The sequence below is a fragment of the Kitasatospora sp. NPDC088779 genome (assembly GCF_040685395.1).
Lineage (GTDB): Bacteria > Actinomycetota > Actinomycetes > Streptomycetales > Streptomycetaceae > Kitasatospora.
The window spans coordinates 55405-109865 of the sequence record NZ_JBFBHW010000029.1; the positions used below are offsets into that span (position 1 = coordinate 55405).

At 72.6% G+C, this 54461-nt stretch carries 43 protein-coding genes and 1 pseudogene (1 of these 44 running past the window's edge); 23 read left to right on the top strand and 21 right to left on the bottom strand.

The window, feature by feature from the left end; translation table 11 throughout:
* From AB0P03_RS25205 to AB0P03_RS25230, 6 genes and pseudogenes are all read right to left on the bottom strand, one after another.
* Positions 1 to 694, bottom strand: partial view of a PIG-L family deacetylase gene (locus AB0P03_RS25205; RefSeq protein WP_363581306.1) — the 5' portion only. 8 nt of this gene lie to the left of the window's left edge; only the first 694 of its 702 coding nucleotides appear in the window; its start codon is at positions 692 to 694; its stop codon lies beyond the left edge, outside the window.
* A 24-nt stretch (positions 695 to 718) separates the two neighbouring features.
* Positions 719 to 832, bottom strand: a pseudogene (locus tag AB0P03_RS25210) (IS5/IS1182 family transposase); the annotation flags it as partial.
* A 69-nt stretch (positions 833 to 901) separates the two neighbouring features.
* Entirely contained in the window at positions 902 to 1084 is a 183-nt protein-coding gene (locus AB0P03_RS25215) for a hypothetical protein (protein WP_363581077.1), read from the bottom strand.
* 157 nt (positions 1085 to 1241) lie between these two features.
* On the bottom strand, positions 1242 to 2540 hold the full coding sequence (locus tag AB0P03_RS25220; protein WP_363581079.1) for a glycosyltransferase 87 family protein: 1299 nt from the start codon (positions 2538 to 2540) through the stop codon (positions 1242 to 1244).
* 400 nt (positions 2541 to 2940) lie between these two features.
* A complete protein-coding gene (locus tag AB0P03_RS25225) occupies positions 2941 to 3330 on the bottom strand; it encodes a hypothetical protein (protein WP_363630863.1) in 390 nt (129 codons plus the stop codon).
* Positions 3331 to 3786: 456 nt separating this feature from the next.
* Complete coding sequence (locus tag AB0P03_RS25230) at positions 3787 to 5100, bottom strand: UDP-glucose/GDP-mannose dehydrogenase family protein (protein WP_363630865.1); 1314 nt, start codon at positions 5098 to 5100, stop codon at positions 3787 to 3789.
* Positions 5101 to 5434: 334 nt separating this feature from the next.
* Between AB0P03_RS25230 and AB0P03_RS25235 the strand changes: the two genes are divergently transcribed.
* Positions 5435 to 6826 carry a sporulation protein gene (locus AB0P03_RS25235; protein WP_363630866.1) on the top strand — a complete coding sequence of 464 codons (1392 nt, stop codon included), beginning with the start codon at positions 5435 to 5437 and terminating at the stop codon, positions 6824 to 6826.
* A gap of 22 nt (positions 6827 to 6848) precedes the next feature.
* On the opposite strand, the gene AB0P03_RS25240 is transcribed toward AB0P03_RS25235, so the two are convergent.
* Positions 6849 to 7442, bottom strand: a complete 594-nt coding sequence (locus AB0P03_RS25240) for a helix-turn-helix domain-containing protein (RefSeq protein WP_363581087.1) — start codon at positions 7440 to 7442, stop codon at positions 6849 to 6851.
* 125 nt (positions 7443 to 7567) lie between these two features.
* Between AB0P03_RS25240 and AB0P03_RS25245 the strand changes: the two genes are divergently transcribed.
* Together AB0P03_RS25245 and AB0P03_RS25250 are read left to right on the top strand one after the other, a co-directional pair.
* Positions 7568 to 8695 (top strand): NAD(P)/FAD-dependent oxidoreductase, encoded by a 1128-nt coding sequence (locus AB0P03_RS25245; protein ID WP_363581089.1) that lies wholly within the window; start codon positions 7568 to 7570, stop codon positions 8693 to 8695.
* Positions 8696 to 9327: 632 nt separating this feature from the next.
* On the top strand, positions 9328 to 10374 hold the full coding sequence (locus tag AB0P03_RS25250) for a DUF4190 domain-containing protein (RefSeq protein ID WP_363630868.1): 1047 nt from the start codon (positions 9328 to 9330) through the stop codon (positions 10372 to 10374).
* Between the two features lie 225 nt (positions 10375 to 10599).
* Here AB0P03_RS25250 and AB0P03_RS25255 read toward each other — a convergent pair whose 3' ends face one another.
* Entirely contained in the window at positions 10600 to 11289 is a 690-nt protein-coding gene (locus tag AB0P03_RS25255) for a hypothetical protein (protein ID WP_363630870.1), read from the bottom strand.
* 35 nt (positions 11290 to 11324) lie between these two features.
* Entirely contained in the window at positions 11325 to 11999 is a 675-nt protein-coding gene (locus AB0P03_RS25260) for a hypothetical protein (RefSeq protein WP_363630872.1), read from the bottom strand.
* 418 nt (positions 12000 to 12417) lie between these two features.
* On the opposite strand from AB0P03_RS25260, the gene AB0P03_RS25265 reads away from it, so the two are divergent.
* The 7 genes from AB0P03_RS25265 to AB0P03_RS25295 are packed head-to-tail and all read left to right on the top strand — an operon-like array spanning position 12418 to position 20689.
* On the top strand, positions 12418 to 13242 hold the full coding sequence (locus tag AB0P03_RS25265) for an alpha/beta fold hydrolase (protein ID WP_363581097.1): 825 nt from the start codon (positions 12418 to 12420) through the stop codon (positions 13240 to 13242).
* A gap of 53 nt (positions 13243 to 13295) precedes the next feature.
* A complete protein-coding gene (locus AB0P03_RS25270) occupies positions 13296 to 14261 on the top strand; it encodes a 3-oxoacyl-[acyl-carrier-protein] synthase III C-terminal domain-containing protein (RefSeq protein ID WP_363581099.1) in 966 nt (321 codons plus the stop codon).
* Positions 14258 to 15946 carry an AMP-binding protein gene (locus AB0P03_RS25275; RefSeq protein WP_363630874.1) on the top strand — a complete coding sequence of 563 codons (1689 nt, stop codon included), beginning with the start codon at positions 14258 to 14260 and terminating at the stop codon, positions 15944 to 15946. Before AB0P03_RS25270 ends, AB0P03_RS25275 begins: the two co-directional genes overlap by 4 nt.
* Entirely contained in the window at positions 15943 to 16938 is a 996-nt protein-coding gene (locus AB0P03_RS25280; RefSeq protein WP_363581103.1) for an NAD-dependent epimerase/dehydratase family protein, read from the top strand. The genes AB0P03_RS25275 and AB0P03_RS25280 overlap by 4 nt, the downstream gene beginning before the upstream one ends.
* Before the next feature lie 34 nt (positions 16939 to 16972).
* Entirely contained in the window at positions 16973 to 17245 is a 273-nt protein-coding gene (locus AB0P03_RS25285; RefSeq protein WP_350876141.1) for a phosphopantetheine-binding protein, read from the top strand.
* Positions 17242 to 18465: a beta-ketoacyl-[acyl-carrier-protein] synthase family protein gene (locus tag AB0P03_RS25290; protein WP_363630876.1), complete on the top strand. Its 1224-nt coding sequence runs from the start codon at positions 17242 to 17244 to the stop codon at positions 18463 to 18465. The genes AB0P03_RS25285 and AB0P03_RS25290 overlap by 4 nt, the downstream gene beginning before the upstream one ends.
* Positions 18437 to 20689 (top strand): MMPL family transporter, encoded by a 2253-nt coding sequence (locus tag AB0P03_RS25295; RefSeq protein ID WP_363630878.1) that lies wholly within the window; start codon positions 18437 to 18439, stop codon positions 20687 to 20689. Before AB0P03_RS25290 ends, AB0P03_RS25295 begins: the two co-directional genes overlap by 29 nt.
* Before the next feature lie 124 nt (positions 20690 to 20813).
* On the opposite strand, the gene AB0P03_RS25300 is transcribed toward AB0P03_RS25295, so the two are convergent.
* Together AB0P03_RS25300 and AB0P03_RS25305 are read right to left on the bottom strand one after the other, a co-directional pair.
* On the bottom strand, positions 20814 to 21728 hold the full coding sequence (locus AB0P03_RS25300) for a hypothetical protein (protein WP_363630880.1): 915 nt from the start codon (positions 21726 to 21728) through the stop codon (positions 20814 to 20816).
* A gap of 394 nt (positions 21729 to 22122) precedes the next feature.
* The gene (locus AB0P03_RS25305) at positions 22123 to 22683 is read right to left on the bottom strand and encodes a hypothetical protein (RefSeq protein WP_363630882.1); all 561 of its coding nucleotides are present in this window, start codon (positions 22681 to 22683) and stop codon (positions 22123 to 22125) included.
* A 294-nt stretch (positions 22684 to 22977) separates the two neighbouring features.
* Here AB0P03_RS25305 and AB0P03_RS25310 point away from each other — a divergent pair, with 294 nt between their 5' ends.
* Complete coding sequence (locus tag AB0P03_RS25310; protein WP_363630883.1) at positions 22978 to 23895, top strand: hypothetical protein; 918 nt, start codon at positions 22978 to 22980, stop codon at positions 23893 to 23895.
* 171 nt (positions 23896 to 24066) lie between these two features.
* Here the strand turns inward: AB0P03_RS25310 and AB0P03_RS25315 are convergent, their stop codons facing one another.
* Positions 24067 to 24816 (bottom strand): hypothetical protein, encoded by a 750-nt coding sequence (locus tag AB0P03_RS25315; protein WP_363630884.1) that lies wholly within the window; start codon positions 24814 to 24816, stop codon positions 24067 to 24069.
* Between the two features lie 51 nt (positions 24817 to 24867).
* On the bottom strand, positions 24868 to 26178 hold the full coding sequence (locus tag AB0P03_RS25320) for an MFS transporter (protein ID WP_363630886.1): 1311 nt from the start codon (positions 26176 to 26178) through the stop codon (positions 24868 to 24870).
* Between the two features lie 632 nt (positions 26179 to 26810).
* Between AB0P03_RS25320 and AB0P03_RS25325 the strand changes: the two genes are divergently transcribed.
* Positions 26811 to 27866 carry a hypothetical protein gene (locus tag AB0P03_RS25325; RefSeq protein WP_363630888.1) on the top strand — a complete coding sequence of 352 codons (1056 nt, stop codon included), beginning with the start codon at positions 26811 to 26813 and terminating at the stop codon, positions 27864 to 27866.
* A 38-nt stretch (positions 27867 to 27904) separates the two neighbouring features.
* On the opposite strand, the gene AB0P03_RS25330 is transcribed toward AB0P03_RS25325, so the two are convergent.
* Entirely contained in the window at positions 27905 to 29257 is a 1353-nt protein-coding gene (locus AB0P03_RS25330) for a hypothetical protein (protein WP_363581123.1), read from the bottom strand.
* Positions 29258 to 29593: 336 nt separating this feature from the next.
* On the opposite strand from AB0P03_RS25330, the gene AB0P03_RS25335 reads away from it, so the two are divergent.
* The 10 genes from AB0P03_RS25335 (at position 29594) to AB0P03_RS25380 (ending at position 40449) form a co-directional block, all read left to right on the top strand.
* A complete protein-coding gene (locus AB0P03_RS25335; protein ID WP_363630890.1) occupies positions 29594 to 30673 on the top strand; it encodes an acyltransferase domain-containing protein in 1080 nt (359 codons plus the stop codon).
* Positions 30670 to 32607, top strand: coding sequence for a hypothetical protein (locus AB0P03_RS25340; RefSeq protein ID WP_363630892.1), 1938 nt, complete (start codon positions 30670 to 30672; stop codon positions 32605 to 32607). The genes AB0P03_RS25335 and AB0P03_RS25340 overlap by 4 nt, the downstream gene beginning before the upstream one ends.
* Positions 32608 to 32624: 17 nt before the next feature.
* A complete protein-coding gene (locus AB0P03_RS25345; protein ID WP_363581129.1) occupies positions 32625 to 33707 on the top strand; it encodes a ketoacyl-ACP synthase III in 1083 nt (360 codons plus the stop codon).
* Positions 33708 to 33736: 29 nt separating this feature from the next.
* A complete protein-coding gene (locus AB0P03_RS25350) occupies positions 33737 to 34576 on the top strand; it encodes an SDR family NAD(P)-dependent oxidoreductase (RefSeq protein WP_363630894.1) in 840 nt (279 codons plus the stop codon).
* Positions 34573 to 35709 carry a beta-ketoacyl-ACP synthase 3 gene (locus tag AB0P03_RS25355; protein WP_363581133.1) on the top strand — a complete coding sequence of 379 codons (1137 nt, stop codon included), beginning with the start codon at positions 34573 to 34575 and terminating at the stop codon, positions 35707 to 35709. Before AB0P03_RS25350 ends, AB0P03_RS25355 begins: the two co-directional genes overlap by 4 nt.
* Positions 35706 to 36026 (top strand): phosphopantetheine-binding protein, encoded by a 321-nt coding sequence (locus tag AB0P03_RS25360; RefSeq protein ID WP_363630896.1) that lies wholly within the window; start codon positions 35706 to 35708, stop codon positions 36024 to 36026. Before AB0P03_RS25355 ends, AB0P03_RS25360 begins: the two co-directional genes overlap by 4 nt.
* Positions 36023 to 37267 (top strand): beta-ketoacyl-[acyl-carrier-protein] synthase family protein, encoded by a 1245-nt coding sequence (locus tag AB0P03_RS25365; protein ID WP_363630898.1) that lies wholly within the window; start codon positions 36023 to 36025, stop codon positions 37265 to 37267. The genes AB0P03_RS25360 and AB0P03_RS25365 overlap by 4 nt, the downstream gene beginning before the upstream one ends.
* An 80-nt stretch (positions 37268 to 37347) precedes the next feature.
* The gene (locus AB0P03_RS25370) at positions 37348 to 37701 is read left to right on the top strand and encodes an antibiotic biosynthesis monooxygenase (RefSeq protein WP_363630900.1); all 354 of its coding nucleotides are present in this window, start codon (positions 37348 to 37350) and stop codon (positions 37699 to 37701) included.
* A 127-nt stretch (positions 37702 to 37828) separates the two neighbouring features.
* Entirely contained in the window at positions 37829 to 38647 is an 819-nt protein-coding gene (locus AB0P03_RS25375) for a maleylpyruvate isomerase family mycothiol-dependent enzyme (protein WP_363630901.1), read from the top strand.
* 338 nt (positions 38648 to 38985) lie between these two features.
* Positions 38986 to 40449, top strand: a complete 1464-nt coding sequence (locus AB0P03_RS25380) for a DUF4157 domain-containing protein (RefSeq protein WP_363630903.1) — start codon at positions 38986 to 38988, stop codon at positions 40447 to 40449.
* A 117-nt stretch (positions 40450 to 40566) separates the two neighbouring features.
* On the opposite strand, the gene AB0P03_RS25385 is transcribed toward AB0P03_RS25380, so the two are convergent.
* The 5 genes from AB0P03_RS25385 to AB0P03_RS25405 all read right to left on the bottom strand — a co-directional run bounded on the left by AB0P03_RS25385 (position 40567) and on the right by AB0P03_RS25405 (position 49294).
* The gene (locus AB0P03_RS25385; RefSeq protein ID WP_363630904.1) at positions 40567 to 44871 is read right to left on the bottom strand and encodes a serine protease; all 4305 of its coding nucleotides are present in this window, start codon (positions 44869 to 44871) and stop codon (positions 40567 to 40569) included.
* Positions 44871 to 45242 carry a CU044_2847 family protein gene (locus AB0P03_RS25390; RefSeq protein WP_363581147.1) on the bottom strand — a complete coding sequence of 124 codons (372 nt, stop codon included), beginning with the start codon at positions 45240 to 45242 and terminating at the stop codon, positions 44871 to 44873. The genes AB0P03_RS25385 and AB0P03_RS25390 overlap by 1 nt, the downstream gene beginning before the upstream one ends.
* Positions 45243 to 45654: 412 nt before the next feature.
* Positions 45655 to 46824, bottom strand: a complete 1170-nt coding sequence (locus AB0P03_RS25395) for a pyridoxal-phosphate dependent enzyme (RefSeq protein WP_363630906.1) — start codon at positions 46822 to 46824, stop codon at positions 45655 to 45657.
* A 1235-nt stretch (positions 46825 to 48059) separates the two neighbouring features.
* Positions 48060 to 48632, bottom strand: coding sequence for an SMI1/KNR4 family protein (locus tag AB0P03_RS25400; protein ID WP_363581151.1), 573 nt, complete (start codon positions 48630 to 48632; stop codon positions 48060 to 48062).
* Positions 48626 to 49294 (bottom strand): DUF1963 domain-containing protein, encoded by a 669-nt coding sequence (locus AB0P03_RS25405; RefSeq protein ID WP_363581153.1) that lies wholly within the window; start codon positions 49292 to 49294, stop codon positions 48626 to 48628. Before AB0P03_RS25405 ends, AB0P03_RS25400 begins: the two co-directional genes overlap by 7 nt.
* Positions 49295 to 49888: 594 nt before the next feature.
* Here AB0P03_RS25405 and AB0P03_RS25410 point away from each other — a divergent pair.
* A complete protein-coding gene (locus AB0P03_RS25410; protein ID WP_363630908.1) occupies positions 49889 to 51040 on the top strand; it encodes a DNA gyrase subunit B in 1152 nt (383 codons plus the stop codon).
* Between the two features lie 758 nt (positions 51041 to 51798).
* Here AB0P03_RS25410 and AB0P03_RS25415 read toward each other — a convergent pair.
* Positions 51799 to 54051: an MMPL family transporter gene (locus tag AB0P03_RS25415; protein ID WP_363630910.1), complete on the bottom strand. Its 2253-nt coding sequence runs from the start codon at positions 54049 to 54051 to the stop codon at positions 51799 to 51801.
* A 141-nt stretch (positions 54052 to 54192) separates the two neighbouring features.
* A partial coding sequence (locus tag AB0P03_RS25420) for a transposase (RefSeq protein WP_363630912.1) occupies positions 54193 to 54461 on the bottom strand: 269 nt, incomplete at its 5' end.

The window sequence follows — 54461 nt, forward strand, 5'->3', positions numbered from 1 at the left end:
CCGGCCCCGGCTTGTAGTCCGAGGGGAGCGTGTGGACGAACTCCCGCGGGTCGGAGTGCGACTGTTCCATCCAGACGGGCACGCTGCGGTAGCCGAGGGCGTAGAGGTTCCGCTTGGGGTCCCATGTGTTGGAGGCGAGGATCGAGGCACGCTTCTTCGCCATGTGGGCGTCCGGGATGTCGAGGACGTAGGAGGAGGCGGCGTCGCTGCATGCCTTGTGCGTGGGGTTCCCGTCGAGTCGGCCCGCGGCGAACTTGTGCGAGGCGCCCGGGTACTGCTTGGCGAGCGAGCGGACCTTGGCGATGACCTTCTGCACGAAGCCGTCGAAGTCGCCGCTCGCCTCGTCGGAGAGGTCGAAGTTGATGACCTTGTCGACGCCCAGGGCCTTGGCGGAGAGCTTGAACTCGGCCGTACGGCCGACGACGACCTCAGGGGTCGGCCAGGTCTCGGCCCAGCCGAGGGCGTGGTAGTGCCCAGGGGCGGAGCAGTTGTTGCCCAGGCTCTGGCATGCGCCCTGATTCATGTACTGGGCGAGCCCGCCGTTCTCGCCCCGGGTCACCAGCACGAGATAGACCGGTCGCCCTGAGGCCTTGTGCTCCAGGATCGAACCGGCGAGCCCGATCGCCTCGTCGTCCTGGTGCGGCGAGTCGAAGATCGCGGGAGCCGTCGCCGCGTGGGCGCCAGGCGCGGCCAGTGCTGGCCGGTTCCTTCCGCATCACAGCAGCCGGCGGCCCCGCCGCGGATCGCGCACCGGCAGCGGCGCTTCGATCACCGCCCACTGGGCGTCCGCCCACGACGAGTCATAGGAAGGTCTGCACGAAGGGACACACATGGCGGTGATCTTCGCGGACACCCCGCCGCGAAGATCGCCGCCAGCGCATCACGCCACGATGTTGATCGGTTACCGAACACTTTCCGAGGCGGGAGGGGAGATCGTGCCCGCGGTGACCGGCTCCGGCGTGACCGTGATGTAGGTCGGGGCCGGAGCGGTCTCCCGGGCGCGGGCCGTGTACCAGCCGGCGCCGAACGCGAGGATTCCGATCAGGAGGCCTGCGAGGACCATGGTGACGTACTGCTGTTTCATGGCCCCAAGGGTAGAGCGCCCGTGGTCAACTCCCGTGCCGCCACGGCATGATGGCCACCTCTCGTGTCAAGCGTGGTTGACGCGAGAGGTGGCCATCATGCCGTGGGAGGGAGGAAGGTCGCTGCCCGAAGCCGCGTGACCGGGCGATCCGGCGAACCTACGCGGTCAGCGCCGCCGCCCCCGCGGCCGGTTCGAGGTCGCCCGGAGTCCACGAGCGCCGGAACTCCCCGATGGTGGCCCGGAGTACGGCTATCAGCGCCAGCAGCATCAGCGCGCCGTGGGCCGGCATCGACAGGTACGGCGACACGCTGGGGGCGATGAACTTGAGGTAGCTGCCGAAGGACGACAGCTGGACCAGGACCGGCACGTACCAGAGCCGCCGGGGCAGCTGGAAGGCGATGATCACGCTGATCACGTCCGCGACGTAGAAGTAGCGCTCGTGCATGGACGGCAGCAGGAACGGCACCGCGATCGCGAAGACGGCGGCCAGCAGCAGGATCCCCGTGTCCGTGAGCTCGGGCCGCCCCTCCCGTACCGCCGGTGCCTCCCGCCCGTCCCCGGCCTTCAGCGCCGCCGCCCCGCCGGCGCGGTGGATGGCCCAGACCGCCAGCCCGATCAGCACCAGCACCAGCGCGCCCGCGACCAGCACACCTGCGTGCCGTACGGCGTCCTGCTCCTCGAACGGCACCGAGACGAACTGGTAGACCGATGGCGCGTTGAGCGTGAGGTCCTTGTACGTGTCCGGCTGCCGGGCGTACACCGTCAGCAGCTGCCAGGGGTCGGAGCCGAGCAGGACGGCGGGGATGTCGAGCGCCACGTACACCGCCGGAAGAGCCAGCAGGCTTCGCCACGGGATCCGTCGCGCCAGCACCAGGACGAGCAGGAGCGGGAACAGGAAGACCGCCTGGAGCTTGAACGCCAGCGCGATCCCGAAGAACGAGCAGGCCCACCACGGCCGGTCGCGCAGGATGTGGTAGACGCCGCCGACCAGGAAGGTCGTGAAGATCGCGTCGGCCTGGCCCCACCAGCCGCTGTTGGTCACGACCGTGGGGAGGAAGAGGACGATCACCGCCGCGCCGAGGGCCCGCCAGGGCTGCTGCGGCGACCGCAGGGAGACGATGCGGAACGTGTAGTACGCCAGTGCCAGATCGAACAGGATCGAGACGCACTTGATACCCGTCAGCGCGGCCACCGGAAGGTAGGTGAGCGCGGCCATCAGGTACAGGTAGGGGACGTTGTAGTCCGAGAAGCCGGTGCCGCTGAGAGCGTGGAACCCGCCGTTGTTCGCGATGTACTGGTACCAGGGCCCGAGGAAGTAGTAGAAGTCCGTCGACTCGTTGTCCAGCATCAGGATGCGGACCGAGAGCGCGGCCATCACCGCCGCCATCGCGGCCAGAATCAGGACCGTCGGGTCGGCCGTGCGCTGGCGCGGCTCCTCGGCGGTTATCTCGGACATCGGTCTCCATTCGGGTCGGCGGTGCGGTGGGCCGGCCGGGGTGCGTGTCGTGGGTCGGACGGCGAGGCCGGTACCGCGGCCCTCCGCGGGGGAGCCCCGTCCGCAGGGCGGCAGCCGGACCCGAAAGCCCTCCGTGCCCCACCCCTTGGTCCGCCCCCGTGGCCCGTTCCCGTGATCCGTTCCCGTGAGCCGGCCCCGACGGTGGCATCCGGCGGGTGGTGCGCGAACGGGCGGATCCGCCCCCGGCCGATCATAGGCGCCCGTGTCCACCGGCACTCTGCTGGCCCCGGACCGTCAGGACACGGAGAAGAGCCGACCCGGGCGGCACGGACGACACCGGCCCCGGGGCGGACCCTTCGACGCCGGCCCACAGCGCCTGCGGCCGCCGATCCTCCTACTGCTACTCCGCAGAAGTCGGTGGAGGGGTGTTGAGCTGGGCCGCGTATTCGTCGGTGAGGATGCTGCAGGTGCACCAGTCGCTTGTGCACGGGGCGCCGGCCTCGGCGCCGTAGGGGCCGAGACCGGCCATGAGGTGGAGTACCTCCGTGCGCTCCGGCGCGGAGAGAACGGGGAGCGTCGCAGAAGGCGGCGACTGCTGCCAGACGGCCGGATCATCGGCCACGTCACCGATGACCCGTGCGTCGATGAACAAGGTGTAGAGGGGATGCTCGGGAAAGTCGTTGAGTCGCAGGACCCACCAGTGCCCTTCGACCCGGGCCGCGTAGTAGAAGACACCTGTGCCGGTGCCGCGCCACGTGGCCCCCGGGGGCAGCGCAGGGAGAGGAATCATGCCCGCGTCGTCCGGGCTGCCGTGTCGAACGGGGGCGGACCGGCGGGGTCGCCCGGGTGCACACCGCAGGCGCAGCCGAGTGCCTCTTCGGGGGAACCGGTGGGCAGTCCGGTGGTGAAGCACCGGCACCACGGAGGCTGGGGCTCCTGGGTGGGCAATTCGGCTGCTACGTAGGCGAATCCGGCTCGGAGGCGGACCGTGACGGCGTTCACGTGGGGCCGGCGTTCACGGGCGTGGCCCTTCAGGCACCGACGCAGGTGGTGCTGCATCGATTTCGGTGGGTTCTTCGGCACGGGCCCATCCTGCCGGGTGCGGCGTCGGCCCGCCATGGCCGTCGGCTGTGAGTGATGGCCATGGGGTGGGGCGGTGCTTGCGGCCGTGCTCAAAAGGCAGGTTCGCGAGAGTCGGACGGGATACACGTGGCTGCCGGGGCTCCGTGCGGGTCGTCCGAGCTGCTCAGGGGCGGCCGAGGGCGCGGAAGGTCCAGCCGGCCGCACGCCAGCGAGCGGCGTCGAGGGTGCCGCGGGCGTCGATGACCTGGGGGACGGCGATGTGTCGGGCGAGGCCGGCCGGGTCGGCGTCGGAGTACTGGGGCCAGTCGGTCAGGTGCAGCAGCAGTTCGGCGCCGGTGACGGCCTGGGTGGGGTCGTCGGCGTAGTCGAGCCGGGGGTAGGCCCTGCGGGCGTTGTCCATGGCGGCGGGGTCGTGGACGGTGACCTCGGCGCCGGCCCGCTGGAGGGCGTCGGCGACGGCCAGGGCCGGGGAGTCGCGGATGTCGTCGGTGTGGGCCTTGAACGCGGCGCCCCAGACCGCGATCCGCTGGCCGGTCACGGCGTTGCCGAGGACTTCGCGGGCGAGTTCGACGGTGTGCTCGCGCCGGCGCCGGTTGATCGCCGCGACCTGGCGGAGCAGGCCGGTGTCGGCGCCGAGCTCTTCGGCGCGGTAGGTGAACCCGGCCAGGTCCTTGGGCAGGCAGCCGCCGCCGAACCCGAGGCCGGGCCGCATGCCCTCGGCGCCGATCCGGTGGTCGTAGCCCAGGGCGAGGACGATCTGCCGGACGTCGGCGCCGGCCAGCTCGCAGAGCTCGGCCATCGCGTTGATGAAGGAGATCTTGGTGGCGAGGAAGGCGTTCGCGGCGCCCTTGATCAGCTCGGCCGTCGCGATGCCGGTGACGATCAGCGGGGAGCCGGCGGCCAGGATGTCGGCGTAGACCTGCCGGAAGGCGGCCTCGCTGCCGGTGTCACCGTCCTCGACGCCGAGCACGATCCGGTTCGGCTCCAGGGTGTCCAGGAGGGCGAACGACTCGCGCAGGAACTCCGGCGACCAGGCCAGGCCGACGCTCACCCCGGCGCGGAGGTGCTCGTCCAGGGTCTGCCGCAGCTCTGCGACCGTGCCGACCGGGACGGTCGATTTGCCGATGATGACCGCGCCGTCGCCGAGCCGGGGGGCCAGGCGCCGGACGGCGGTGTGGAGGTGGGTGAGGTCGTAGGCGCCGCTGCCGTCCCGCTGCGGGGTGCCGACGCCCAGGAAGTGGACGTCGGCGAAGTCGGCGGCCTCCGCGTAGGAGGCGGTGAAGCGGAGCCGTCCGGTGGCGGTGTGCTCGGCGAGCAGGTCGTCCAGGCCGCGCTCGACGAACGGGGCCTGGCCCTTGTTCAGCGCGTCGACCTTGTCGGTGTCGGTGTCCATGCCGAGGACCTGGTGGCCGAGCTCGGCCATCGCGGCGGCGTGGGTCGCGCCGAGGTAGCCGCAGCCGATCACGGTGAGTTTCACGAACGTGTCCTTCCGAAGGGGCGGGCGGCGTCCGCGCCGGCCGGTCCTGCGATTCCGCGCATCCGGTTGTCACCCCTGAGCGTGAATCGGTGGTGGCCCCGACGGGAGGAGGTTTCCACAGGTCCCGGCGGAGGCCCGGAGCACCAGGCAACCGCCTGGCAGCCCGTGCGGGGAGGGCTCGCAAGGGGGCTCACACATCGTGCATCCGATTCACCATGAGCGACGGATGCCCTACCCTCGGTGATCCGTCCTCGGGTGCCGGACACGCGACTTCTCGTGGCCGGCCGTGTACGACTTCCCCGTGCCCGCGCGGGGACCGACTGAGGGGGACGCCGTGGCGCCGACCACCCGCCGGACCAAGCCGCCGAACGACGCACTGGCCCGGATGATCGACAAGTGCGAGGGCGCCAGCCACAAATCGCTGGCCCACCGGGTGAACCAGCTCGCCCACGAAGCCGGGCTGACCACGACCTACACGCACACGTCCGTTGTGAACTGGACGGCGCGCGGCATGGTGCCGGACTGGCCCGTGCCGAAGCTGCTGGCCCGGGCGATCGGCGAGCGGCTCGGCCGGCCCGTGGAACTCGGCGAGATCGGTATGGCCGATGCCGGGACGCCGGACGCCGCGATGGGGTGGGATTTCCCGAGGGACCCCGCCGAGGCCGTGCGCACGGCCACTTCGTTCTGGAGCAGCGTGAACCGCCGAGACTTCCTCACCGGTGCGGGCTTCGCCGTCTCCGCGTTCACCACCCCGGTCACCCGCTGGCTGGTCACCCCCGCCGACGACACCGCCGCCCACCGCGGCCGCGGCCGGGTCGGCGCCGCCGACCTCGCCGAACTGCGGGACGCCGCAGACGAGGCCCGGCGCTGGGACTCCAGATACGGCGGCGGGAACTGGAAGGCCGACTCCGTCACCGCCTGCCTCCGGGAACGCGCGGTCCCGCTCCTGAACGGCTCCTTCGGCGACGAGGTCGGCCGCCAACTGTTCTCCGCGACGGCCGAGTTGTCCCGCCTGGCGGGCTGGACCGCCTTCGACGTCGGCCAACACGAGGTCGCTCAACGGCACTTCATCCAGGCCCTCCGCCTGGCCCGGGCCGGCGGCGACGTCCAGCTCGGCTGCTATGTCCTGACCACGATGGCCATGCAGACCCTGCTGAGGGGATTCGCCGGCGAGGCCATCGACATGACCCAGGGCGCCTTCGAGCGGGCCAAGGGCCGGGCAGCCCCCAGGGTGCTCGCGTTCACCAAGCTCATCGAGGCCCGGGCCCACGCCCGGGACGGCGACGCCCGGGCCGCCTCCGCCGCGCTCGCCGCCTCCGAGAGCCTGCTCGACCAGGCCCGCGACGGCGCCGAGGAGCCGGCGTGGATCGACTTCTACCACCACGCGCGGCTCTCGGCCGACGCCGCCGAGATCTTCCGCGACCTGAAGCACCCCGAGGCCGCCCTCGCGTGGAACGCGCAGGCCGCCGCCATGCCGCCCGGGGTGTTCACCCGCTCGGTCGGGATGCGGCTGGCCATCGTCGGAACCGCCCACCTCCAGAGCAAGGAACTGGACCAGGGCCTCGCGTTCGGCCACCAGGCCGTCGACATCCTCGCCCGTGTCCAGTCCAGCCGGGCCAAGGACTACGTCCGCGAGTTCAACACCGCGCTCACCCCTTGGCGCCGCGAGCCGCGGGTCGTCGAGTTCCTCCGGCGGACCGGCAAGGAACTCGGCGTCGCGGCATAGGGCGAGAGGCCGCGTGGCCGGGTCAGGTGCCCGGGCGGGAGGCTGCCCAGCCGTGTTCGAGCAGGGCGAAGGCCTCGTCGGCGGCTCGGCGCGGTTCGGCGTGCCGCAGGATGAGGCTGCGGCTCTCAAGGGCGAAACGGGCGAGGGCGGCGCAGCTGACGTCGTCCTCGGGGGCGTTGACGGCCTCGGCGATGGCTCGTGCCAGGGCGGTTTCGTGGCGCGTCCACATGCGGTGGGCGTAGTCGCGCAGCGCGGGGGTCTCCTGCACCATGCGCGTGAAGTCGGCGAACCGCGGGTCCGCGGTGTGGACGGCGAACTGGGTCTGCGTCAGCAGGAGGTGCTCGCGCAGCGCCTGCGGGATCGACGTGCCGGGGGTGCGTTCGCGTACGGCGGCGACGAGTGCTGCTTCGATGTCGTCCTCCTGGTCGAAGACCAGGGCTTCCTTGCCGGAGAAGTGCTTGAACAGGGTGGTCACCGAGACGTCGGCGGCCTCGGCGACGTCCTTGACGCCGACCTGGTCGTAGCCGTGTTCGAGGAAGAGGTCGAGTGCGGCGTCGGCCAGGGACTGGCGGGTCTGGGCCTTCTTGCGCTCGCGGCGCCCGGTCGGTTCGGTCACGTGCCCACCATACCGACATAGTGCATCCGCTGCAAAAGTTTAGTCGTTGCGCTTATTTAGCGAGTGTGCTTTCTTGGTGGTGCCGGGCCTCCCAACGGCCCACCCACCTCCCGAGGGGCACTCCCATGAACTCTGCCCGCAATCCCCGTGATCCCCGCCGTCCCCGCATCGCGATCGTCGGCGCCGGCCTCGGCGGCCTCACCTGCGCCCGGGTCCTGCAGCAGCACGGTCGCTCCGTCACCGTCTTCGAACGCGAGGCATCCGCCGGCGCCCGCCCGCAGGGCGGCACCCTCGACCTGCACGCCGACACCGGCCAGGCCGCCCTGCGCGCGGCGGGGCTCCTCGACCGGTTCCACGCCCTCGCCCGCCCCGAAGGAGACGCGTGGCGCGTGCTCGACTTCGCCACCGCCGCGCTCCTGGCGCAGCAGGGGCCTTCCGCCGACGGCGGCCGGCCGGAGATCGACCGGGGCCAACTGCGCGGCCTGCTTCTGGACTCGATCGCCGAGGGCACGGTGCGATGGGACCGCGCCGTCAGTGGGGTCACCCCGCTGGCGGACGGCACCTGCCGGCTGTGCTTCGGTGACGGTACCGCCGAGGACTTCGACTTGGTGGTCGGTGCCGACGGCGCCTGGTCGCGCGTCCGCCCGGCCCTGTCGCCCGCCGTACCGGGCTACACCGGTGTCACCTTCGTCGAGACCGGATTCGACCACTGCGACACCCGTCACCCCGACCTCGCGCGGCTGGTCGGCAGCGGATCGATGCTGGCGAAGGGCGTCGGCAGGTCCCTGGTCGCCCAGCGCAACAGCAACGGCCACATCCGCGCCTACATCGCGCTGCGCGTGCCGGAGGACTGGCACACGGCCGCCGGTATCGACCTCGGCGACCAGCGGGCCGTGCGGACGCACCTGCTGAGGGCGTTCGACGGCTGGGACGAGAGCCTGCGCCACGTCCTGCGCGACAGCGACAGCGGGCTCGTCAACCGGCCCCTGTTCGTCCTGCCCGCCTCGCACACCTGGCAGCACGTCCCCGGCGTCACGCTGCTCGGCGATGCCGCGCACCTGATGCCCCCGGTCGGACTGGGTGCCAATCTCGCCATGCTCGACGGTTCCGACCTCGCCCACGCCCTCGCCACCGAACCCAGCGTCGACGACGCCGTCCGCGCCTACGAGAGCATCATGCTGCCGCGCTCGATCGAGGCCGCGACGGGCAGCGCGCAGGGACTCGACCACCTCGTTCCCGCGACGGCCCCCTGAACCGACTCCACTCGGGCTCTGACTGTCTCAGCTCAGGCACCGGCTGTTCGGGCGCTCACGGCTGGAGTCGTCCGGGGCGGATCGAGCGACTGTCGGCTTCCACGGGCTGTCCGGGCCCTTTGGTCGCTGCGTATTCACGCAGGTCAGGGCGGCGGCAGGGACTGAAGCGACTGAGACTGGGGATTGGGTGCACGTTGTCGCTCGGGGTGGGTGCCCGTCCCGGCGCGGTCGGGCGGCCGGCGACTCCGCCGTGGAGTGGTCGCGGGCGGTGAGGATGACGTGGTAGCCCTGTTCGGCGAGCTCGCGGGCGACGGCGAAGCCGAGTCCGGCCGGACGGCTGGTCCCGGTGACGGGTGCGGTCCTGATGGCCATGGCGGGTGTTTCCCTTTCAGGTGGCTTGACCCGTTCCTGGCTTGAGTTTGGACCGCGACGTCGGAGCTGTCACCGGGCACCTGTATGTTGATCACCCGCCGACCCTGTCGGTGTCCCGTCCCAGGGTGTCGACGCGCGGATCCGGCCTGGGGTGGTGATCGCTTCGCGGAAATCCGGTCGCTGTCGTCGGGGGATCAGGTGATCCTTTGGCGTCGAGGCTGAACAGCCGCTCATCATCTCAAGCGCTTGAAGGATTTTGCATGACCGTTCCTGCCCCGCCCGACAGCCCGCAGTCCGCCGAGGGGCCGGCCGACACCAACGCATGGGCGGCACCGAGCCCGGGTCAGGGTGAGGGCGAGGCCCGGGGTCAGGGCGAGGCCACGGTGCCTGCCCCGACCGCTACCCCCGCCCCTGCTGCGCCCCCAGTCGCGGCTCCGAACGGCCCGTACTGGCCGCCGTACGCGTATCCGATGCCGGCGCCGCAGCCTCGCAACGGGCTGGGCACCGCGGCCATGGTGCTCGGGATCGTCGGTGGCGTCCTCAGCCTGGCCGTCATCTTCTTCTGGCTGTCCTGGCTGCCGGCCCTGCTCGCCGTGGTCTTCGGTGCCATCGGGCTGGGCTACGTCCGCAAGGGCCTGGCGACCAACCGGGCGATGGCGCTCGCGGGTGTGATCCTGGGCATTTCCGGTCTGCTGGTCTCGGTCGGCGCCGGGGTGTTCGTCGTGACGCGGGTGCAGGCGGCCGACGAGGAGCGGCGGGCGGAGGAGAACGCCGCGCGCGCTCGCGCCGATGCCGAGACTCAGGCCGCCAACGAGCGGGCGGCGAAGGAGCGGGAGCGGATCGGGGCCGAGCGGAAGAGGTTCGAGGCCGAGCAGGAGAAGGCGGCCGCGGACGAGAGGGCCCGGCGTCTGTCGTTCGGCCAGTCCTACACGTACGGGGACGGCCTGAAGGTCACGATGGCCGCGCCGACGCCGTACGTTCCGAGTGACAGCGTGTCGGACACCCCCAAGAACGCCAAGATCATCCAGGTGAGGATCACCGTCGTCAACACCGGGTCGGAGGAGGTCTCGCTCAACGGGTCGGGGCTGCCCACCATCAGGGACGCCAAGGGCAACCTCGTCTTCACGCTGATCGACGGAAGCGGACGGATGAAGATCCTCAAGGGCTCGCTGGCCCCGGGCGAGGAGGCCACCGGTCTGACGGCGTACGCCCTGCCGGGCAGCGCGGCCGACCGGTTCTCCGTCCAGTTCGACTACGGTCTCGGGCGGCTGCGCAAGGACGTCATCTGGTCCGGCTCTCCGAGCTGACCCGGGGCCGCTCCCCCCGAAGCCTGTTGCGCAGGAGGCATGACCTGCCACCACCCTGCCACCGCCGTCACCTGGCTCGTTTCACCCCGTCCACCAACGGCGTCGAGAGCGTCGGGCCGGGCGTCCGGCGGTGATCGGCGACTGCTTCGGGCGGGACTCCTGATCCGGATGATCCGAGGCCGGGGCGCGGCACGTGCCGCGCCCCGGCCGGGTGTCGAGGGAGCCTCAGAGGTTGAAGCGCATGACCATGCGACTTCCCGGGAGGCTGGAGATGGTTCCGCTGCTGCAGTCCGTGATGTCGGCCCCCGGGAAGAGGGTGCCGGTGACGGTGGCGCCGGGCAGGACGGAGCTGTTGAGGGACACCGTGCCGTTGAGGCTGTTGGAGATCTCGTTCTTCGAGGGGTCGCCCTCGACGTCCTGCATGCCCGCGGCGTTGATGGTGGAGGTGCCGGCCGGGTTGCCGTTCGCGTCGGCCCAGTCGACGACGATGGTGCCGGTGAGCTGGCCGAGCTGCTTGCAGGCGAGGGTCGCCGACCCGGTGAGGGTGATCGATCCGGCGGACAGGTTGGGGCCGCCGTTCTTCGTCAGGCACCTGGTGATGGTGCCGTTGTTCATGGACAGGTCGACCGCGGCGGGGGTGTCCGTGATCGGCGTGGTGCTGTTGACCGTACCCTCTGCGGCGCACATGAGCCGGAGCAGCGGGTTGGCCCGGGTTTCGGCGACCCCGTTGGCCCCGTCGGTCACGACCGGCGTGTCGGCGGCCGAGGCGGGGGCGGGCTGCTGGAGGAGCACGGCCGAGGTGGCGGCCACGGCGGCCAGGGCGAGCGGGACGGCGGCCAGGCGCCACCGGCGGGGCCTGGACGGCGCTGCTTCACGCGTCGGCACGGGGTCGGAGTCCCAGGAGTGCAAGGGCATGGTGTTCCTGTTCTGTGAAGTCGGGCGGCTGAGGGTCAGAGGAGTTCGGAGAACTGGGCGTCGTGCTTCGCGGTGAGGCTGCTCAGGCCGTTGGAGCAGTGGTTGATGTCGCTGGTGGGCTCGAAGGTCGCGAGGACGCCGGCGAGCGGCAGGACCTTGCTGCCGAGGGACACCGTGCCGTCGCTCGAGTTGAGGATGTCCCCGCGCGCGGGGTCGCCTTCGACGTCCTGTGCGCCGTTGGTGGTCACGGTGGAGGTTCCGACGACGCTGCCGGTCTGGTTCAGTCCGCTGTACCAGGTGATGGTCTCGGTGCCGCTGAACGTACTGGGGGAGGAACACGAGAGCGTGCCGGTGCCGGCGAAGGTCAACGTCGCCGACAGTACGTCCGTGGGCCCGCCGTTCTCGGCGAAACACTCGTCGAACGTGCCGACCCAGGAGAGGGACACGGTCCCGGCGGTGTTCGTGATCGGCGCGCTGCTGGTGCCGACGGCCTGCCCGGAGCAGGTGAGCTTGGTCAGGAGAGTGTCGCGGTGGCCGGTGGACTCGCTGGCGGCGGCCCGGGTGGGGGCGGCCTGCTGGAAGAGCAGGCCGGCACCGGCGGCCGTGGCGACCAGGGCGAGCGGAACGGTGGCGAGACGCCACCGCCGGACCGAGAGATTTCTGGTGTGCGGCCCCGACGGCGTGCCCGGGGCGGTGGGCTGAGCGCCCATAGTTGCTCTCCTTCTGTTTATGTATACGAACTGCTGCTGTCAGAATCACCGCCAGTGGGGCGCTGTGCGATCCAGGAGGAGCCGGATTCGTCTTTGCGGTGCGACATTGACCCGACTGCCACAGTGCGCCCTCGGGCTCCTATGGAGCTTCCTTTTTGCTACTGAAGATCGTGAACGACCTTTACTATCAGGCAGTCGAGGGATAGCGGCGTGTGCCTGCCGGGTCTTCCGCCGGTGTCGGGCTACGTTCTGCGGCAGACCTTTTCACAGTCGGCCCGCCGGGTCGCCCGACGGATGAGGGGAGACATCAATGCCGCCCAGTCCACCTCTTCCGCCCGGCGGCCCCCGGATTCCGGCCGTGGATCGGCTGCCCGGTTTTCCGGGTGCGGAGCACTGGCGGCGCGAGGCGGAATCCGGATTGCACTACGTCGACCACGGATCCGGCGACGTCGTGCTCATGCTGCACGGAAACCCGACGTGGGGATATCTGTGGCGGCGTCTTATCACCGCGCTGGCCGAGGACTTCCGTTGCATCGTGCCGGACCAGTTGGGCATGGGGCTCTCTCAGCGCAGGACCGGTGCCGGTCCGATTCCGCTCGCAGAGCGGCTGGAGCACCTCGACGCGCTGGCGGCCCACCTGATCGAGCAGGGCCGGGCGCCGTCGGCGGGCTGGACCCTGGCGGTACACGACTGGGGAGGGCCGATCGGCCTGGCGTGGGCGAGGCGGCATCCCGGGTTGGTCACGAAGCTGGTCGTGCTGAACAGCGTGGGTTTCCGCTGGCCCGAGGGTTACCGGCTGCCGCGCTCGCTGGCCCTGCTGCGCGACGTCCGACCGCTCGGCGAGGCGGCGCACCTGCTGAACGTCTTCCCCCGGGCGGCGCTGCGCGCCGGAGTGGTCCGGCCGCTGCCCGCCGAGGTCCGCTCCGCCTACCTGCGGCCGTACCGCGGCGCGTGGCAGCGCCGCGCGGTGCGGGACTTCCTGCGGCAGATCCCGCGCAGCGGCGCGGATCCCGCCTGGTCCCTGGTCGATCCCGGTGACGACAGCGCCGACCTCGCCGGGCTGCCGGTGTTCATCGGCTGGGGCCTGCGGGATCCGGTGTTCACACCGCTCGTCCTGCGGGAGTGGCGGCGCAGACTCCCGCACGCCGAGGTGCACGCCTTCGCCGACGCGGGCCACTTCGTCCTGGAGGACGCCGGCGATTCCCTGATCAGGCCGCTTCGGCGCTTCCTGTCCACGCGATGACGAACCATCACGGAAAGGTGCCCATGCCCTCGCCCCACAGCAGGATCGGTCTCGTGCGGGTCCATGTCCCCGAGGCCCGCCAGAGTTCCCGCGAGATCGAGGAGGAGCTGCGCCGGCAGAGCCCCGGGGCCGCGCTGCCGGCGGGACTGCTGGAGCACATGTTCGGGCTGCGCGAGCGGTGCGTGGCGGCGCCGGAGGAAATGCCCTCGGACCTGGCGGCCCGGGCGGGCGCCGCCGTCCTGCGCGACGCCGGCCTCCCGCCCGAGGCGATCGACCTGCTCGTCTATACCGGGATCAGCAAGGACCTCGACGAGCCGGCGACCGCGAACGTGGTGGCCGCCAAGCTCGGTGTCACGGCACCGGTCTTCGATCTGATGAACGCCTGCAACGGCGTGCTCAGCGCCTTGGAGAGCGTGGATGCGCTGATCAGGCTCGGCTCCTACCGGCGGGTGCTGGTGGTCACCGGGGAGGTGCCCAGCCGGATGACCCGCTGGCGCATTCCGGACCGCGGTCGGCTCGCATCGGCGCTGGCCAGTCTCACGCTGGGCGACATGGGGGCGGCCGTGCTGGTGGAGGCGAGCGAACGGCCCGGCATCCTCGGCAGCCGCTTCTTCGCCAATCCGGCCGCGTGGCCGAGCGCGGTACTGCGCAGCCCGTACGCCACCGGCCGGATGCACGAGTTGGAGGTCGACGACGCCGCGTTGACGGCCTCCTTCGCGGAGCTGCGGGGACAGGCCTTCAAGGCCGCGGGCGAACTGATCGATTCCGTGGCCGACTGTGCGCTGTTCTGCGTCCACCAGCCCTCGGCGGCCATGACCCGCGACCTCTGCTCATCCGCCGGCATCCCCGCCGAGGCCGTGATCCCCACCTTCCCCGACTACGGCAACGTCGCCACCGCCACCATCCCGCTGCAGCTGGTCCTCGCGCAGGAGCGGGGCCGGCTGCACGAGGGCGATCTGGTGGGGATCCTCGGCCTGGCCAGCGGCACCAGCCTCGGCGTCATGGCCCTGCGGTGGTGAGCGCGGTCCCCGGGGCGACCGAGGAACGGGACGCCTGGCCGGAGACGCTCGCCGCCCACCTGGCCGGCTGGGCCGGCCTGCAGCCGGACCGCACCGCGCTCGTCTGGCCCGCTCCGCGCGGCCGGTGGCACACCGTCGACTTCGCGACGCTGGAGGCCGCCTGCCGGGCGCGCATCCGCGAACTGCGCGAGGCGGGCGTCGGCGCCGGGCAGAAGGCCGTGGTGATGGCCCGCGACCCGTACGACCTGGTGACCACCGTGTACGGGCTGCTCGCCCTCGGTGCGGTGCCGGTGCTGATCGACCCGGCGCTGCCCCGTCCGGCGCTGCGGGCCTGTCTGGACGAGACGCGGCCCGAGGTGTTCATCGGCGACCCGCTCGCCCAGCTGGCCCGGCTGCTGCTCGGCTGGGCCCGCCCGCACGTCACCGTCTCACTGCTCACGGGCCGCGCGTGGCGCGCGTGGTGCGCGCGTCGGCCGGAGCTGGAGACGGAGCGGCCGGAACCGTCATGGCCGAGCCCGCCGCCCGCCGCCTCGCTCGCGCTGATCGCCTTCACCTCCGGCTCCACCGGAGTGCCCAAGGGCGTGGAGTACGAGCACCGGCAGCTGGCCGCCCAGGTCCGCTCCCTCACCGGGCTGCTGGGGCTGGGCCCGGGCGAGGTGCTGCTCGCCGGGTTCCTGCCCTTCGCCCTGTTCGGGCCCGCCACCGGCGCCACCACCGTCGTCCCGGCCATCGACCACCTCAGACCGGCCCGCACCCGGGGCGCCGACCTGGCGCGCGCCGTCACCGAACACTTCACCTCGGTGGTGTGTGCCTCCCCGGCGGTGCTGCGGGCCCTGGCCGGGGAGTGCGAGCACGGCCGTCTGTCGCTCGCCCCGGTGCGGCTGGCCTGTTCCTTCGGCGCCCCGCCGTCCGAACGGCTGGTGCGTGCGCTGCGCCGGGCGCTGCCGGAGGAGGCGACGCTGCTCAGCGCGTACGGCGCCACCGAATGCCTGCCGGTCAGCGTGATCGACAGCGCCGAACTGGCCGCCGCGCACGCGGAACCGCTGCACGCCCACCGCGGGGTCTGCCTGGGCCGCCCGGTGCCCGGCATCGCGGCCCACGTCCTGGTGCCGGTCGGCCCCGTGTCGTACAACCGGACAGTGCCGCAAGGGAGTTACGGGGAGATCACGGTCGGCGGCCCGCAGGTCAGCCGGGCCTACCATGCCCGCCCGGGAGCGAACGCGGCCGCCAAGGTCGGCACCGGGGAGGACGTACTGCACCGCACCGGCGATCTCGGCTGGCTCGACGAGAGCGGCCGGCTGTGGTTCCTCGGGCGCTCCGCGCACCGGGTGCACGGAGCCGGGTTCGCGCTCGACACCGCCGTGGTCGAGCGGATCGCCGACGCGGTGCCCGGCATCGGCCGCACCGCGCTGATCGGCCTCGGGCCCGCAGGCCGTCAACGGCCGGTGCTGTGCGTGGAGTTGGCGCCATCGGGGGCCAACTCGGCGACGGCCGTCCTCCAGGGGCTTCGGCACGCCCTGTCGGCGGTGCCGGGCGGCCACCGGGTTTCCACCGTCCTGCTCCACCACCGGCTGCCCACCGACCCGAGGCACAACTCGCGCGTCGACCGTGACCGCCTCGCCCGCTGGGCCCGCCGCCGGCTGCGCCGACGACGCCCGGGCGGCGTGCTGGGAGGCGGGCGATGAGGATCCTGGTCACCGGGGGCAGCGGCTTCCTCGGCCTGGAGCTGTGCCGCCGCCTCGCCGGGCGCGGCGACGTGGCGGTCTCGCTGAACCGCCGCTGGAGTCCGGAGCTGGAGCGCCTCGGGGTCCGTCAGCACCTGGGCGACATCGCCGACCCGGATACGGTCCGGCGAGCCCTCGACGGGTGCGAGGCGGTGATCCACAACGCGGCCCTGGCCGGCGTCCGGGGCCCCGAGCGGCCGTACCGCGCGGTCAACGTCGACGGCACCCGGCACGTGCTGACCGCCTGCCGCGCCCTCGGCATTCGCCAACTGGTCTATACCTCCACCGCGAGCGTGGCCTTCACCCCCGAGGGCGTCACGGGAGCGGACGAGTCCCTGCCCGGGCCCCGGAGCCACTCGGCCGCCTACCCCCGCACCAAGGCCGAGGCGGAGGCGGCCGTCCTCGCCGCCAACGGCCCGGACCTGGCGACCACGGTGCTGCGGCCCCACCTGATCTGGGGGCCCGGCGACCCGCACTTCCTGCCCGCCCTGCTGCGGGCGACCGAAACCGGGCGACTGCTGATGCCGGGCCGCGGCACCAACCTCGTCGACACCTGCCACCTCGCCACCGCGGCCCACGCCCACCTGCTCGCGCTGGACCGGCTGCGACCGGGCCACCCGGCGGCAGGGCGGGCCTACTTCATCGCCCAGGGCGAACCGCGGCCGCTGCGCGAGGTGGTGGCCAGGCTCCTCACCGCGGCCGGACGCCGCGCGAGCTGGCGTCCAGTGCCCTACCCCGTCGCCCTGGCCGCCGCCGTACTGGCCGACGCCACCACGACGGTGCTCCGCCGCCACACCGACCACGGCCTCAGCCGGTTCCTGCTCCACCAGCTCACTCGGCCGCACTGGTTCGACCTCACGGCGGCCCGGCGCGACCTCGGCTTCGAGCCGCCCACCACCTTCGACCAGGCCATGGCCGAACTGACCCGTCACCACCGCACCACCGGCGGCTGAGCCCGCCCCCCTCACACTCCGGAAAGGAACCACGATGGACACGACGCTCTCCGTGGACGACGTCTGCGACACCGCCCAGACCCTGCTCGTCGAGCGGTTCGGCGTATCCGCCGACGTCATCAGCCCCGACGCCACGTTCGAGGAGATGGACGTCGACTCGCTCGCGCTGGCCGAGTTCGCCTTCGTGCTCCAGGACGAGTTCGGCATCCTGATCAGCCAGGAGGACGCCGACCGGCAGAGCACGCTCATCGACGTCGCCCGGATCGTCCAGGCCCGACTCGGCGACGCGACCGAACCCGTCGCGTGAACCGCCCCGAGATCGCCGTCACCGGCCTGGGGCTCGTCACCCCGGCCGGGTTCGGCGCCGAGGAGACCTGGCAGCGGGTCTGCGCCGGCACACCCACCGCGTCACCGGACCCGGACCTCGACGCCGCCCCGGTGACGTTCTCCTGCCGCATCCCCGCCATGGACCTGGACACGGCGGTCGGGCGAAAGAAGGCATGGCGGATCGGACGGTTCAGCAAGCTCGCGCTGCTCGCGGCCCGGGAGGCCGTCCAGAACGCGGAACTGGACACCGGCGGGTGGGACGGCGCCCGGGTCGCCGTCGTGCTCGGGGTGGGCTTCGGCGGCGCGCCGCACTGGGAGGACCAGCTGCGCCGACTCCATCAGCGCGGGCCGGCCCACGTCTCGCCGACGGTGATCCCGATGGTCATCGGAAACATGGCCGTCGGCGAGGTGGCCCAGGAGTTCGGCGCGCGTGGTCCCACGCTCGCCTGCGCCACCGCCTGCGCCTCCGGTGCCACGGCGCTGGCCATCGCCCACGACCTGCTGGTCGCCGGGTCCTGCGACATCGTCCTGGCCGGTGGCGCCGAAGCCGCCCTCAGCCCGCTGGTGGCGACCGGGTTCCACCGGATGGGCACCCTGTCGGCGCGCGGGCACGACGTGCCGGGCGCCTCCCGGCCGTTCGCCGCCGACCGGGACGGCTTCGTCCTGGCCGAGGGCGCCGCCGTGCTCGTCCTGGAGCGCGCCGCGGACGCGAAGGCGCGCGGTGCCCGGGCGCGCGCCGTGCTCGCCGGACACGGCGCCAGCAACGACGCCCACCACCCGACCGCGCCGCCCCAGGGCGCCGCCGGTGCGGAACAGGCGCTGCGTACGGCGCTGCGCAGCGCGGGCCTGGGCGCCGGCGACATCGGCCACGTCAACGCCCACGGCACCTCCACCCCGCTCAACGACGCCGCCGAGGCCGGCCTGATCGCCCGCACCCTGCCGCACCGGCCCAGCGTCACCGCCCCCAAGGGCGTGCTCGGCCACAGCCTCGGCGCGGCCGGAGCGATCGAGGCGGCGCTCACCGTGCTGACCATCGAACGCGCACTGGTGCCGCCGGTCGCCAACCTCACCCCCGACACCGCCGAGTTCGACATCGACTGCGTCACCGGGACGGCGCGCCGGCAGCGCATCGACGCGGCGCTCAGCCACTCCTTCGGCTTCGGAGGCCACAATGTCGTCCTCGCCCTGCGCCGGGACTGACCCCCGGGCGGGCACGGTCCGAACCACCCCGGCGCCGCCCGACGGCAGCGGGGCCAGGCTCGGCGCACTCGTCGCCCGCCACCGCTGGGCGGTGCTGTGGACCACCGCCCTGCTACTGGCCGTCGCCGCGGTCGTCGGGGCCGGGCTGCCCGCGCGACTGTCCCACGGCGGCTTCACCAACCCCGGGGCCGAGTCCGGCCGGGCGCTCGAAGTCATCGAACACCACTACAACGCGGGCGGGACCAGCACGATCGTGGTCTTCCGCAGCGAAACCCTCACCGTGGACGACCTGGAGTTCGGCGAAGCCGTGCGGTCCGCGCTCGCCACCGTGCCCAGGACCGTGCTGGCGGGTGCCCAGCACTACTGGAACACCGGCAAGCGGGAACTCGTCTCCACCGACGGGCACGCGGCCTGCGTGGTCGTCGGACTGGCCGGAACCGGCGACCACGCCAAGGCCGCCTCCTACGAGCGGATGCGCGGTCTACTGCACGCCGATGGGTTCACCGTCACCTACGCCGGGCAGGTCCCGCTCGAGGCCGACCTGGACCGCACCGTCGACGACGACCTCACCCGGGCCGAACTCTACGTCTTCCCCCTGCTGTTCCTGCTGCTCCTGCTCTTCTTCGGCAGCCTCGCCGCGGCCCTGCTGCCGCTGGCCGTGGCCGGCGCGAGCCTCACCATGGCCTTCGGGGTGCTGCGGCTCCTCGCCCCGCTGGTGCCGGTCAGCTACGTCACCCGCAACGTCGTCGTCATGATCGCTCTCGGGCTGTCCGTCGACTACGCCCTGTTCGTCGTCGTCCGCTTCCGGCGTGAGCTGCGCCACCGGGGCGACCGGCACCGGGCGGTCGCCGCCACCATGGCCACCGCCGGGCACACCGTGCTCTACTCCGCGACGGCCATCTCGCTCGCCGTCCTGGGCCTGACCCTGCTTCCGTTCCCCATCACCCGCTCCCTCGGCATCGGCGCCGCCGTCACCGTCGCGCTGGCCGGCGCCGTCAGCCTCACCATGCTGCCCGCAGTGCTGGCCGTGCTCGGCCCTCGGGTCGACGCCGGGCGCATCCGGCTGCCGGGCCTCGGACGGGCCGGTCTCGGACGGGCCTGGGCGGCGGACCAGGAGACGGGGTTCTGGTACCGGCTGGGCCGGAGCGCCGTCACCCACCCGTGGGCCTGGCTCACCGCCGCCGTCGCGGTGATCGCCGTGCTGAGCGCGCCGGTCGTCGGGCTCCACCTCGCGGCGAGCGACCAGCGGACCCTGCCCGCCGGGGCGGCCAGCCGCAGGGCCCAGGAGCTGCTGCACGAGGACTTCCCGGCGGCCGCGCTCGACCAACTCCAGGTCGTCGCCCACCTGCGGGACGACATCGGCGGCGAGCCGGGCAAGGCCGAACTGGCCCGCTGGCAGGAGCGGCTCGCCGGACTGCCGGACGCCCAGGACGTCCGGCTGCGGGTCAGCACCGCGCACAGCGCGCTGCTGACCGTGGCCACCGACGAGGCTCCGGACGCTCCCGCCGCCGAGCAACTGGTGCGCGCCGTGCGGGCGCTCGACCCGCCCGACGGCGGCCTGGTCCTGGTCGGCGGACCGGCCGCCGCCAACGTCGACGTCCTGGACGCCCTGGGGGCCAGGCTCCCGGCGCTGGTCGGGTACCTGCTGGTGGTCACGCTCGGCCTGCTCTTCCTGGCCTTCCGATCGCTGCTGGTCCCGGTCAAGGCCGTCATCACCACGACGATGTCCCTCGGCATCGCCTACTCCGCCGTCACCTGGACCGTCCAGGAGGGCCACGGCGCCCGGCTGCTCGGCCTTCGACCCACCGGATACGTCGGCGCGCTGGAGGCCGCCATCATGCTGATGTTCGTCTTCGCGCTCTCCGTCGACTACGAACTCTTCCTGATCGCGCAGATCCGCGAGCTCCACCGCGGCGGCATGGACAACGCGAGCGCCGTGGTGACCGGCCTCGGGCGCACCGGAGGGCTGATCTCGGCCGCGGCGGCCCTGATCGTGCTGGTCGCCGCGGCCTTCGCGACCAGCCCCGTCGTCACCGTGAAGGAGATCGCCCTCGGTGTCCTGGTGGCCGTGGCCGTCGATGCCACCGTGGTGCGTATGCTGCTGGTCCCCGCCACCATGCGCCTGCTCGGCGAACTCAACTGGTGGACACCGCGCTTGCGGCGGCCGGCGGCGCCGAGCGGGCCCCGTCCGGCGCCGTTGCCGGGCCTGGAAGCGGTGGAGTGAGCGTACGAGTGGGTTCCGGGCGGGCCTGGCGCTCGGAGGCGTGCGGAGCGGGCTCGGAGCACTGGTGTCCTGCGCCGGAGATCCGGCGCAGGACACCAGGAGCAGTACCGGTGATCCGACCGGGCTACACGGGGGTGTTGATGACGGAGACCATGCCGAAGTGGTGGTGGGCGATGGAGAGGTCGCCCTGGGTGTCGCCGCCGGTGGGGGTGATCATGGCGGAGGAGACGGTGTACTCCCTCGGGCCGCCGCTCTGCATCAGGTAGGGGATGCCGATGGTGGCGGGGGTCTGCGGTCCGAGGGCGCCGAGCCCCGGGGGGACGGAGAGCCGGTAGACGGAGGGGATGGCGGGGTCGTTGTTCTCGTAGAGCGCGGTGAGGCCGGGTGGGCGGCCGGTGGTGGGGATCTGGGTGTAGAAGGGGGTGGAGAAGGTGAAGTTCGCGGGGCTCTGGGTGCCGTCGAACAGGGTGCCGGCGCCGTTGTAGAAGTGGAACGGGACCTCGGCCGACGCGCCTCCGGCGATCAGGGGGAGCTGGGGGGAGGTGAAGTAGAGGTTGGCGTTGCCGGGGGGTGGGGCGCCCAGGCTGGAGCGGACGAAGCCGAACTCCCACACGTTGCGGGTCAGATCGCTGTCCATGTCGGTGGTGTTGTTCGCGTCGGTGGTGAAGATGGCCCGGCCGATCGGGGGGATGTTGGGGGCACCGGGCAGCAGGGCGAAGGTGACGGGAACGGTCACGGCCGTGTTCGCCGGGAAGCCGTTGAACGAGACCTGGATGACGGAGGGCACGTCGGGCGCGTTGTTCTGGTACAGCCAGCGGGAGGTGCCGCCGCTGACGGACGGCAGCGTCGCGACGTTGGCGTAGAACGGGGTGATGACCTTCAGCGACACCGGTCCGGTGGCCGCGGTGCTGCTGAAGTTGCCGATCGTGACCTGCACGGTGGCCGTCCCGCCGCCCATGTAGGTGCCCGCGTCCGCCGAGCAGTACAGGTTCACGCTGTTGAGCGCGTCCGGCCGACGGGTGGCACCTGCGGGGGCCACGGACCGGTCCTCGGCTGCGGCTGCGGCTGCGGCTGCTGCTGGCGCGGCTGCGCCCAAGCCCACCACGGCCGCACCCAGTCCTGCTGCCCTGAGGAGGCTTCGGCGTGCCACCGGTGTTGCCCCCGGCCCGCCGGACTCGTCCTCTTCGCGGATTCCATCGACCATGTCTGCGCCTCCATCGGCACGTAGCGGTGAAGCGGGCTTCCAGGCCAGTGGTTCGTACTCTGACATGTGGTCATGTCGCAGGGCGGTCAACGCGCTTGACGGCATCCGGTCCGCCACTGTGCCGGAGTCGACGCGGCAACGGTGCACGCCTTCCGAGCAGTGGCCACAGGAATGGCGCGCCCCCGGGCGTCGGATGTTGCCCGGGGGCGCGGGAGCGCGTGCTGTGCGCTCAGAGCGAGGCGAGGCTGAAGTCCACCTCGTGTTTCCCGGTCAGGGCGGTCACCCCGGTGTCGCAGGAGCCGGTGATGCCGGACAGGTCGAAGCTGCCCTGGTAGCTGTTGAGGGGCAGGAGGGTGCTGGTCACGTCCGTGATGCCGGTCTCGTCGTTGGTCACCTCGCTGCCACCCGAGTTGCCCTTCTCCCCGCCCTGGAAGGAGACGGTGGTGCGGCCGAGGTTCCTGTTGTTGACGTCGTACCAGGTGAAGGTCGCCGTTCCGGAGAAGGGATGGTAGGACACGCAGGAGAACGTCCCGGTGCCGACCGAGGAGATCGTGCCGTGGTCGACGTTCGAGTTGGTTCCGGCGGCGCTGTAACAGTCGTCGAGACTGCCTTCGACCGTGTACGAGTTCGATGCCGCCGCGTCGGTCACCGGGTTCTTGAACGTCAGCGTCACCGGCCCTGAGCAGGTCAGGTCCTTCAGTACCTCCGTCGCGTGCGCGGACCCGGCCGCCCCCGGGATCGCTACGGCCAGCAACCCGCCCGCGACCGCCGCCACCATCAGACGCCTCATCGTGTGCTCTTCTTCCTGTTCGTCGGTGTCGTGCCTTGGCGCCAAGAATCCCCGGTACTCGATCAACCGGTACATGCGCGCTGTCGGCGCACTCCGTGTCTCATCCGGACAGGCGTACCCAGTCGACCGAGAAGCCTTGCTGCCGTTCGGCTGTTCGTCTACGTGCGCGAGCCCGGGGTGCAGCGGGGCGGGCGGGCCCGGTGGCCGTTGCCGGCGCCCCGCTGAGGGCGGGCCGGGTCACCCGATCTCCCCTCCGGCGTCGCGGGAGAACCGCGGCCGCAGCACTGTTTGAGCATGAGCTACGACCATGGGGTGACGGCCGGAGCCCGTGTGAGGCCTGCCCGCCCCCGGAGGGTGCGCGCCGCCCTCGGTTCCGGATGCCTCGCGGGGGCGCTGGTCCTGCCAGCCGGCGTCACCGCGCCCGCCCGGGACGCGACCACCCGGACCTTCACCACCGACGCCACGTTCACGGTCCCGGACGGTGTCACCGGCATCACCGTCACCCTCGTCGCGGCGGGTTCCGGGGGAGGCGGCGGGGGCGGGGGAGGTGGCACCGGCCTCTTCAAGAGCGGCGGCGGGGGCGGGGCGGGAGGCGGCGGCGGGGGAGGCGCCCGGGTCACCTGCACCCTGGCCGTCACCCCTGGCGACGTGCTGACGCTCACCGTCGGCACCGGCGGAGCCGGTGGGGCGGGAGGCGCCAGCGGTGAGGAGGCCGACCCGGGTGCCGACGGCGGTGCCGGGGGCGCCGGGGGCCGGTCCACTCTCACCGGCGGCGCAGCCGTCCTGGCAGCCGTGGACGGCGGGTCACGGCCCGGGGGCGGGGGCGCGGGCAGCGTGCTCGGAGGCGCCCGGGGCGAGGGAGGCCACGGCGGAGGGAGCGTCCCCGCCTCCGCCTGCAAGGGCGGAGGACCCAGCGGCACAGGCGGATCCGACGGTGACCTCGGCGCCGGTGGTGAGGAAGGCGTCGACGTGACACCGGCCACCGTCGGCGAGACCGTCCCCGGCAGCACGGGCGGCGTGGGCGGCGAAGGCGGTGCAGCGGGGGCTCCTGTGCCGGCCGCCTGCCCCGTGGGCACCGGCGACGGCGGGGACGGCGGGGACGGCGGCGACGGCCAGGACTACGTCGGCAACTTCGACGACCCCCAGACCCCCGGCGAGGACGGCACCGCGGGCACCGAGGGCGGCAGCGGCTGCATCACCCTCACCTTCTAGAACAGCGGGCCGGGCCCCGACGCCGGCTTGATCGGCGTCGGGGCCCGGCACTTCGTCAGGCCGCCGTGTCCAGGAGACTCGTCCCGCCCGGCCCGAGCCTGCCGGGCACCGCTCGCTCCGCAGCGAGGGGCGGGGTTTGCGGGAGCGCGGCGGTGGGGCGCCCGTTCGGGATCAGGCGTCCTGCGCGGGGACGAAGGGGACGGGCATGGGCCTGGCCGTGGGGGTGGCGGTGGGGGTGACCGTGGGCGTAGGCGTAGGCGTGGGGGTGGGGGTGGGCGTGGGGGTGGCGGTGGAGGTCGGGCTGGATGTGGAGGTCGGTGTCGGTGTGGGGGACTGCGTGCCGGTGGGCAGCGTGATGGTGACCGTCCCGTCCAGCGTCATCGACTTCAGGCCGGTCGGGGTGTTGCAGGCCGTGAGGTCGATGTCGGACTTGACCGGGTCGAGGACCACCGTCCAGGTGGCGCCCTTGTAGCGGCCCGCGGTGATGCCGCCGCTGAGGGGGTTGCTCGACTTGAGCAGGTCCTGGATCGGCTGCATGTCCCAGGTGAAGTCGGTGGTGCCCGGGTCCTCCGTGGTGGGCTGGCCGTTCGCGGTCTCCCAGGTGACGCGCTGCAGGGTGCCGGGCGCGTTCTGGTAGTTGCCGGCCGCGCAGGTCACGCCGTTGCCGAGGCCTGTCCCCACGTAGTCGGCCTGGGTGATGGGGGCGTCACCGGTGCAGTTGAGCAGTTTGGGGTCGCCGAGGGTGGCCGTGATGTTGTCCTGGGGGACGAGCGTGAGGCCGGAGCTGAAGGTCATCGTGAAGCTGTCCTCACAGGTGATGACCTGGGGCACTCCGGCGGCGGAGGTGTCGTACACGAGCAGTCCGCCGACCAGGGTGCCGGCTGTGAGGGCGGCGGCCGCGATACCGATGGGGTGTTTCATGGGGTCGTGCCTTTCTCGGGGTGGGGGAACCCGGTGGTGCTGCGGGCCGGATCACCCGGGGAGTCCGGGGGCCGGTGCTGGGGGACGGCTCGACGGGGTGGGGAGCCCGGAGCCCGACGGCCCGGCCACTGCGGGGGAGCCGTCGTCCTCGCCGTGGCGCGCGAGGGTGAGGAGCGCCGTACCGCTGACCACCAGGACGGCGAGGACGTAGAGCGGGGTCACGGCCGGGGACTTGAACCAGTCGGCGGCCTCGGCGGTCAGGTAGGTGGCGAGGGTGCCGCCGAGGAGTCCGCCCAGTTGGTAGCCGACGGCGGCTCCGCTGAGGCGCACGCGGCTCGGGAAGAGCTCGGAGACCAGGGCCGCCTGGGGGGCGTACATCGCGGCGAATCCCACCAGCGACAGCAGGTAGGCGAGCACCAGGACCGGGGGAGAGCCGAAGCGCAGCAGGGGCGCGAACGCGGCGGCCCAGAGCGCCATGGTGATGGTCCCGGCCAGGCAGACCCGTCGTCTCCCGTAGCGGTCGGACAGCGCGCCGAAGAACGGGATCAGGGCGATCAGCGCGAGCGGAGCGAGGAGCGAGAGCGCGATCAGGGCGTTGAGCGACAGGCCGGCGACGCGCAGCAGGGTCAGGACGTAGTTGAACGAGAAGCCGAAGAGCACGACGTCGGCTCCGGCGGTGATCGCCGTGGTGACGAGCAGCTGCCTGCGGTGCCGGGCGATCAGTTCGACGACCGGCCGCCTGCTGCGGGCCCCGGTGAGGGCGAGCGTCCGGAAGGCGGGGGTCTCCTCGATCCGGGCCCGGGCCCACAGCCCCACCACCACCAGCACGGCGGAGAGCAGGAAGGGCAGTCGCCAGCCCCAGGTCATGAACTGTGCGGGCGTCAGCGCACCGGAGACCGCCGTCATGGCCCCGAACGCCAGCAGGTTGCCCGCCGGTGCGCCGATCTGGGCCCAGCTCGACACCAGCCCCCGGCGCCCCGGTTCGGCGCACTCGTGCGCGACGACGGTGGCGGCTCCCCACGCACCGCCCAGGCCGAGCCCCTGGAGCAGGCGCAGCGTGACCAGCAGGAGCGGGGAGGCGAAGCCGATCTGGCCGTATCCGGGCAGCAGCCCGACCAGGCCGGTGGAGGCCCCGGTCAGCAGCAGCGCGCCGACCAGGGCGGGGCGCCTGCCGTGGCGGTCGCCGAGGTGCCCGAAGAGCGCCCCGCCGACCGGCCGTGCCACCAGCGCGGCCCCGTAGAGGCCGATGCCGGTGAGGGTCGCCGCGAAGGGGGAGAGGTAGGGGAAGAACTGGTGTTTGAAGACCAGCACGGAAGCGTTGACGTAGAGGAAGAAGTCGTACCAGACGAGCGTGGTACCCATGAGGCTGACGATGACCGAGCGGCGGACATCGCGCGTCGCGAAGCGCACATCGAACTCCATTGCGTGTGACTGCCGTCACTTCTAGCAATATTCCAGCGCCGGTGGCATCGCGCCACGCAGGCCGCCGCGGGCTGGACTATTCGCGTGCGCACCGTACCTGCGCCCCGAACTCCGGAGACTCGCCCGGGCGCCCGGCGCGACCGGTCGGCCCTTCGTTCAACTCGTCTCCACTGCAAGGGTGTTCGCGGCCCACTTGGTCGACTCGGCCTCTTGTCCGAATGTGGCGTTCAGGTTAATCCTGTCGCTGGTGAACCATTGTGGTGTGGGGTGGATTCCGGCCGTCCGGCCGTCCGGACAATGCGACTTCCATTCGTATACGGCGAACCAGCGGGTCGGATTCATGGAGAATCCGACTTTCACATCCGGCCCGTCGCCCGCTCCAGCCCCCGCCGCCCCCGCCGGAGCGCTGCCGGCTGCGCCCGCCGGACACCCGCCGGCGACACCTCTGTCCACGGCGCTGTCCGCAGCTCGCCGACGCGGCTCCACCGGGCACACTCGGAAGATCACCAACGGCATCCGCGACCTACGCCGGAGCCGAACGACGTGGCCATCCACCCTGGGGAGGAGCTGGCATGAACCGGTCCCGGTTGACGGAGCAGTCCGACGTGGCATCGGGCCCTGACGGTCCGATCACCGTCTTGTCCGGCTACGTCCATCCGACGCGCGGACCGGTGACCTGTCCGGCGGCCCCGCTCGTGGCCGGGTGGCTCCACGAGCGCGGGTTCGCCGCCCGGATCGGTGCCGGCGGGATCCTGCCGGCGGGCCGGGGTGGGCGGCTGTTCGCCACGACCTACATCGACCTGGACGGGGCCGTGGTGGGGATCGCCGTGATCGCTCCGGCCCGCCAGGAGGCGGTGGCGGCGGAGGCCGTCCGCGTCTGGTCGGCCACGGTGCGGACCAGGCGGCTGATCGTCTGCGCGTCGGCGCCCGCGTGCGGGCCGACCCCGGTCGTCCCGTCCCAGCCCCTGAACCGGCTTCCCCCGTCCGCAGGGGGCGCCGGGCAGGCCGAGTGCCCGCGGGCGGCCGCGACGTGGGCCGCCGTCCGGCAGTACGAGGTTCGCGGGGACACGGTCCTCGTGCTCGGCGGCGGTTTCGCCCCGGCTGACCCCGCCGCGCAGCAGGCGGGGCGGGTCCGGGTGCCCGACGTGGCCGGGGCGCAGGCCCTGCGGTCCGTCGATCCCGAGCGGCTGTCCTTCGTCCAGCACCCGTGCTCACCGGTCGAGGAGGTCGCGGAGATCCTCGGGGTGCTGCGCGCGCGGTTCCCGCTGCTTCGAGGCCAGCACCCCGATCAGTGGTGCTACCGCTCCTCCGACCGGCGGCGCGCCGTCCGCGCGGTGGCGGAGTCCAGCGACCTGGTGCTGGTCTCCGCCGGCAGCACCCTGGCGGCGTCGATCCGCTCCGGCGCGTTCGTGGCGTTCAACGGTCTGAACGCCCTGCGGCCGGAGGAGATCGCGGCGGCGGCGACCGTCGGTGTGATCGCCCCGCTGCGGGCTGCCGAGGGCGCTGTCGACGCGACGGACGCCGTGGTCGGGGCGATCGGCGGCCTGGGGCCGGTGAGTGTGGCCTACCACCGTACGGTCACGGAGGTCGCGACCGACGTCCTCGCGCGGACTCCGCGCCGGCCCTGACGGGGAGAAGGCTCGGCCGCTACCGCGTGCGCGAATCGTCAGGCACGCCCCAGGGCGGTGGCCCGTTGGATGAGGTGGTCCGCGGCCGGCCGCCGGCGGTGGGGGAGCAGGAGCCCGGGCATCCGCGCCCTGGCCAGGTGGGCTCGGCGGGAGGCCAGTAGCGGGTAGACGTCGAGGAACTCGTGCCAGGTGGCGCAGGCGGCTTCGATGTGTCCGGCCGCCAGCTGGCGCTCGGCCAGTCTGCTGAGGACGACGGCACGGGAGCGGGACTCGCCCCGGGGCCTGCGGGCGGCGGACACCTCCAGGAGCTTGATCGCCCCGGCGGGGTCGCCGAGTTCGACTCCGACGAGGGCCCGCTGGTGGTCCCACGAGGCGCGGTGGTAGTCGCCGATCGGCGGTGGCGGGCCCGTGGCGTTCGTGAGGAGGTCGCGGGCGTCGCCGATGTGGCGCAGCGCGGCCGTCCGATCGCCGAGGGCGGCCTCGGACAGGGCGAGCTGCCCCAGGACGGAGGCGCGCAGCCGCGGCGCCGAGGAACTGATGCGGCAGTCGGCGGCGGCCTGCGCCAGGCGCAGGCTCTGGCGCCGGTGGCCGAGTTCGTAGGCCTGGGTGGCCATGGCGCGCAGGGTCATCGCCTGGGCGGCCGTGTCGCCGGCGTGCCGGGCCAGGTCGAGGGCGAGGCGGTAGTACTGGCCGGCGAGGCCGTTGAGGTCGTCGTCGATGTGCATGAAGGCGCACAGGTAGCACAGTCGGGCGGTGGCTCCGAGGATGCCGAAGTGCCGGACGGGCGGGGCGGGTGCGGCGAGCATGGGCGCCGCCGTGGTCGCGAGGAACGCGGCGAGTGCGGTGCGGGCCTGGCCTCCGCCGTGGACGCGGTCGATCGCGGAGAAGACGGGCAGCAGCAGGGCGAGCGCGTCCGGCTGGGGCGGGGGCGCCTTCGCGCCCGCGGGTACCGACGCGCCGGTCGGGGCTTCGGTCCGGCCTCCGGTCAGGGCTTCGGCCAGGCCGGTCGGGCTTGCGGGCGGTGCGGGCGGCGGCTGGTAGGAGAGGAGGTTCCCGTGGCGATCGGGTGCGACGGCCGCCGCCGCGAGCCGCGCGAGCACCGCCGGGGAATCCGGCGCCGGGGTGTCCGGCGGCGGATCTCCGAATCCGGCGTCGGCCAGGGTGACGGGCCGTCGGAGCCGACGGCCCAGCGCCGCGCAGACCAGGTGGGGGGCGGGCTTGCGGGGAACGGCTCCGGTGAGCCACTGGTGCACCGAGGCGCGCCCGTAGGCCCGGGCCCATCCGGATTCGGCGCCGATCTGATTGACGGCCCGGGCCAGTTGCTCTCCGGTCCATCGGGCTTCTTCGAGGAGTTCGCGAAGGCGGGCGTTCGGCACACGGCGGACGGCCATGTCTCTCCCGGCGGGTCGTCGACGCCGCGCTCACGGCGGCCCGGTCCGGCCTCCGCGGTACGCGGTCGCGCTGCGCACATCCCGCCATGCTATCCGCTCGCAGCGCCGCCGGGATGCCCGAATGGGATTCTCAACTCGATGTAATTCCTGGGAAGTTGACGCCCGGAAAAGCTTGACGGGCCGGCCGTCGAAAAGGGCCCGCGAGGGCGGCCGCAGCCTCCACCATCGGTGGCGTCGGGGCGTTTCCTTCGAACGTGCCCCAGGGTGGAGGCGGAATCCGTGATGTCCGGCCCGCAGCGTCCGCAGAGTCCCACGGCCACCGGAAAGTTCGTTCACATGTTCCCCGGGCAGGGGGATTTCAGTCTGACCCCGCTGTTGCGGACGCTTCCCCGCGTCGGGTCGCTGGCACGCGCGGTCGCCGAGGTCTTCGAGGAGGCCGACGTGGTCGCCGCCGAGTTCGGGGTGGCGCCGATCGGCCCCCGGCTGGCAGGCGGCTCCCACCTGACCGGCGACTCCCGTTCCGGTGGCGGCTCCCACCTGACCGGCGACTCCCCGCTCAGTGCCGGCGCGCTGGCCGCCGAGCCGGCCGGGACCGTACAACTCGCGCTGTTCGGTGTGTCGTTGGCGGTGCACCGCGCACTCGAAGCCGACGGCTGCCGGGCGCACCGTCTCCTGGCGGTCAGCTTCGGCGAGATCCCCGCGCTGACCGCGGCCGGATGCTGCTCGGTCGCCGACGGGGCCCGTCTGGCCTGCCGGCTCGGGCAGTTGCTGACCGGCCACGGCGGCGGCATGACACTGCTGGGCGCGGGCCCGGCCACAACCCGCCGGCTGCTCGCGGCCGCCGGGCCGGGCACGGGCGTGGTCGTGGCCTGCGTCAACCACGGCGGGGAGACGGTGGTCTCCGGCCCGCTCGACGGGCTCGCCGTCGTCGAACGGTCGGCGACGGCGCACGGCGTGGGGGCGCAGCGGCTGCGGCTCCCGTTCATGAGCCACCACCCGGCTCTCGTCCACGAGGCCGGTGCGTTCGCGCACTTCGCCCGGCGGCTGCGCCTGTCCCCGCCGCGCCGACCGGTGTACTCGGCGGTGGCCGGCCAGTTCTACCGCGCGGACAGCGATCTGCCGAGCGCGCTGTCCGCGTGCCTGGTCAGGCCTTTCGACCTGCCTGCGGTGTTCGGCGCGTCGATGGCGGACGCCTCGCTGGTCGTCGAGGCGGGCACCGGCAGCACGCTGACGAACAGCGTGCGCAGGATCGACCCGCGGCAGGACGCGCTCGCGCCGGTCGCCGACGGCCAGTGGCCGACCGGCCCCCAGACGCCGCTGCCGCCCCCGTGCTCCTGCCCGCCTCCCGCCGCGCCGGGGGAGGGCACGTCGCACCACCACCACCCGACCACGACGGCCGCACGGGGGGACTCTTGAACACCGAACGGAAGCCTGGCGAGGAGGCCGGCGCGATCGACGTCCTGACCCGCCTCTCGGCGCTGCTCCCTCCCCGGCGGGCCTCGGAGTTCGGACAGCTCCTGGCGGACCACCGGGCCGAACACGGGGCGGCAGCCCTGCGCACGGACGTCAGCGCGCACCGGCGGCTGGCCCGCCTGGCGGCCTCGCTGCCGCCGGCGGTCGAGGTGGTCGCCGACGCGGAACTGCTGGCCGCGCTCAGCGAGGCGACGGCGCTGGCGGATCCATCGCTCTACCAGACCTTCCTCTCCCACTACACCCTGTGCGTCGGCTCGCTGGTCCTCCTGGGCGGCAAGGCCGCGGACCCGGACGGCGCCCTCGCACACGCACGCACCAAGGGATCCTTCCTGGTCACCGAGATCGGCGACGCCGGCAGCCACCTCGGGATCCGCACCGAGGCCCGGTTCGACCCGGCCCGCCGCGCGTTCACGCTGCACACCCCGGACCACCGGGCCGCGAAGTTCTCTTCCGTCGCGGCGCTCGGCCTGCCCCAGCAGGCGGTGGTCTGCGCACGGCTGCTGACCGGCGCCCGGGACGGGGGAGTGTTCTCCTTCCTCGTCGACATCACGGGGGTCGACGGCCGCCCGGCACCGGGCGTGTCCGTCTCCGGCCCGCTCCCGGTGGGCGCGCTCCCGCTGCCCTACGGCCTCGTCCGGTTCCACGGCGCCCGAATCCCGTACGACCGCTGGCTGGCGGACGGGGCCGGGATCGACGCCACGGGCGTGCTGCACGACCCGCAGCCGAGCGCCGACGCCCGCCTCCAGCGGACCCTGAGCTGCGGCCAGGGGCTGTGGGCCACCCTGCCGTCCGCGATGGCGGGCCTGGCGGGCCGCAGCGCGGCGATGGCCTGGCGGTTCAGCGCGGGCCGCCGCTCGCACGGCCGGCTGGCGCCCGGGAGCCCGGTCCTGGAGTACCGCACCCAGCAGCACGCCGTCGTCGGAGCGCTGGCCGCGGCCTTCTCCCTGCGCTGCACGGCCCGGGCGGCCCTGTCCACGTGGGCGGGGCTGCGCGCCGCGAAGCCCTCCGACGGGCCGGGCACGGCGATGACCTTCTCCCCCTGGGCCGCGGTCGACCGCTCGCTCGCCCTCCACAAGGCGCACAGCACCCGGGCCGTGGCGGAACTCGTCGACTCCCTCCAGCACCGCTGCGGGGTGTCGGGCCTCTTCGACCACAACCGGCTGCCGGGCTACCTCGGCTTCGCCCGCGCCTTCGACAACGCCGGCGGCGACAACACCCTCATCCTGCTCGACGCCGGCCGCGCCCTCGCCGAGGAGCGGGCACGCCCCGATCGGCGGAGGGCCGGTCCGGGCCGGTTCCCGGCCGACCCGGGCCTGTCTTCGGCCGACCCGACCGACGCGGCGTGGTGGCCCGCGGTCGTCACCGCGCTGCAGGACCGGCTCGCCGACGACCTCGCCGCCGCGGCGTCGGCCCGTACCGAGGCGCTCCACGGCTCGCTCCAGCGAGACCTGGAGCTGTGGAACCCGCTGCTGGAGGACGCCCTGGAGCTGGGGGACGTCCAGGCCCGCCGGCTCGCGGCCGAGGCCGCGGTGGAGGGGACCGCCGCGCACGGGTGGCCCGTTCCGCAGGCGGCCGACCTCGCCGCGCTCGACGGCCTGCGCCAGGCCCGGCGCCTGGCCGGCCCCCTGCTGGCGACCGGCGTGCTCACCCCCTCGGCCGTACGCGCCCTGCCCGCCGCCATGGACGCCCTGTGCGACCGGTTGCGTCAGGCCCTGCCGGACATCGTGGCCGCCCTCGACCCCGGGGCGGGCCTCGCCCGCACCGCCCTCGACGAGCCCGACTACGCCGCCGCGCTCCTGGCCGCCCACGGCGCCCCTGCCGGCGCCCCCGCCAGTTCCTCCACCGGCTCCTCCGACCGCACCGGGAGCACGTCGTGAACCGAAGGAAGCCCCCCATGACCGGCGTCCTGGGCATGGGCACGTACCTGCCCGCCGAGGTCCGGGGCAACCACGAGGTCGGCCCGCCCGCCGGTGTCTCGGCCACCTGGATCACCGAGCGCACCGGCGTGGTCGAACGGCATCGGGCCGCACCCGACGAGGCCGCCTCGGACCTGGCAGCGGCCGCCGTACTGGCCGCCTGCGAGGCCGCCGGCATCCCGCCGGACCGGCTCGACCTCGTCGTCGCGGCGACCTCCACCCCCGACGAACTCGGGCCGGCCACCGCCTGCCGCGTCCAGGCCCTCACCGGCGCCGGCAACGCCGTCGCACTCGACGTCAGCGCGGCCTGCTCCGGCTGGCTGTTCGCGGCCAAGATCGCGCACGCCTGGCTGGCCACGACCCCCGGCGCCCGGTACGCGGCGGTCGTCGGCGTCGAGGCCTACTCGAAGTTCGTCGACCCCGCCCACCGCGGCACCGCCGTCCTCTTCGCCGACGGCGCCGCCGCGGCCGTCCTGGGCCCCGTCCACGACGACGCAGGCTTCCACGGCTTCCGCCTCGGCTCGGACGGCCGCGGCGCGCACCACGTGCTGATCCCCGCGGGCGGCAGCCGGATACCCGCCGGCCCCGAGAGCCTGAACGCCGGGCTGCACCACATCCACATGGACGGCCGGGTCGTGCGCGACTTCATCGCCGAGATCTTCCCCCGCCTCGTCGACCAGGCCCTCGCCGACCACGGCCTCGCCCTCAAGGACATCGACGCCTTCATCACCCACCAGCCCAACCCGCTGCTCCTGCGCGCCGTCGCGGACCGGATCGGCATCCCGGCCGAACGCCTGCACATCACCGGAGACCTCACGGGCAACATCGGCGCGGCCTCCGCCCCCTTCGCGCTGGCCGACGCCGCCGCCCGCGGCCTGCTGGCCGACCGGGCCCGCGTGCTCGTCTGCGTCTTCGGCGCCGGCCTGACCTGGGGCAGTGCGCTGCTCACCTGGACGGGCGCTCGCGCCCTGCGCGCGCCCGTCCGGTCCAGCAGCGACCTGGACACCCCCGCCCGGGACACTCCCGTCCGAGACACCCCCGCCCGGAACGCCACCGACTGACGCCCCGCCGGAACCGGAGGAACACCCCCATGACCATCCTCAACCGCTTCCGCCTCGACGGCCGCCGCGCCCTGGTGACCGGCTCCTCGCGCGGCATCGGCCAGGCCGTCGCCGTCGCGCTCGCCCAGGCCGGGGCCCGGCTCGCCCTCTCCGCCCGCACCGGGCCCGCGCTGAAGCACACCGCCGACCAGGTGGCCCGCTACGGGGGCACCCCCGTCCTGGTGCCCGGCGACCTCGCCGACACCGGGCAGGCCGCCATCGTCGACCAGGCCGCCCAGGCGCTGGGTGGCCTCGACATCGTCGTCCACAACGCCGGCATCCTGCCCACCAACCCCGACGGCAGCACACTCCTCGCACCGCTGCAGCACCTCCCGCAGCACGTCTGGGACGAGGTGGTCGCGGTCAACCTCAACGCCACCGCCGCGATCTGCCGGCACGCCCACCCGTACCTGGCGCAGTCGGACGGCGCCAGCCTGGTGCTGATGTCCTCGGTCGCGGGTCTGGTCGGCACGCCCATGATGGAGGTCTACGCCGCGACCAAGGCCGCCCAGGTCTCCCTCGCCCGCAGCCTCGCGGTCGGCTGGGCCCGCAGCGGGATCCGGGTCAACGCGCTGTGCCCCGGCTGGGTGCGCACCGACATGACGGCCGCCGTCCACACCAACGCCGCGCTCACCGACTGGCTGCTGGCCCACGTGCCGATGGGGCGCTGGGCCGAACTGGAGGAGGTCGCCGCGGCGGCGCTGTTCCTGGCCTCGCCCGCCTCCGCCTTCCTCACCGGGCAGGCGATCGCCCTGGACGGCGGCCTCTCGGTCCCCGACGGCGGCCTTGCGGGCACCCCCAAGCCGCCCTCCCCGTTCGCCGCGGCATGACCTCCCCACCCCCCGTCCCCGCCCCCACCCTCGCCTCCGCCCCCGGTCGCCGTGCCACGGCGGTGATCGCCGGCCTCGGATCCAGCCTCCCGCCCCGGGAGGTGACCAACACCCAGGTCATCGCCCGGGGCGGCCTGGACACCACCGACGAGTGGATCACCGGCCGGACCGGCATCCACCGCCGGCGGCTGGCCGGACCCGGCGTCAGCACCGGGGACCTGGCCACGGCCGCCGCGCGCGCCGCGATCGACTCCACCGGCTCCCCGGGCCTGCGCCCGGACCTGCTCCTGCTGGCCACCACCACGCCGGACCGCCCCTGCCCGGCCACCGCACCGGAGGTCGCCCACCGCCTCGGCCTCGGACCGGTCCCCGCGTTCGACCTCGCGGCCGTCTGCTCGGGCTTCCTCTACGGCCTGGCCACGGCCTCCGCTCTGCTCCGCAGCGGCGCCTGCCGCACCCCCCTGGTGGTCGCGGCCGAGAAGTACTCGGCCATCGTCGACCCCTTCGACCGCGACACCGCACCGCTCTTCGGCGACGCCGCCGCCGCAGTGGTGCTCCGCCCCGGGGACACCACCGAACCCGGTGCCCTGCTGGAGACCGACTGGGGCAGCGACGGCGGCGAGAGCGACCTGATCACCGTGGCCGCAGGCGGCTCCCGACTCCCCGCCACCGAAGCCCCCGGGCGCGATGACCGCTACTTCCGGATGCGCGGGCGCCAGGTCTACGCCCACGCCGTACGCCGGATGGCCGCCTCCGCCGGGGCCGCCCTGGTCGCGACCGGCTGGCAGGCCCGCGAAGTCCAGGCCTTCATCGGGCACCAGGCCAACCAGCGGATCCTGGACGCCGTCGCCGACCGCCTCGGCATCCCGCCACGGCACCGCTTCGGCAACATCCGCGACGTCGGCAACACGGCGGGCGCCTCCGTACCGCTCGCCCTCGCCGACGCCGCCGCCCGAGGGGCCTGCCGCCCGGGCGCCCCGACCCTGCTCACCGCCTTCGGCGGCGGTCTCACCTGGGCCTCCGCCACCCTGCTGTGGCCGGACGCACCCGTACGGACGGCCGCCCCGGAACCCCGGCCCCCGCACCACGGCCACGACCACGACCACGACCACGAGGAGGTCAGCCCACCGTGAACCCCGTCCGCGAGCACCTGGTCACCCTGCTCACCGAGAAGTTCGACACCCCCTCCGACACGATCGGCGACGACGCCGCCCTCGACGACCTCGACCTCGACTCCCTCGCCCGGATCGAACTCGTCGTCACCCTCCAGGACCACTGGGGCGTCGCCCTGGACGACGACCTCGACTCCGCCGCCGACGTGACGGTGGGCCAGCTCGTCGGCCGCATCCACGCCCTGCTCGCGCAGCCCGTCCGGCCCGTCGAGCCCGTCGCGTCCGTCGAGCCCGACCTGTTTGTCGACCCCGAGCAGCCGCCCGGCCCGGCCGCATGACCGCGTCCCGCCCACCGCTCGCCGTCACCGGGATCGGCCTGGCCACCCCGGCCGGTCACGGGGCGGAGCCGACCTGGCGAGGCGTCCTCGACGCCCGCAGCACGGCAGCACCCGACCCGGCGCTCGCCGGGCTCCCCGTCGTTCTCTCCTGCCGGGTCCCCGGCGACTCCGCCGCGCTGGTCGGCGGTCGCCAGCCCTGGCGGCTGGACCGCGCCACCCGCTTCGCCATCGCCGCCGCGCGGGAGGCCGTCGCCGACGCGGGCCTCGAACCCGCGCGCTGGGACGGCGCCCGGGTCGCCCTGGTCCTCGGCTCCGCCGCCGGAGGAGTCGGCAGCTACGAACACGCGGCGGAACGACTCCGCACCCTGGGCCCCTCCGCCGTGTCCGCACTGGCGCTCCCCGCCTTCCTGCCGAACATGGCAGCAGCTCAACTCGCCATCGAGCTCGGCACGACGGGCCCGGTGCTGCACACCGCCACCGCCTGCGCCTCCGGGGCCGCCGCCATCCACACCGCAGCCCTGCTGCTCCACACCGGAGCCTGCGACATCGCCCTGGCCGGCGGCACCGACGCCATGATCACTCCGGTCTGCGTCGCCGGATTCGCCCGGATGAAGGCCCTCTCCCGCAACACCGACCCCGTCCGCGCCTCCCGCCCGTTCGACGCGGACCGCGACGGCTTCGTCATCGGCGAGGGAGCGGGCTTCCTCGTCCTGGAACGCCGGCCGGACGCGACGTCGCGGCAGGCCACACCCAGAGCCCTGCTGGTCGGCACCGGAACCGCCGCCGACGCCTACCACCCCGTCGCACCGCACCCGGAAGCCCGCGGACTCGAAGCGGCCGTCCGGCTGGCCCTCGCCGAGGCCGGCGCCTGCCCCGACGACGTCGACCACGTCAACGCCCACGGCACGAGCACCCCGCTCAACGACTCCGCGGAGGCCCGCCTGATCGACCGGCTCTTCGCCCGGCGCCCCCCGTCCGTCACCTCCGCCAAGGGCGCGCTCGGCCACACGATGGGCGCCGCCGGTGCCATCGAAGCCGCCCTGACGGTGCTCACCGTGCAGCACCAACTCGTCCCCGCCACCGCGGGGTTCGCCGTCCCCGACCGGGACACCGGCGCGATCGACCTGGTCCACGGCGGCCCCCGCCGCCAGCGCCTCCACCTCGCACTGAGCACCTCGGCCGGATTCGGCGGCCACAACACCGCCCTCGCCTTCGCCCCCGCCGCCACCCCCGGGAGCTGACACCGGGACGAGGACGTCATGCGCGTCGCCGTTCAGGAAAGAGCTGGATCGTTCGGCGCATCCCGCCTTACGGTGGCGCCATGAGTGATCACCCCGAAGCACCTGTCGTGCCCGTCGAGGCCTATGAACCCCCCTACTACCTGGCCGTCTTCACGACGGTGCGAACCCAGGACCAGAACGGTTACAGCGAGACCAGCGCACGCATGGAAGACCTGGTGAAGGACATCCCCGGGTACCTGGGGATGGACCACGCCCAGACCCCTGGCGGCCTGGGCATCACCGTCGGGTACTTCCGCGACGCCGACGCCCTCACGGAGTGGCGGAGCAACGTCGAGCACCGCGCGGCGCAGAAGCGCGGGCAAGCCGAGTGGTACCAGAACTACACGCTGCACGTGGCGAAAGTGGAGCGCAGCCACGGCTTCAGCCGCGTGTAGGGGTCTGCGGGCCCGATAGCGGGCTGACCGGCTCTCGTCGTCCGGGCGGGCCGCGATGGTCAGGGGCCGGACCGGACCGTGTCGCGGGTCTGGACAGCGGTGCGGGGGTCGGCCAGTCTTCACCAGCATGACCCTCCCGCTCCCCGAGCACGTCCCCGGTGCCGCGCGCACCGCGCTCTTCGAAGCCGTCACCGCCGTCGGCGACGAGGCCGTCGCCCTGCTCGCCGGCGGTCGCGGTGACACCCCGATACCCGGCGCCGAGTGGACGGTCGGCGAGGCCGCCGCCCACCTGGCGATGGCCAACGAGCTGATGGCCGATTTGGCCGCCGGCGAGGAACGGCCGTACGGGGACGGCACTCCGGGTGCGCTGGCTGCCGCGAACGCGGCCTCGCTGGCCAGGCGGCCGGAGCGGGACCTGACCGTGCTCGGCGGGGAGATCGCCCGGCAGGCGCGGGAGTTCACGGCGGCGGCCGGCGCGCGTGCCGGCACCGAGCCGGTGCTGACCCCGCTCGGCCCGATGGACCTGGACACCCTCGGCGCCTACCTGCTGACCCACATGCTGGGCCACCTCTACGACATCGCCCTCGCTCTCGGGCGGCCGCACCCGATCGACCGGCACCGCGTGGGGCTGACGATGCCCTTCCTGCGGACGGCGATGCCCCGGGTGCTGGACGCGCGCGCCGCGGCGGGCCACAGCGCCTGCTACCGGCTGCGGGTGCGCGGCCTGGGCGGGTTCGCGGTGACCTTCACGGACGGTGTCGCCGTGGTGAGCCAGGAGCCGCCGCGCCGCCCGGACTGCACGATCCTCACCGGGCCGGTGGCGTTCTTCCTCATCGCGCTGGGCCGCTACACCGCCACCGGCGCCCTCGCCCGGGGCAAGGTGCTCGCCTGGGGCCGCAGGCCGTGGCTGGCCCCGGGCTTCCCCCGGCTGTTCGCGGCCCCCTGAACACGGCCGCCGGCCGGGCGCTGGACGCCCGTGTCACACCGACGCATCGTGACCTGGCCGTCGTGCCCGCCGAGCCGGCGAAGACGGAGGGAGCGCTCCTCCCGGACCAGACCGTGCTCGTCGTCGAAGTGACATCACCGTCGAACGGTGAAACCGACAGGGCTGCCAAGCGCCGGCGCTGCTCGCAGGTCGGCGCTCCCACGCACGGGTGCGCGCCCCGGCCCTCTCCCGTGCCCTTTGGAGCACAGAACGGTGCCCGATCGTCCGTTGTGCTGCGCGACGACAGTCCGGCCGGATATGTCAGAGGGAACACCTGTCGCGCCTCTGGAGGGGTTCCCATGCACGCGAAAGACCCCGGCAAGCCGTCGGAGCCGCAGCGGCGCCGCGACCTGCCGCGCAAGGCCGCTCCGGCGGCCGACGGGCTGGGGCTGAGCCTCGGGGGCGGGTCTGCGCAGACGGCCCTCGCCTTGCAGCGCGGCATCGGCAACGCCGCGGTCTCGCGCGTGATCGAGCGGTCCAGGCACCAGCACGGTGCGGGGTGCGATCACCCGCAGGCCGCCGTCGGGGCGGGCGCACCAGTACAGCGGTCCACCGTCCACGACGTCCTGAGCACGGGCGGCAGGCCGCTGGACGACGCCACCCGCACCGAGATGGAAGCCCGGATCGGCGCCGACTTCTCCGACGTCCGCATCCACACCGGCCAGGCCGCCCGAGCCTCTGCCGCTGAGGTCGGCGCCCGCGCCTACACCTCGGGCAACCACGTGGTCATCGGCGACGGCGGCATGGACCGGCACACCCTCGCCCACGAGCTGACGCACGTCGTGCAACAGCGCCAAGGCCCCGTCGCGGGCACCGACAACGGCGACGGCCTGAAGGTCTCCTCCCCGTCCGACCGCTTCGAGCGGGAGGCCGAAGCCAACGCGACCCGGGTGCTGAGCGGCGCTGTCCCCGCCCAGCGGAGGACGGGGGACGCACCAGCCGCCCGCCCCGGTGCGCCGGTCGTGCAGCGCGCCATCACCTACGCCAAGGCCGACTGGTCACGGCAGCACCTCTCGCCGGACCGTTTCGCGGACCTGCTCCACCAGGCGTCCGGCGAGCAGGAAGGTGTCCGATTCAGCGTCCCCTACAAGGAGTTGTTCAAGGCCCTGGAGGAGTCCGCCATCACCATCGAGATCGACGAGCAGACGGACATCAAGAGTGCGCGCGCGTTGTTCGCGCTCAGCAACGAGGGAGAGGGCGGCGCGCTGAGGATCACCCCGCCCAAGGACGACGCCTCTCCGCTCGAACTGCGGGAATTCGCCGCGACCGTGACCCACGAGATGCAGCACGCGCTCGACTCGGTCACCGGCCGTTTCAAGTCCCAGGAGAAGCCGCAGACGATGGCGCAGCGGAAGATCTCCACCGAGTTGCGCGCGTTCGGCGAAGAGGCGGCCGCGGCGCTCAAACTCGCCATGGGCGACGGCTACAGCAAGAGCCAGGGGAAGCTCTCCGCGATCCTGAAGACGATCCCCGGGGACCGGCTCACGCCCGAGCGCAGTCGACTCGCCGGCGAGTTCCACATGATGGACAGCTACCGTGCCGCCAACCGGGACCCCCTCGACGCCTTCGGGGCGGGGATCCCGATCCCCGACAGCGTGCTCCTGGAACGTGTGGCGGGCTACCTGTCCTTCTACAAGCTGGTCGTCGACACCCCGACCAGCGCGGAAGCACTCCAGTGGCTGCGCGCCACCCCGGCGGTGGTGGAGAAGGGGCTGGTGGAGGGGATCGTCCTGTTCCACAACCACCGCCCGCAGCCGAAGTGACGCCGCGGGCGGTCGGGAGGGTGACAAGGGCGACACCACGTCCATCCGTTGCGGGCGGAAGCCCGGATCTGCGCGTTCACCGCGCAGTCGGCGTCGAATCCGGTGCCGTCCGCGGCTTCAGGGCTTGGGGGGAAGGCAGAGGGGACGGTCCGGTACCCGGACTGGCAGGGTGCGTCGTTCATCGGCGGTGAAGGAGCGGTAGCCGATGATGCGGCACAGGTCCCGCTGCCAAGCGTCGGGGTCGAGGACGATCCGGTGGACGTAGTCGTTCTCGGTGCGGATGAGGAGGGTCTTTCCGTCGTTGGTGGCGTCCAGGAACGTGAGCGGCTCCTGCAGACTGTTGTCGGTCACGTTGCGGAAGTCGTAGGAGTCCACGGAAGGCGGGCCGCCGACCTGGTAGATCCGGATGGCGTTGTTGGCCGCGATCATGAAACGACCCTGGGCGTCGACGAATCGGGTTATGGCCGAGTTCTGGCCCGGTGTGCTGGTGGTGGGGAGGGGGCCGATTTCCCTCTGCAGGGGGTCGGGCCGCCACAGTTCGACGACGCTGTTCCTGCGGAGAACGGCCAGGTAGCGGCCGCTCTCGTCGAACCGGGCCGCGATCAGGTCGGTGATGCCCGGGTTCAGCGACGCTACGGTGTGGCCGGTGCCGATGTCGACGACACGGATCACGGGGTCGTCGTGCACGACCACGGTCAGCTTTCCCTCCTGCCAGTGCGGGCCGACGTACATCTGTGGCGTGCCGTGCTTGTCGGCCGGGGGATGGAACGCGGCCGCGTCGAACTGCGCCAACCGGACGCCGGTTCTGGCCTCCCACTGCTGGATCTGGGTGCCGGAGACCGTCACCAGGCGGTCGTCCCCGTCGAAGAAGTAGCTGAAGTCCTCGGCTGCCGAGTCGACCTGGGATGGTGCCGCGGCGATGCGGGCGACCGCTCGTAGGGTGGACGCGTCACGGACGGAGACGGTGCTCGGGCCGTCCCGGAGCGCGATGAGCGTGTCGTCCCGGTTGGACAGGAGGCGGTCGCCTTTGCCCTTCCAGGCGGGCTGTGGCAGGGCTGTTCTGGTCAGGAGCCTTCCGACGTCGAGCCCGGGCTCGCGGAGTTCGAGGTCGGAGCCGCCCGTCAGGCGGATGGTGATCTTCCTGCCGTCCCGGCTGAGGTGGACGGTGTCGGCCACGGCCGTGTCCTCCTCGCCCGCGGGGATCTCGGTGTAGGAGATGGAGCTCCGTCCCTGACCGACGAGATACTCCTTCCCGCCGGTGGAGAGGAGAACGGATGCGTGCTCGTACAGGTGGCCCGGTTCGTCCACCAACGCGACGGCTTTTCCCCGGTCGAGGTCCAGGAGCGTCAGTTTGGCGGCTTCGTTGATCACGATCCGGTGGCCGTCGGCGCTCGCCGCGATCAGTTCGGTCGCCGGGGCGATCGTCTCCGTGGTTTCGTACGGTTTTCCCACCACGGATCCGTCGGACACCCGGATCAGTCGTACGGTGCTCCTCGTGCCGCTGCCCTGTCCGGGTTCGTGGGTCCGGACGACGGCGACGGTGGCCCGGTCCCCGGAGGGCAGGATCCCTTGGTGATCAGCAGGCACCACCACGTTCCGCGCGGCACCGCCGGCCATGTCCACGGAGGCCAGTCCGGTACCACCGTTGCTGGTCCTCACCAGCAGGGAATGCCCGTCGGAGCCGAACCACAGCCCGCTTCCCATGTCCTGAGGTGCGGCAACGCGGCCGGCGACCGCCCCCGCCTCCAGATCCCACCAGACCAGGCTGTCGCGGGTCGGAACCGCGATGTAGCGCCCGTCGGGTGACATCGCGGTCGCGTCGGCAGGAGCCGCGGAGATCTGCAGCACCCCGTCCACTCGGGGCAGCTGGTGAACCTGGCCGATGGGCGTGGTGCTCTCCTTGTCGACGTCGAACCAGCCTCCCGCCCCGTCGTCGGTCACGAATCCGGCGCGGCGTCCGTCCGGGGAGACCATCAGGTAGAAGGCGTACCCGGCCGGGACCGGCCGGCTGTGGACGGTGCCGTCCCGGCCGCGGACGAACAGGACGACGTGGGCCATGGCGTCGCGGGAGAGGACGACGTCACCGTCCCGGCTGGTGCTGAACGTCCCGCCGGTTCCGGACATGCCCGAGAACAGGGAGTCCGCGCCGGCCCGGAGGAGGTACTGCCGCATCAGCTGGTTCCGGGCCTCCGGCGTGGGCTTCGTCCGGTACGCGGCGAGGGCCATCATCACGGCCCGTACCGGGTCGTAGGTCATGTCGTCCTGGGAGGCCTGGACGAGGGCGCGGGAGTCGGAGTCGGCCTGGCGCTCCGCGGCATCGCGGCGGGCCGTGGCGAACAGGACGCCCAGGGCGAGGGAGACGGTGATCACCGCGACGAGGGCGGTCCGGAAGGTACGGCGCCGACGGCCGCGGGCCCGGTGGTGCCGCCTTGCGAGTTCGAGGTAGGTGCGTTCGGCTTCGGACAGCTCGGCACCGCGCTCGCGCTGCCAGGTGCGGGCGGTGGCGAGGGTGGGCCCGGTGGGGAGCAGGTCAGCGGGTTGACCGGCGTGGTCCCAGCGCTGGCGGTCGTGCCGGACGGACTCCCGCCACTCCAGGAACGCGCGGTCCTCGCCGACCCAGTCGCGCAGCCGGGACCAGGCGGTGATCAGGGCCTCGTGGGCCAGCTCAACGGTCTCGACGCCCTCGGCACTGTGATCGATGACCAGGAGCCGGGTGCCGGCCAGACGTTGGGCGATGTGCCATTCGTCCTCGGCGAGCTCCTGGCGGGGAACGGTCCGGCGGGTGGCACCGGGTGCGCCGAGGGGGACGCGGACGAGGCGGGTGAAGAGCCGGCGGGCGGCCGGCTCCTCCCCGGCGGAGACATGTCTGTCCCAGGCTTGCTCGGCGTACTCTCCGAGAGCTCCGCTGACGTGACCGATCTCCTCGTACGCGCGGTGGCTGAGAACCCCGGCCGCCTGACGCTTCCACAGCAGGTCGAGGGTGAAGCCGAGGAGCGGCAGGGCACCCGCCTCACCGCCCGCATCGGTCAGGATGCGGTCCACCAGGTGGGCCTCGTAGCGCACCGACGGAATCGCTGCCACCGGTGCGGTGACGATCTCCCGGAGCTGGTCACCGGTCATCGGCCCCAGCGCGTAGACCTGTCGGCTGCAGGCCCGGCCAAGACTCGGATGGGCCAGCGCGGTCTCCAGGTAGTCGGCCCGGAGCGTGGTGAGCACGTGCACGGTCCGGGGAAGCGACGGGCCGAACAGCACGGCCGCCAACTCATCGACAGCCGCCGGGTCGGTCCCGGTGAGCATCTCCTCGAACTGGTCGACCAAGACGATCAGTTGATCGGTGCCGAGGCGGGCCAGCAGGAGAGCTGCGAGATCTCCGAGCCCCTGGGAGCGCAGAAGGCCGGTGAGCGCCGGAAGGCGTTCTAGGCGTTCCAGTTCGGTCAGATCCGGTTCCAGCAGCGGAGACAGCGCGGCGGCGAGCGCGGACAGCGGGGTCGCGCCGGCGTTGGGCCGGACCACCACGGCGGTCATGCCCTGGGAGTGCAGGCGGGGTATGACGCCGGCCATCGCGAGGGAGGACTTGCCCGAACCGGAGGGACCGACGAGGGTGGTCCACCGTTCCCGGGCGACCAGGGCGGTGACTTCTGCCGTCTCCGCCCGACGGCCGTGGAAGACCGGGGCGTCGGATTCCTGAAGCGGGCGCAGACCTCGAAACGGTGACGGCGGCAGTGCCAGTTCGCGAAGCTCCGGCCATACGGAGGCGAGGCCCTCGGCGGGGATCAAGTAGCCGGATGGAGGGTCTCCGGTCTCCGCCACCGCCATCATGCCGACGACACCGTCGAGCTGTTCGTCCCACACCGGGCCGCCGCTGAACCCCGGGGAGACCCGGTAGCCGTTGGCGGCCAGGTCGGCCTGGATCCACCCGTTGGCCTGTCGGGCCCTCAGTACACCGGAGTGCCAGACACCGCCCGGGCGGCCGCTCGGCAGGCCGTACGCCCGCACCGTGTGTCCCCAGACGTCGGAGGACTCCACCATGCGGATCGGCCGGGCGCCCGGAAGCGGAGCGGACAGGTGCAGCACGGCCACGTCCCCGGCGCCGTGCGGGTGGGCGGGCGCCCACCGTTCAACCGTCGTGGGAACGCGCGTACCGCCTGTACCGCCTGTGCCGTCAGCTGCGGCGAGCGGGTCGGTGAGCGGGTCGCTGAGCAGCGGGAGGTCGACGTCGACGCGGGCGTCGGCGTCCGGCTCGACTCCCGGAGGGAGGCCGAGCGCGGCGGACACCACGTGCGCACACGTCAGTATCCGATCGGCGGTCACCAGGAAGCCGAGGCCGACCGGGACGCCTCGACGGTCGTGGATGCGTACGACGGCGGAGGCCAGCGCATCGGGCCCGGCCCCGTCGACGGCGTCGGCCCGGGACGCGGACACTAGGCCGGGTCCGAAGCCGCCGGAGGCGCCGATGCCTCGGCGGTCTGCCGGTTCCAGGTGAGCGAGACCTTGAAGTTGGCCTCCGCGGCGGTACTGGAGATCACCACGTCGGCCTCGGCCGACAAGGACAGGCCGAACTCGATGCTGATCTCGTCCGGGGCGTGCGCCAGGCCCCGGAACCCCTCGATGAAGTTCTGCGCGACCGGACGCACGCCGGCCAGCATGTCCCCGAGCGAGCGTGTCGCCCGAGCCACCACCTGTCCGGGCCGGGCGACCTGCACCAGCCCTTCCCCGACCTGCTCGATCTCCACCCGGACCACGTCCTGTCCCTCGCTCACCGAGCCGACGGGCAGTTCCACGAAGTACGCCATGATCCCCCCGGATCTGGTCAAAGTCCCCGAACAGAGCACCGCTTGTGAGGTGTCGCCTGCTCACCGTAAAGGCCTACCGGCCTCCGCGTCCCGGAATCATGACTGTCAGTCAGCTCGGGCTCCCCGTCGCCGGCGGTCCACGCGGTGGTCCCGCTGGTGAAGGGAGCCGGCGGCCCGGCCGTGGCGCGAGAATCCTGCCGCGACGCAGATTGCCCTCGGGCGCCGCCAGTGGGCCGCCCGCGCCGCATCGGCCCCAGGGCTCCGAGATCCACGCCCCGAACGGCGTCCCGGCGCCTGCCTGCCCTTCCCGGACACCGGCGGCCGAGCCGGTCACGATCCCGCCGGGAATCCGTGAACGGGCCCCGGAACGGCTCCACCGCCGTTCCGGGGCCATCTTGTCGGCGCGTAGGCGTCACATGTTCCACAAGGCCGTCGTGGGGCGCGGCGTGGGGGGAACGGAGGTGGGCGGGGCCCAGACGTCGTTCTCGAAGAAGTCCTTGATGGTGGTGTACCAGGGCTTGTAGACGATCTTCTGATCCGCCAGCCAGGCGTCGTTGTAGTACTCGTTCGTGTAGCGGTCGCCCGGATCGCACATCACGGTGGCGACGCTTCCGAGTTGGGGGCCGTCGTTCATGCCGAGCAGGATCTGGATCGCGCTGAACACGCCGGTTCCGGTCGAGGGCCCGGCGTGGATGCCCCATTCCGTCCGGTCGGAGAGGTAGCGCATGGTGGCGACCGACGCCGCGTCGGCGACGCGGATCATGCGGTTGACCGTGGTCGGCACGAACGAGGCCTCGACCCTGGGCCGGCCGATGCCCTCGATGTGCGAGCCCTGGTCGGTCACTGCGGGGTCCTTCCAGTACCAGCCGTCGAAGTACGCGGAGTGCTCCGGGTCGGGCACGCACACCCGGAGCTTCTTGGCGGTGTACCGGGCGTAGCGGGCCACCGAGGTCGTCGTGCCGCCGGTGCCCGCGCCCATGGTGAACCAGTCCAGGTTCGGTAGGCCCTTCAGCAGTTCCGCCGCGAGACTGTGTTCGCCACGCCAGTCGTAGGACCGCTCCGCGTACGTGAACTGGTCCATGAAGTGGCCGTCATAGCGCTTCGCCACCCGGTGGGCGTACTCGACGATGTCACCCGACACCGGGACCACGGTGCCGCCGTACTCCTCGATCTTCTTCTGCTTCTCCGGGGCCGTGGTCTTCGGCACGACCGCGTAGAAGTCGATGCCGAGCTTTTGGCAGTACCACGCCTCGGAGATGGCCGTCGAGCCGCTGGACGCCTCCACCACGGGGCGGCCTTCCGCCAGCCGGCCGCTGGCCAGGGCGTGGGTGAGCAACGCCGCCGCGAGCCGGTGCTTGTGGCTACCGGACGGCTGGTCGGCCTCTCGCTTGATGTGCAGCTTCAACCCGTTGAGCTGTGGGGGCAGCGGAATCTCCTTCACCGCCGTCTCCTTGGGCGCGAGTTCGCCGCGGATGCGCTGGATGCAGGCGTTCACCCACTCCCGGTCGTCCGGGTAGACGTCCGACTCGTCGTCCCCCTCCACCGCCAGGACCTTCTCGTCTACGCGTTCCATCACACTCATCAGCAGTCTCCGTCCAGCTCATCGAGCTCCACCCGCCCACGCGGGGCGGCATCCGCCCCAGCATGGGAGGCGCGACGGCCCCTGGTGGGAACGCGGTGCTTGCGACACGCACTATTCGTCGAGACAGCGCAACGCGCCCGGTCCGCCCGCGAGCTGGAGGAGCAGCTCAGGCAACTCCGTGCGCGGTGTAGCGGAGTCTGTGAAGAGGAACGGTCAGCTCCAGATCAAGGAAGGACCGTCTCGGCCGGGGTTGTCGAGGCCGTTCCGCCAGCGGAGTTGCAGTCGGACGCCCTGGACGAGCAGGTGATCGGGCAGCTGCTCGCCAGTGGCGAACTGGTCGTCCACAACGCCCGAAGCCCTCGGGCCTCGGTTGTTGCCTCGTGCTCCGCCAGGATCGCGGCGAGGTCGGCACCTCCCGTCCACAACCGCAGCTCCCCGTGGGCCTTTTGGTGGTCGGAGGCCAGGTGCACGGCAGTGCGGACTGGGCGGGCCAATAGACCCTTGATGCCGTGAACCGTCTTGTCGTCGGCGCGTGTTGGGGAAGGTCGAGCACTGGTCGAAATGCCTCAGGCCCTGCGAGATGGACGTCCGGACCGATTGAGCAGCCCGAACGGTGGGCAATGTGCGCTCAGCCAGCTCAGCCAGCTCAGCCACCCGGACCGGCTTGTGGCGGAGGCGACAAGCAGCCGAGGAGTGGCCGAGACCAGCGGGAGGTCAGGGGCCGGTGACCCGCAGGCCGACGCGCGTCGGCTCGGGCTGGAGGACGATTCCGGTCGCAGTTGCGACCCGGGCGGCGAGGTCGGCGAGCTCCTGGTCGAACCCGGCAGCCCTGGCTGCCCCATGAGCGGTGACGGTGAGAGTCCGGCGTTCCGGGCAGCGCACGCCGTCGGCGACGGCCCGGTCGGGTCGGGTCGGGTCGGCAGCCGGCAGGCTCCAGGAGCCACCCGGCGCTGGCGCGGAGGTCGCCGTCGCTGTCCTGATGGGCCGGGCAGCTGCGGTCGGACCAGTGTGTGGCCTGGGCGGTGGTGCGGTCCTGGTCCGTGCTGGCCAGAACCGCGTCGGGGGCGGGGGCGCTCGGGACGACGTACGGGGCACCGAATGGTTCGGGATCGACGGCGTAGGCGCCACGGGCCATGGTGAGACCCGGCTGGTCGCCCTCGTCCTGGTCCGCAGAGCGCTGCTCAGGTAGTTCGTCGAGACTCCGCAGCGGCCCGGCCAGGCCGTTGAGCGAGGGCTCACCCGCGGACCTCGTAGCGTGCACCCGGCCGAGGCCAGCTGGAGTCCATGAAGTCGGGGCGGTCGATCCGGTGGAAGCAGCGGACCAGGAACTCGGTGAACGTTCCGGCGGTCTCGAACCACTCGCCCTCATCACTGCTGATGATGATCCGCCACTCAGTGGGATCGTCCTCGACCGCGCGGAAGAAGTACCGGCTGCCGTGCTCGTCGCTTCCCCATAGCAGTAGCACGCCTGATCGGGCATCGGACTCGTCCACCTCCCAGTAGCCCTCGGCGATCTCGCCGTACCAGGCTGGACGCTCGGGTGGAGGTCCCCAGTGGCGCTCCAACTCGGCCGGTGTGGTGTCCATCGGCCGGTCGATTGTCAGGTAACCGTCCACCGAGCCGGGGCCGTACAGGTCGAGGAACGCCTTGAAGTCGGCCGGCAGCCGGAAACCGAGGTACCGCTCGCTGGCATCCCAGATCGCGGGTCTGGCCCAGCCCCAGCACGAGGGTTCCCCGAGCAGCGTGCGTAGCTGCTCCAGCGCGGTTCGGCTCTCTGGGCGGGGGCGGAGGGTTGCTGCTGTCAGCATTGCCACAGGAACACGGCTTGTGTGCAGGGCTCGCACGCGAAGGCGTAGGCCTCGCCGCGACCGCCGAAGTTCATCGCTGTGGCGTGGTCCCGTCCTTCCTCGAGCTGGACGACGAGCCTCATCTGCCGTGCGCAGGTGGGGCAGGCAGGGGTCTCGTCGTTCTGCAGCCAGGCGGGCTGCCCGCCGAGTTGGCCGAGGACGTCCAGAGGAGTCCGGCCCGGCCGGCTCGCCCACTCGTTGCAGGCCTGGCTGTAGTCCGCTGTCGTGGACGGAGTCTCGTACGTGACGGCGCTCACCGAGCCGAGGGGGACCGGCTCCTGGTCGTCGTCCTCGTCCAGCGTGTGCACCGGGATCGGCTGGAGCGCGGCTGCGGGGAAGATCAGCGCGCGGTTGCCGCCCGCCTGCGGATCCCACTCCTCGCACATGCCCGGATCGTTCTGGCACATGAACAGGGCGAGCGTGCCCCGTCCCTCGGCGGTGCCCTGGCCCGCGTGGCGGCCAAGGTCGTCCAGGAGTACCTGGGCCAGGAACTGCATCGGTCCGTCGCAGGTGGCGCACTGCGGCCAGGTAGTCCCGGCCGGGGCCAGCGGCACGCCGCCGGTACGGGTGGTCGGCGCGTCGGGCTCGGTGGTGCCCGCGTACGTCATCAGGGTCGTTGTCACAGATGGCGACTGTACGACAGGCCGCTGACACCATCTCGGCGTCCCGTCATGACAGCGGGAGATGTTGCACGCCGGGGTCAGCGCCACCGGGACCAGCCGGATCGCGGTGACGGCACCCGGACCACCGTCGACGACCAAGGGCAGCCGACGCCCTGGGGCTCGGCTGATCGCCTCGCAACACACGCCCGACGCCACCCGAGGCCGCGGACTCAATCGCATGCGAAAACGTCGTGCCTCCACGTCCGGCGCCAGGAATCCGGACAGCTGGAACGGCCCACTCATCAGTCGGGCCGTCCGGCTCTGCGGGCCCGTATGGCCGCGGAGCCGGACGGTTCGGGCGTCATCCACGACCGCACCGGGGCGACGTGAAAATTCCTGAAACTCGTGGCCCCGCAGCCGCCCGGAACAGTGCCGCAGACGCCCCTCGGAGGGCCGCGGCCGGATTGCGGCGGCAGTGCGCACCCATCCCGGCCGGGCGCTCGCGATTGCCCCTCAGGGGCCCGTCCGCGGCCTCGCCAAAGTGGCTTTGACCTGGTGTTTTCTCGGAATCTCGTAGGCTGGGGAGCTCTGTCGGACACCCTCGGAGGGGGCATCATGAGCGAGGAATGCAAGGCGTACGACGCCAGCACGATCGTGGTTATCGAGGGCCTGGAGGCCGTTCGGAAGCGGCCGGGGATGTACATCGGATCGGTCGGTGAACGCGGCCTGCACTACCTGGTGTTCGAGGTCGCCGAGCGGGCGATGGACGAGATCCTCGGCGGCACCGCCAGCCGTGTCGAGATCGCCCTCACCGCCGACGGTGGCGTCCGCGTCGCCGACGACGGCACGGGCCTCCCGGTCGGGCACGCCGGCCACAGCGACGGCCCTGCGCTGGAGAGCCGGTTGGCCGTGCTCTGCTGCGGGGCACAGCCTGCCAACCGGCGCTCGCTGCTCGGCGGCTACTTCGGCGTGGGACTGGCCGTCGTCAACGCGCTGTCGGGCCGTCTGACGGCCGAGGTGCGGCGCGACGGCGCCCGCTGGGTGTTGGAGTACGAGCGAGGCGTAGCTGTCGCGACGCCTACCCGCACCGGACCGGCCGACGACAGCGGGACCGCGATCACCTTCCGGCCCGATGCCGAGATCTTCGAGACACTGGAGTTCTCGTTCGACGCACTGGCCGAGCGCTTCAGGGAAATGTCCTTCCTGAACCGGGACTTGGACATCACCCTGACCGATGACCGCGACCCCGCGGCGCCCCGGGCCGTCCGCTTCCGGTTCCCGGGCGGACCGAGGGACCACATCGCGGAGCAGAGCGCCCCCCTCCACCCGGACGTGATCGGTTTCGAGCGCGAGTACTCCGAAATGGAGGGAACTGTCGAGGTGGCTTTCCGTTGGTGCGACACCCGCGAGGAGCGGGTCGCAAGTTACGCCAACAGCCGGCCGACCACCGGCGGCGGCACGCACGAGCTCGGCTTCCGCGACGGCCTGGCGGCCGCGGTCAACGCCTACGCCCGCGAGCAACAGCTGCTCACCCCGTCCGACCCCGACCTCACCCCCGCCCAGCTCGGCGCGGGCCTGACGGCGGTCGTGTCGGTGAAGCTCGATCGCCCCGAGTTCGAGGGGGCCACCCGCGACCGACTGGGCAACGGGCCCGTCCGCGCCTGCGTGACCGAGGCCGTCCGAGAGCACCTGGCTGCCTGGCTCCGCGCCAACCCGGCACAGGCGACCGCCGTCCTCGCCCGGATCTCGATGACCACCCGCCGCTGACAGCACACCGAAGACACCGAAGGCCAGGTCGGGATTGGTCCCCGGCCTGGGCTTTTCGGTGGGCGCAGCCCGCCTCCGGCCGCCCGGACACCTGGCGCTCCCTCGCCGACGCCTGGCGGTCCGCCGGTGCCACCCACCTCACCGTCACCACCGACGACCTCTCCCTGCTGGGCCCCCTGCACGCGGCGCTGACCGGGTAGCACGCCGGCTCAGGACACGGAACCGCCGATCAGGCCATCGCACGGTCTCCAGAGGCCCGCGTACGGCCTGGCACTGTGGCGCAGGAGGCGTGACCTGCGTCAACTTCACTCCAGGACTTGATGGTTCGATGCCTGCCGGCCGACTGGGGGGTGCTCCCGACCGGTCGCCAAAGGGGAGGTGGGGCGGTCAGAGGGGCAGGCCCTGCCAACCGCCGAGGGGGTCTGTACGGTGACCGGCTCTCGCTCACTTTCGGTGGTGACGTTCGGTAATTTCCGCTACCTGCAGTGATCCACCCGGTTCACGCTGGGAGCCGGCGACTCGACTCTTGGGCGCGCCGCAGACAGGGAGGGCGGCCTGGGGCACGCGAGTGGTTTGACCAGGCACTTTTGCCATGACCTTCCGTCACCACCGAAAGTGAGCCAGAGCCAGTCGCTGGACAGGCCCCTACTAGGTGGATCACGGATTCGGAGCGGGTGGGGAGGGTTTCGCGGTCGCGGGCGAGGCGGCGGTGGCCAGCGCCGCGGCCCGGATCCCCGCGCTTGGAAGGTAGGACAAGCTCAGGGCTCGGTGATGGTCAGGGCGGGGGGCTGCGGTTGATGTCGGTCGGGGCGCTGCCCCTGCGTCCGACGGGGGTGCCACCAGTTCCACCGCCCCAGCAGGGTCATGGCTGCCGGTACCAGAAGGCAGCGGACGATGGTGGCGTCCACCAGGACACTCACCACCAGTACGACACCGATGAGTTGCATCACCGCGACCGACGATGCGGCGAGTGGCACGAGGGCGGTGATGAGTACGGCGGCGGAGGTGGTGATGAGGCGGCCCGTGTGCTGGACGCCTTCGACGATGGCGCGGCGGTTGTCACCGTGGCGCAGGTATGCGTCGCGGATGCGTGCCACCACGAAGATCTCGTAGTCCATGCTGACGCCGAAGGCGATGCAGAAGATCAGCGGTGGCAGGAGCGGGTTGGTGGTGCCGGGGGGAGCCGAGCCGAACAGTGCCGCGTAGTGGCCCTCTTGGAAGAGGAACACCATCGCGCCGAAGGACGCGGTCAGACTGCACAGGTTCACCACCAGCGCTTTGAGCGCGATGACGGCGCTGCGGGTGAACAGCACCATGAGCACGGCGCTGATGGCACCCACCGCGAGTGCGGCCCGCAGGGTCAGGGTGGCCATCGCGGAGCGGGTGTCCGCCAGCGCGGCGCAGTCGCCAGCCACCATCACCGGACCCGGAGGGGAGTGCCAGGTGCGCAGCGAGCGCACCAGTTCCGCGGCCTGGTCGGAGTCCACGGGGAGTTCGGTGGTGATGGCGAACCAGGTGCCGGTGCCGGTACTGCGCACGGTGGCGCCAGCGGGGGCGGAGGCGTAGCGCAAGCCGTGGACGAAGAGCCCCTCCGGGCCTACGACGGTCAGGACGCCGGCGGTGCGGGATGCCTCGGCGGCGTAATGGGCCGCCTGTGCGGAGTGTGCCGGCACCTCGGGCAGCAGGACCAGTGGTGTGGCCGTTCCGACGTTGGGGAAGTTCTGACGCAGGTGGTCGGCGACGGTGCGCTGCGGGGCGCCCGGGGGCAGCCACCGGTCGTCGATGTAGCCCCAGTGGACACGGGCGAACGGCGCGGCCAGTAGCAGCAGGACGCCCGCGCAGGCGAGCAGGACGGCTGCCGGCCGGCGAACCACCCGGCCGGCCTGACGGCCCCACCAGCGGGCCACGGCATCGTCGGTGTTACGGTGCCGTGCCCACCGCAGGCTCCCCCGGTCCAGGACCAGTCCCAGCCTGGAGAGCAGGCGTGGCAGGACGAGGACGGCGCTCAGCCCGGCGAGGACCGTCACGCAGGCGGCGGCCACGCCCAGCGAGCGCAGCATCGGCATGGGGAAGAGGATCAGAACGCTCAGGCACAGGGCCACGGTGCCGGCCGACATGATGACGGTGCGGCCGGCGATGCGGGTGGTGGTAAGGACTGCGGCCTGGAGGTCCTGGCTCAGGGCGAGTTCCTCCCGGAAGCGGTTGACCATGATCATGCAGTAGTCGACCGAGAGGCCCAGGCCGAGCGCCACGACGAGGTTGGGGGCGAAAGCCGAGACTGGGCTGACCTGTTGCAGGAGCAGGAGGACGCCCTGGGCTCCGGCGATCGCCAGGGCGGCGATGACCAGGGGCAGGGCGGCGGCTGTCAGGGAGCCGAAGGCCCAGAGCAGCACACCGGCGACCAGGGGGAAGCCGAGCATTTCGGTGACGGGAAGTTCGGCTCTGCTGCGTTCCTCCAGGGCACGGTTGTTCAGCGCCCAGCCGGTCGCGGTGACGGCGAGTCTGTCCTCCTGACGGCCGCCGAACTCGTGGGCGAGTTGCACGGCGCGGTCGCTGACGTGCTTGTCATCGCCGCTGATCCGTACCGCGACGAGTGCCTCGCGTCGGCCGCCGGCCAGAAGCCTGGGGTCGTTGAGGGTCCACCAGGACTGGGCATAGACGACGTCGGCGCCGGCGGCAACACGTTCGGTGAGTCGGCGGCCCGCGGCCGCGGTCTGGGGGTCTGCCACGTCGTCAGGGGTGCTGACGATCAGTTCCAGGTTGGGGCTGCCCGCGCCGTACTGGTCCTGTAGGAGTCTCTCGGCCTGTGCGGAGGGGCTTCGGGTGTCGAGGTATCCGCCCCCGGTGGCTTCGGCGCCCGCGAGCACGGTGAGGAGGCCGCAGGCGCCGAATACGAGGAGTGCGGCGGGCAGGGCGCGGATCAGGCTTCGACGGCCGTGGCCGTCGGGCCGAGCGCCGGCCGGTCCGGTGCGGGGTCCGGGAAAGGTCGCGTGGATCCGACCGTCGGCCATGGTGTGATCGATTCTCGGGTAGTGGCCGGCGTTCGTGACCGCCGGTGGGCGCAGACGGCGCGGGTGCGGGGCCTGGCCGGTCGAGGTGTCCGGCCAGGCCCCGCGCGGCGCCTTCGTGCTCAGAGGGTGTTCGATACCGATTTAGGCTGCTGCGAGAGGTTTCGGGCGGAGGTATTGCCCGATTTTGTCGGGGCTGGCGGTCAGGCGGTTGGTCATGGAGTTGACCATGGCCCAGTGGATCATCGAGCGTGACCGGTCCGGCAGTTCCTCGTAGTCGCGGTGGAGCCGCCGGTACCGGGACATGATCCCGAATGTCTGCTCGACCCGCCAGCGGATCGGCTGGACGACGAAGCCCTTCTGCTCCTTGTCGCGGGCGACCACCTCGACGTCGATGGACAGGTCGGCACCGT

What these genes read in the sequence shown, in the direction of transcription:
- AB0P03_RS25215 (WP_363581077.1), bottom strand. Translation starts at nt 1,084, where the DNA reads ATGAAACAGCAGTACGTCACCATGGTCCTCGCAGGCCTCCTGATCGGA.
- AB0P03_RS25220 (WP_363581079.1), bottom strand. Translation starts at nt 2,540, where the DNA reads ATGTCCGAGATAACCGCCGAGGAGCCGCGCCAGCGCACGGCCGACCCG.
- AB0P03_RS25225 (WP_363630863.1), bottom strand. Translation starts at nt 3,330, where the DNA reads ATGATTCCTCTCCCTGCGCTGCCCCCGGGGGCCACGTGGCGCGGCACC.
- AB0P03_RS25245 (WP_363581089.1), top strand. Translation starts at nt 7,568, where the DNA reads ATGAACTCTGCCCGCAATCCCCGTGATCCCCGCCGTCCCCGCATCGCG.
- AB0P03_RS25250 (WP_363630868.1), top strand. Translation starts at nt 9,328, where the DNA reads ATGACCGTTCCTGCCCCGCCCGACAGCCCGCAGTCCGCCGAGGGGCCG.
- AB0P03_RS25255 (WP_363630870.1), bottom strand. Translation starts at nt 11,289, where the DNA reads ATGCCCTTGCACTCCTGGGACTCCGACCCCGTGCCGACGCGTGAAGCA.
- AB0P03_RS25260 (WP_363630872.1), bottom strand. Translation starts at nt 11,999, where the DNA reads ATGGGCGCTCAGCCCACCGCCCCGGGCACGCCGTCGGGGCCGCACACC.
- AB0P03_RS25280 (WP_363581103.1), top strand. Translation starts at nt 15,943, where the DNA reads ATGAGGATCCTGGTCACCGGGGGCAGCGGCTTCCTCGGCCTGGAGCTG.
- AB0P03_RS25285 (WP_350876141.1), top strand. Translation starts at nt 16,973, where the DNA reads ATGGACACGACGCTCTCCGTGGACGACGTCTGCGACACCGCCCAGACC.
- AB0P03_RS25295 (WP_363630878.1), top strand. Translation starts at nt 18,437, where the DNA reads ATGTCGTCCTCGCCCTGCGCCGGGACTGACCCCCGGGCGGGCACGGTC.
- AB0P03_RS25305 (WP_363630882.1), bottom strand. Translation starts at nt 22,683, where the DNA reads ATGAGGCGTCTGATGGTGGCGGCGGTCGCGGGCGGGTTGCTGGCCGTA.
- AB0P03_RS25310 (WP_363630883.1), top strand. Translation starts at nt 22,978, where the DNA reads ATGAGCTACGACCATGGGGTGACGGCCGGAGCCCGTGTGAGGCCTGCC.
- AB0P03_RS25315 (WP_363630884.1), bottom strand. Translation starts at nt 24,816, where the DNA reads ATGAAACACCCCATCGGTATCGCGGCCGCCGCCCTCACAGCCGGCACC.
- AB0P03_RS25320 (WP_363630886.1), bottom strand. Translation starts at nt 26,178, where the DNA reads ATGGGTACCACGCTCGTCTGGTACGACTTCTTCCTCTACGTCAACGCT.
- AB0P03_RS25325 (WP_363630888.1), top strand. Translation starts at nt 26,811, where the DNA reads ATGAACCGGTCCCGGTTGACGGAGCAGTCCGACGTGGCATCGGGCCCT.
- AB0P03_RS25330 (WP_363581123.1), bottom strand. Translation starts at nt 29,257, where the DNA reads ATGGCCGTCCGCCGTGTGCCGAACGCCCGCCTTCGCGAACTCCTCGAA.
- AB0P03_RS25335 (WP_363630890.1), top strand. Translation starts at nt 29,594, where the DNA reads ATGTTCCCCGGGCAGGGGGATTTCAGTCTGACCCCGCTGTTGCGGACG.
- AB0P03_RS25345 (WP_363581129.1), top strand. Translation starts at nt 32,625, where the DNA reads ATGACCGGCGTCCTGGGCATGGGCACGTACCTGCCCGCCGAGGTCCGG.
- AB0P03_RS25350 (WP_363630894.1), top strand. Translation starts at nt 33,737, where the DNA reads ATGACCATCCTCAACCGCTTCCGCCTCGACGGCCGCCGCGCCCTGGTG.
- AB0P03_RS25355 (WP_363581133.1), top strand. Translation starts at nt 34,573, where the DNA reads ATGACCTCCCCACCCCCCGTCCCCGCCCCCACCCTCGCCTCCGCCCCC.
- AB0P03_RS25365 (WP_363630898.1), top strand. Translation starts at nt 36,023, where the DNA reads ATGACCGCGTCCCGCCCACCGCTCGCCGTCACCGGGATCGGCCTGGCC.
- AB0P03_RS25370 (WP_363630900.1), top strand. Translation starts at nt 37,348, where the DNA reads ATGAGTGATCACCCCGAAGCACCTGTCGTGCCCGTCGAGGCCTATGAA.
- AB0P03_RS25375 (WP_363630901.1), top strand. Translation starts at nt 37,829, where the DNA reads ATGACCCTCCCGCTCCCCGAGCACGTCCCCGGTGCCGCGCGCACCGCG.
- AB0P03_RS25380 (WP_363630903.1), top strand. Translation starts at nt 38,986, where the DNA reads ATGCACGCGAAAGACCCCGGCAAGCCGTCGGAGCCGCAGCGGCGCCGC.
- AB0P03_RS25390 (WP_363581147.1), bottom strand. Translation starts at nt 45,242, where the DNA reads ATGGCGTACTTCGTGGAACTGCCCGTCGGCTCGGTGAGCGAGGGACAG.
- AB0P03_RS25395 (WP_363630906.1), bottom strand. Translation starts at nt 46,824, where the DNA reads ATGAGTGTGATGGAACGCGTAGACGAGAAGGTCCTGGCGGTGGAGGGG.
- AB0P03_RS25400 (WP_363581151.1), bottom strand. Translation starts at nt 48,632, where the DNA reads ATGCTGACAGCAGCAACCCTCCGCCCCCGCCCAGAGAGCCGAACCGCG.
- AB0P03_RS25410 (WP_363630908.1), top strand. Translation starts at nt 49,889, where the DNA reads ATGAGCGAGGAATGCAAGGCGTACGACGCCAGCACGATCGTGGTTATC.
- AB0P03_RS25415 (WP_363630910.1), bottom strand. Translation starts at nt 54,051, where the DNA reads ATGGCCGACGGTCGGATCCACGCGACCTTTCCCGGACCCCGCACCGGA.